Source organism: Vogesella sp. (genome assembly GCF_046297735.1).
Taxonomy (GTDB): Bacteria; Pseudomonadota; Gammaproteobacteria; order Burkholderiales; family Chromobacteriaceae; genus Vogesella; species Vogesella urethralis.
Genome location: NZ_JBKBHK010000001.1, coordinates 54294 through 110007, shown reverse-complemented (window position 1 = coordinate 110007; position 55714 = coordinate 54294). Strand labels below are relative to the sequence as shown.

Annotated in this window: 52 protein-coding genes (1 of these 52 running past the window's edge); 30 read left to right on the top strand and 22 right to left on the bottom strand. The window is 66.2% G+C overall.

Annotated features, from left to right (window positions below):
• Positions 1-1077, bottom strand: partial view of a zinc metallochaperone GTPase ZigA gene (gene zigA / locus ACK4FZ_RS00555; protein WP_409817818.1) — the 5' portion only. It extends 162 nt beyond the left edge of the window; only the first 1077 of its 1239 coding nucleotides appear in the window; the start codon lies at positions 1075-1077; its stop codon lies off the left edge, out of view.
• Positions 1078-1231: 154 nt separating this feature from the next.
• Here zigA and ACK4FZ_RS00550 point away from each other — a divergent pair, with 154 nt between their 5' ends.
• The 3 genes from ACK4FZ_RS00550 (at position 1232) to ACK4FZ_RS00540 (ending at position 5302) form a co-directional block, all read left to right on the top strand.
• A complete protein-coding gene (locus ACK4FZ_RS00550; protein ID WP_409817817.1) occupies positions 1232-2449 on the top strand; it encodes a DUF3419 family protein in 1218 nt (405 codons plus the stop codon).
• Positions 2446-3546: a GNAT family N-acetyltransferase gene (locus ACK4FZ_RS00545; protein ID WP_409817816.1), complete on the top strand. Its 1101-nt coding sequence runs from the start codon at positions 2446-2448 to the stop codon at positions 3544-3546. Before ACK4FZ_RS00550 ends, ACK4FZ_RS00545 begins: the two co-directional genes overlap by 4 nt.
• Before the next feature lie 172 nt (positions 3547-3718).
• Positions 3719-5302 (top strand): ABC transporter substrate-binding protein, encoded by a 1584-nt coding sequence (locus tag ACK4FZ_RS00540; RefSeq protein ID WP_409817815.1) that lies wholly within the window; start codon positions 3719-3721, stop codon positions 5300-5302.
• A gap of 9 nt (positions 5303-5311) precedes the next feature.
• On the opposite strand, the gene ACK4FZ_RS00535 is transcribed toward ACK4FZ_RS00540, so the two are convergent.
• The gene (locus ACK4FZ_RS00535) at positions 5312-5416 is read right to left on the bottom strand and encodes a hypothetical protein (RefSeq protein ID WP_409818166.1); all 105 of its coding nucleotides are present in this window, start codon (positions 5414-5416) and stop codon (positions 5312-5314) included.
• 508 nt (positions 5417-5924) lie between these two features.
• On the opposite strand from ACK4FZ_RS00535, the gene ACK4FZ_RS00530 reads away from it, so the two are divergent.
• From ACK4FZ_RS00530 to ACK4FZ_RS00520, 3 genes are all read left to right on the top strand, one after another.
• Positions 5925-7265 carry an aspartate aminotransferase family protein gene (locus ACK4FZ_RS00530; protein WP_409817814.1) on the top strand — a complete coding sequence of 447 codons (1341 nt, stop codon included), beginning with the start codon at positions 5925-5927 and terminating at the stop codon, positions 7263-7265.
• A 48-nt stretch (positions 7266-7313) separates the two neighbouring features.
• Entirely contained in the window at positions 7314-8807 is a 1494-nt protein-coding gene (locus ACK4FZ_RS00525) for a CoA-acylating methylmalonate-semialdehyde dehydrogenase (protein WP_409817813.1), read from the top strand.
• A 471-nt stretch (positions 8808-9278) separates the two neighbouring features.
• A complete protein-coding gene (locus ACK4FZ_RS00520; RefSeq protein WP_409817812.1) occupies positions 9279-9839 on the top strand; it encodes a hypothetical protein in 561 nt (186 codons plus the stop codon).
• Positions 9840-9962: 123 nt separating this feature from the next.
• On the opposite strand, the gene ACK4FZ_RS00515 is transcribed toward ACK4FZ_RS00520, so the two are convergent.
• Together ACK4FZ_RS00515 and ACK4FZ_RS00510 are read right to left on the bottom strand one after the other, a co-directional pair.
• Positions 9963-10838: a DMT family transporter gene (locus ACK4FZ_RS00515; protein ID WP_409817811.1), complete on the bottom strand. Its 876-nt coding sequence runs from the start codon at positions 10836-10838 to the stop codon at positions 9963-9965.
• A 260-nt stretch (positions 10839-11098) separates the two neighbouring features.
• The gene (locus ACK4FZ_RS00510; protein WP_409817810.1) at positions 11099-12916 is read right to left on the bottom strand and encodes a gamma-glutamyltransferase family protein; all 1818 of its coding nucleotides are present in this window, start codon (positions 12914-12916) and stop codon (positions 11099-11101) included.
• Between the two features lie 222 nt (positions 12917-13138).
• Between ACK4FZ_RS00510 and ACK4FZ_RS00505 the strand changes: the two genes are divergently transcribed.
• Positions 13139-13885 carry a pseudouridine synthase gene (locus tag ACK4FZ_RS00505; RefSeq protein WP_144371534.1) on the top strand — a complete coding sequence of 249 codons (747 nt, stop codon included), beginning with the start codon at positions 13139-13141 and terminating at the stop codon, positions 13883-13885.
• A gap of 80 nt (positions 13886-13965) precedes the next feature.
• On the opposite strand, the gene ACK4FZ_RS00500 is transcribed toward ACK4FZ_RS00505, so the two are convergent.
• From ACK4FZ_RS00500 to ACK4FZ_RS00470, 7 genes are all read right to left on the bottom strand, one after another.
• The gene (locus ACK4FZ_RS00500) at positions 13966-14730 is read right to left on the bottom strand and encodes a MipA/OmpV family protein (protein ID WP_409817809.1); all 765 of its coding nucleotides are present in this window, start codon (positions 14728-14730) and stop codon (positions 13966-13968) included.
• 187 nt (positions 14731-14917) lie between these two features.
• A complete protein-coding gene (locus ACK4FZ_RS00495) occupies positions 14918-15649 on the bottom strand; it encodes a LytR/AlgR family response regulator transcription factor (protein ID WP_409817808.1) in 732 nt (243 codons plus the stop codon).
• Complete coding sequence (locus ACK4FZ_RS00490; RefSeq protein ID WP_409817807.1) at positions 15646-16698, bottom strand: sensor histidine kinase; 1053 nt, start codon at positions 16696-16698, stop codon at positions 15646-15648. Before ACK4FZ_RS00490 ends, ACK4FZ_RS00495 begins: the two co-directional genes overlap by 4 nt.
• A gap of 9 nt (positions 16699-16707) precedes the next feature.
• Positions 16708-17901: a hypothetical protein gene (locus ACK4FZ_RS00485; RefSeq protein WP_409817806.1), complete on the bottom strand. Its 1194-nt coding sequence runs from the start codon at positions 17899-17901 to the stop codon at positions 16708-16710.
• Between the two features lie 3 nt (positions 17902-17904).
• Positions 17905-18666, bottom strand: coding sequence for an outer membrane lipoprotein-sorting protein (locus ACK4FZ_RS00480; protein ID WP_409817805.1), 762 nt, complete (start codon positions 18664-18666; stop codon positions 17905-17907).
• A complete protein-coding gene (locus tag ACK4FZ_RS00475) occupies positions 18659-20035 on the bottom strand; it encodes an ABC transporter permease (protein ID WP_409817804.1) in 1377 nt (458 codons plus the stop codon). Before ACK4FZ_RS00475 ends, ACK4FZ_RS00480 begins: the two co-directional genes overlap by 8 nt.
• Complete coding sequence (locus tag ACK4FZ_RS00470) at positions 20032-20727, bottom strand: ABC transporter ATP-binding protein (RefSeq protein WP_409817803.1); 696 nt, start codon at positions 20725-20727, stop codon at positions 20032-20034. The genes ACK4FZ_RS00475 and ACK4FZ_RS00470 overlap by 4 nt, the downstream gene beginning before the upstream one ends.
• A gap of 184 nt (positions 20728-20911) precedes the next feature.
• Here ACK4FZ_RS00470 and ACK4FZ_RS00465 point away from each other — a divergent pair, with 184 nt between their 5' ends.
• The gene (locus tag ACK4FZ_RS00465) at positions 20912-21400 is read left to right on the top strand and encodes a MarR family winged helix-turn-helix transcriptional regulator (RefSeq protein WP_409817802.1); all 489 of its coding nucleotides are present in this window, start codon (positions 20912-20914) and stop codon (positions 21398-21400) included.
• Positions 21401-21473: 73 nt separating this feature from the next.
• Positions 21474-22640, top strand: coding sequence for a cyanate transporter (locus ACK4FZ_RS00460; RefSeq protein WP_409817801.1), 1167 nt, complete (start codon positions 21474-21476; stop codon positions 22638-22640).
• 71 nt (positions 22641-22711) lie between these two features.
• Here the strand turns inward: ACK4FZ_RS00460 and ACK4FZ_RS00455 are convergent, their stop codons facing one another.
• Positions 22712-23608 (bottom strand): LysR family transcriptional regulator, encoded by an 897-nt coding sequence (locus ACK4FZ_RS00455; RefSeq protein ID WP_409817800.1) that lies wholly within the window; start codon positions 23606-23608, stop codon positions 22712-22714.
• A 94-nt stretch (positions 23609-23702) separates the two neighbouring features.
• Between ACK4FZ_RS00455 and ACK4FZ_RS00450 the strand changes: the two genes are divergently transcribed.
• From ACK4FZ_RS00450 to ACK4FZ_RS00435, 4 genes are read left to right on the top strand one after another with little or no spacing between them, the layout of a single operon-like run.
• Positions 23703-25148: an NADH-quinone oxidoreductase subunit L gene (locus ACK4FZ_RS00450; protein WP_409817799.1), complete on the top strand. Its 1446-nt coding sequence runs from the start codon at positions 23703-23705 to the stop codon at positions 25146-25148.
• Positions 25141-27525 (top strand): putative inorganic carbon transporter subunit DabA, encoded by a 2385-nt coding sequence (locus ACK4FZ_RS00445; protein WP_409817798.1) that lies wholly within the window; start codon positions 25141-25143, stop codon positions 27523-27525. Before ACK4FZ_RS00450 ends, ACK4FZ_RS00445 begins: the two co-directional genes overlap by 8 nt.
• On the top strand, positions 27518-28324 hold the full coding sequence (locus ACK4FZ_RS00440; RefSeq protein ID WP_409817797.1) for a DUF6671 family protein: 807 nt from the start codon (positions 27518-27520) through the stop codon (positions 28322-28324). The genes ACK4FZ_RS00445 and ACK4FZ_RS00440 overlap by 8 nt, the downstream gene beginning before the upstream one ends.
• A gap of 10 nt (positions 28325-28334) precedes the next feature.
• Positions 28335-29315 carry an L-threonylcarbamoyladenylate synthase gene (locus ACK4FZ_RS00435; RefSeq protein WP_409817796.1) on the top strand — a complete coding sequence of 327 codons (981 nt, stop codon included), beginning with the start codon at positions 28335-28337 and terminating at the stop codon, positions 29313-29315.
• Positions 29316-29427: 112 nt separating this feature from the next.
• On the opposite strand, the gene ACK4FZ_RS00430 is transcribed toward ACK4FZ_RS00435, so the two are convergent.
• The 5 genes from ACK4FZ_RS00430 to ACK4FZ_RS00410 all read right to left on the bottom strand — a co-directional run bounded on the left by ACK4FZ_RS00430 (position 29428) and on the right by ACK4FZ_RS00410 (position 32624).
• On the bottom strand, positions 29428-29886 hold the full coding sequence (locus ACK4FZ_RS00430) for a molybdenum cofactor biosynthesis protein MoaE (protein ID WP_409817795.1): 459 nt from the start codon (positions 29884-29886) through the stop codon (positions 29428-29430).
• A gap of 1 nt (position 29887) precedes the next feature.
• Positions 29888-30142 (bottom strand): MoaD/ThiS family protein, encoded by a 255-nt coding sequence (locus ACK4FZ_RS00425; protein WP_409817794.1) that lies wholly within the window; start codon positions 30140-30142, stop codon positions 29888-29890.
• Positions 30139-30654 (bottom strand): molybdopterin-guanine dinucleotide biosynthesis protein B, encoded by a 516-nt coding sequence (gene mobB, locus ACK4FZ_RS00420; RefSeq protein WP_409817793.1) that lies wholly within the window; start codon positions 30652-30654, stop codon positions 30139-30141. The genes ACK4FZ_RS00425 and mobB overlap by 4 nt, the downstream gene beginning before the upstream one ends.
• Before the next feature lie 129 nt (positions 30655-30783).
• Complete coding sequence (locus tag ACK4FZ_RS00415) at positions 30784-31407, bottom strand: helix-turn-helix transcriptional regulator (RefSeq protein ID WP_409817792.1); 624 nt, start codon at positions 31405-31407, stop codon at positions 30784-30786.
• Positions 31407-32624 (bottom strand): MFS transporter, encoded by a 1218-nt coding sequence (locus tag ACK4FZ_RS00410; RefSeq protein ID WP_409817791.1) that lies wholly within the window; start codon positions 32622-32624, stop codon positions 31407-31409. Before ACK4FZ_RS00410 ends, ACK4FZ_RS00415 begins: the two co-directional genes overlap by 1 nt.
• Positions 32625-32850: 226 nt before the next feature.
• On the opposite strand from ACK4FZ_RS00410, the gene ACK4FZ_RS00405 reads away from it, so the two are divergent.
• The 4 genes from ACK4FZ_RS00405 (at position 32851) to msrB (ending at position 36332) form a co-directional block, all read left to right on the top strand.
• Positions 32851-34215 carry a deoxyguanosinetriphosphate triphosphohydrolase gene (locus ACK4FZ_RS00405; RefSeq protein ID WP_409817790.1) on the top strand — a complete coding sequence of 455 codons (1365 nt, stop codon included), beginning with the start codon at positions 32851-32853 and terminating at the stop codon, positions 34213-34215.
• 115 nt (positions 34216-34330) lie between these two features.
• Positions 34331-35206: an AEC family transporter gene (locus tag ACK4FZ_RS00400; protein ID WP_409817789.1), complete on the top strand. Its 876-nt coding sequence runs from the start codon at positions 34331-34333 to the stop codon at positions 35204-35206.
• Positions 35207-35252: 46 nt separating this feature from the next.
• Positions 35253-35897, top strand: a complete 645-nt coding sequence (locus ACK4FZ_RS00395) for a histidine phosphatase family protein (protein ID WP_409817788.1) — start codon at positions 35253-35255, stop codon at positions 35895-35897.
• Between the two features lie 33 nt (positions 35898-35930).
• Complete coding sequence (gene msrB / locus ACK4FZ_RS00390; protein WP_409817787.1) at positions 35931-36332, top strand: peptide-methionine (R)-S-oxide reductase MsrB; 402 nt, start codon at positions 35931-35933, stop codon at positions 36330-36332.
• Positions 36333-36476: 144 nt separating this feature from the next.
• Here msrB and ACK4FZ_RS00385 read toward each other — a convergent pair whose 3' ends face one another.
• Positions 36477-36956 carry a MarR family winged helix-turn-helix transcriptional regulator gene (locus ACK4FZ_RS00385; protein ID WP_409817786.1) on the bottom strand — a complete coding sequence of 160 codons (480 nt, stop codon included), beginning with the start codon at positions 36954-36956 and terminating at the stop codon, positions 36477-36479.
• Between the two features lie 55 nt (positions 36957-37011).
• Between ACK4FZ_RS00385 and ACK4FZ_RS00380 the strand changes: the two genes are divergently transcribed.
• Positions 37012-38121, top strand: a complete 1110-nt coding sequence (locus tag ACK4FZ_RS00380) for a YbdK family carboxylate-amine ligase (RefSeq protein WP_409817785.1) — start codon at positions 37012-37014, stop codon at positions 38119-38121.
• 46 nt (positions 38122-38167) lie between these two features.
• Here ACK4FZ_RS00380 and tldD read toward each other — a convergent pair whose 3' ends face one another.
• The 3 genes from tldD to ACK4FZ_RS00365 are packed head-to-tail and all read right to left on the bottom strand — an operon-like array spanning position 38168 to position 44287.
• A complete protein-coding gene (tldD, locus tag ACK4FZ_RS00375; protein WP_409817784.1) occupies positions 38168-39604 on the bottom strand; it encodes a metalloprotease TldD in 1437 nt (478 codons plus the stop codon).
• An 11-nt stretch (positions 39605-39615) separates the two neighbouring features.
• The gene (locus tag ACK4FZ_RS00370; protein ID WP_409817783.1) at positions 39616-40425 is read right to left on the bottom strand and encodes a carbon-nitrogen hydrolase family protein; all 810 of its coding nucleotides are present in this window, start codon (positions 40423-40425) and stop codon (positions 39616-39618) included.
• 13 nt (positions 40426-40438) lie between these two features.
• Entirely contained in the window at positions 40439-44287 is a 3849-nt protein-coding gene (locus ACK4FZ_RS00365; protein WP_409817782.1) for a YhdP family protein, read from the bottom strand.
• A gap of 28 nt (positions 44288-44315) precedes the next feature.
• Between ACK4FZ_RS00365 and glnE the strand changes: the two genes are divergently transcribed.
• Genes glnE through ACK4FZ_RS00330 form a run of 7 tightly spaced genes read left to right on the top strand, consistent with a single transcriptional unit; the run spans position 44316 to position 51034 of the window.
• Positions 44316-47012 carry a bifunctional [glutamate--ammonia ligase]-adenylyl-L-tyrosine phosphorylase/[glutamate--ammonia-ligase] adenylyltransferase gene (gene glnE / locus ACK4FZ_RS00360; RefSeq protein ID WP_409817781.1) on the top strand — a complete coding sequence of 899 codons (2697 nt, stop codon included), beginning with the start codon at positions 44316-44318 and terminating at the stop codon, positions 47010-47012.
• 53 nt (positions 47013-47065) lie between these two features.
• Positions 47066-47989, top strand: coding sequence for a branched-chain amino acid transaminase (locus ACK4FZ_RS00355; protein WP_144371748.1), 924 nt, complete (start codon positions 47066-47068; stop codon positions 47987-47989).
• Between the two features lie 49 nt (positions 47990-48038).
• Entirely contained in the window at positions 48039-48245 is a 207-nt protein-coding gene (locus ACK4FZ_RS00350; RefSeq protein WP_144371747.1) for a zinc-finger domain-containing protein, read from the top strand.
• Between the two features lie 60 nt (positions 48246-48305).
• Complete coding sequence (gene waaF / locus ACK4FZ_RS00345) at positions 48306-49355, top strand: lipopolysaccharide heptosyltransferase II (RefSeq protein WP_144371746.1); 1050 nt, start codon at positions 48306-48308, stop codon at positions 49353-49355.
• A complete protein-coding gene (locus tag ACK4FZ_RS00340; RefSeq protein WP_409817780.1) occupies positions 49352-49945 on the top strand; it encodes a TetR/AcrR family transcriptional regulator in 594 nt (197 codons plus the stop codon). Before waaF ends, ACK4FZ_RS00340 begins: the two co-directional genes overlap by 4 nt.
• Before the next feature lie 53 nt (positions 49946-49998).
• Positions 49999-50460, top strand: a complete 462-nt coding sequence (locus ACK4FZ_RS00335; RefSeq protein WP_409817779.1) for a YbaN family protein — start codon at positions 49999-50001, stop codon at positions 50458-50460.
• Entirely contained in the window at positions 50441-51034 is a 594-nt protein-coding gene (locus ACK4FZ_RS00330) for a hypothetical protein (RefSeq protein WP_409817778.1), read from the top strand. Before ACK4FZ_RS00335 ends, ACK4FZ_RS00330 begins: the two co-directional genes overlap by 20 nt.
• Positions 51035-51132: 98 nt before the next feature.
• Here the strand turns inward: ACK4FZ_RS00330 and ACK4FZ_RS00325 are convergent, their stop codons facing one another.
• Positions 51133-51315 (bottom strand): YjfB family protein, encoded by a 183-nt coding sequence (locus tag ACK4FZ_RS00325; RefSeq protein WP_409817777.1) that lies wholly within the window; start codon positions 51313-51315, stop codon positions 51133-51135.
• A gap of 113 nt (positions 51316-51428) precedes the next feature.
• Here ACK4FZ_RS00325 and trxB point away from each other — a divergent pair, with 113 nt between their 5' ends.
• The 5 genes from trxB to ACK4FZ_RS00300 all read left to right on the top strand — a co-directional run bounded on the left by trxB (position 51429) and on the right by ACK4FZ_RS00300 (position 55709).
• Positions 51429-52382 carry a thioredoxin-disulfide reductase gene (gene trxB, locus ACK4FZ_RS00320; protein ID WP_144371741.1) on the top strand — a complete coding sequence of 318 codons (954 nt, stop codon included), beginning with the start codon at positions 51429-51431 and terminating at the stop codon, positions 52380-52382.
• A 73-nt stretch (positions 52383-52455) separates the two neighbouring features.
• A complete protein-coding gene (locus ACK4FZ_RS00315) occupies positions 52456-52998 on the top strand; it encodes a Smr/MutS family protein (protein ID WP_409817776.1) in 543 nt (180 codons plus the stop codon).
• A gap of 16 nt (positions 52999-53014) precedes the next feature.
• Entirely contained in the window at positions 53015-53458 is a 444-nt protein-coding gene (locus ACK4FZ_RS00310; protein ID WP_409817775.1) for a peroxiredoxin, read from the top strand.
• 50 nt (positions 53459-53508) lie between these two features.
• Positions 53509-54912, top strand: a complete 1404-nt coding sequence (locus tag ACK4FZ_RS00305; protein ID WP_409817774.1) for a PhoH family protein — start codon at positions 53509-53511, stop codon at positions 54910-54912.
• Positions 54909-55709 (top strand): alpha/beta hydrolase, encoded by an 801-nt coding sequence (locus ACK4FZ_RS00300; RefSeq protein WP_409817773.1) that lies wholly within the window; start codon positions 54909-54911, stop codon positions 55707-55709. Before ACK4FZ_RS00305 ends, ACK4FZ_RS00300 begins: the two co-directional genes overlap by 4 nt.
• The last annotated feature ends 5 nt before the right edge of the window (positions 55710-55714 follow it).

Below are 55714 nucleotides of genomic sequence, written 5' to 3'. Positions count from 1 at the left end.
GATCAGCACCAGCTCCTGCTGGCGGTCGCCCCACGGCTCGGCCCAGCGGCTGGCGATGATGGCGCGGCTTTCGTCGTCCTGCGGCCAGTCTTCGCGGTCTACCGCGTCCCACCACAAGCCGCCCAGGCCGTGACGCGACATGGCGCCGGCCTGCGACCAGCTGCCCACCAGCATCGGCCGCGTGGCCAGCCAGAAGTAACCCTTGGAGCGCACCACACCCGGCCAGCCCTGCTGCACCCACTGGTAAAAGCGCTGCGGGTGAAAGGGCTTGCGCGCGCGGTAGACAAAGCTGGTAATGCCGTACTCTTCGGTTTCCGGCACGTGTTCGCCGCGCAGTTCCTGCAGCCAGCCCGGCGCGTCGGCGGCGGCATCGAAATCGAACAGGCCGGTGTCCAGTACCGTGTGCAGCGGCACGCGGCCAAAGTGGCTTTTGACGATGCGCGCGCGCGGGTTGAGGGTAGCCAGGATGGCTTCCAGGCGCAGGATGTCGTCGGCCGACATCAGGTCGGTCTTGTTCAGCACAATCACGTCGCAGAACTCCACCTGCTCGATCAGCAGGTCCACCACCGTGCGCTCGTCTTCGTCGCCGGCCGCCTCGCCGCGCTGGTGCAGGAAGTCTTGCGAGCTGTAGTCGCGCAGGAAGTTGAAGCCGTCCACCACGGTCACCATGGTATCCAGCCGGGCGATATCGGACAGGCTGTGGCCGTCGTCGTCACGGAAGGTGAAGGTTTCCGCCACTGGCAACGGCTCGGCAATGCCGGTGGACTCGATCAGCAGGTAATCGAAACGGCCAGCGGCGGCCAGCTTGCGGATTTCCACCAGCAAATCCTCGCGCAGCGTGCAGCAGATACAGCCATTGCTCATTTCCACCAGCTTTTCTTCGGCGCGGCTCAGCGCCGCGCCCCCCTCGCGCACCAGCCGTACGTCGATGTTCACCTCGGACATGTCGTTGACGATCACTGCAACACGGCGGCCTTCGCGGTTGTTCAGGATGTGGTTCAGCAGCGTGGTCTTGCCGGCACCCAGAAAGCCGGACAACACGGTAACGGGCAGGCGAGGGTCTTGCTTGGCGGTCATGGCGAACTCCAGCGTTATAACGTAACAGTAAACATGTTATGTTGTAACACACGTGTCAAGCCCCCTGCGTCGTCATGGTTCAGCAACGGCAGTGTCATTAGCTTGCCATGCTACCGGCTCACTATTCGGTAAACCCCACTAACAGGAGGCGTCGATGAGCACCACTACCCTAGTAAAACAGGCGGTCAGCAACAGCACCACCACGGGTCTGAAAGCCATTGGCGACCGGTTGTTTACCCGCTGGTTCAGCCAGCTGGTCTACGCGCAGATCTGGGAAGACCCGGACGTGGACATCGCCGCACTGCAGCTGCAGCCGGGCAAGCGCGTGCTCACCATTGCTTCTGGCGGTTGCAACGCCCTGGCCTACCTCAGCTGCCAGCCGGCCGAAGTGCACGCCGTGGACCTGAACGACACCCACCTAGCCATGCTGGCACTGAAAAAAGCCGCCTTTGCCGAGCTACCGGACTACGCCACGCTGCTGGATTTTCTGGGCGACGCCAACCAGCGCCAGAACGCCCACCGCTACCGCCGCTATCTGGCCGCCGCGCTGCCGGTAAGCGCCCGCCAGTACTGGGAGCAACGCAACCTGTGGGGCACGCCGCGCTACGCGCTGTTTACCTGCCACGCCTACCGCCACGGCCTGCTGGGCCGCTTCATTGGTGTCAGCCATACGCTGGCGCGCCTGCTGGGCGGCAACCTGGCCCGCCTGGCCGAAGCCGGCACGCTGGACGAGCAAAAGCAACTGTTCGAGCGCCACTTGGCGCCGGTATTCCGCCACCCGCTGCTGCGCTTCCTGTGTCACCGCGAAAGCGTGCTGTACAGCATGGGTATCCCGCCGGCGCAGTTTGCCGCGCTGCGTCGCGACGCCGGTGGCAACCTGCCGGCGCTGTTCGAAGCGCGCATGCGCCGCCTGGCATGCGACTTCCCGCTGGACGAAAACCCCTACGCCCAGCAAGCCTTCGCCCGCCGTTACGACACCAGCAACCAGCGCGCACTGCCACGCTACCTGCAGCAAGCCCACTACACCGGCATCCGCCAGCAGTTGGCCGCACTACACCTGCATCACCAGTCGCTAACCGACTTCCTGGACGAGCGCGCACCGCAAAGCCTGGACGCCTACGCGCTGCTGGACGCGCAAGACTGGATGGACGACGCCCAGCTGAACGCGCTATGGCGCCACATTACCCGCACCGCCGCGCCAGGTGCGCGCGTGGTGTTCCGCACCGGCGGCAGCCGCTCGCCGCTGGAAGGCCGCCTGGCACCGCAACTGCTGGCCTGCTGGCACACCGACCCCGCCTACAACCGCCAGCTGCACCAGCGCGACCGCGCCGCCATCTACGGTGGCGTGCACGTGTACACCAAACGCACATGAGCCGCCTGGAAAACCCGCTGCAGCTGGATGGCCACGCCCAGTGGCTGGCGCAGGCGCGCCAGTTTGGCGGCCAGCACTGGGTGGCCAATGCGCCCTGCACTGTCTGCTGCAGCGACGCCGGCACCCCGGCCATTCCGGTTACCCGCCTGACCGCGCTGCGTCCGGAAGACAGCTACGTGGCCAGCCCGCGCGCTGCCTGGCTGCACTACCCGCGACAAGAGGCGGCACGTCGCAGCACCACCAGCCGCTGGCTGGCCAACGCTGCCGGCGGGCCGCTAGGCGGCCTGATCAGCGCGGCACGGCTGGACAGCGCCTGGCACGTCAATAACTGGCTGATTTCCACCAACCTGCACCCGCAGTGGTGCGAGAGTGAGCTGACACTGCTCACCGACACCCTGCTGGCACGCCAGCCAGACGCGCCGCTGCTGCTGCGCAATGTGTGCGAGGCCGTCAACCCCGGCCTGCCCGCGCTGCTGCAGGCGCAAGGCTGGCAGCTGCTGCCGGCGCGCCAGGTCTACCTGTGCCAGCCGGGCGACGCGGCGGTATGGCAGCTGCCCAATGTGCGGCAAGACCAGAAACTGCTGGATGGCAGCGGCCTGACCGTGCTGGGCCCGGCCCAGCTGCGCGAGGCCGACCTGCCTGCGCTGCAGCAATGCTACCGGCTGCTGTTCCTGGAAAAGCACTCGCCGCTGAACCCCGACTTCACGCTGGCGTTCTTACGCCTGTGTCTGCAACAGCGCTTCATCGACCTGTACGCGCTGACGCTGGACGGCCGCATCGTCGGTTGCCTGGGCCTGTACCAGCGCTACGGCTGGGCCAGCAGCCCGCTGCTGGGCTACGACACCCGGCTGCCGGCCAGCCTGGGCCTGTACCGCCAGCTGATGGCGCTGCAACTGCGCCTGGCCCGCGACGCCGGCCTGCAGCTGCATTACAGCAGCGGCGCCGGCGACTTCAAACGCCGCCGCGGCGGCCAAGCACAGCTGGAATACAGCGCCGTATTCGCCCACCACCTGCACGGCCGCCACCGGCTGGCGCTATCCACACTGGCCACCCTGCTGCACCGTGCTGCCACGCCACTGCTGCAACGCTACGGCTAGGCCCACCCTATAGCGGCAAGCACAGCGCGTCGCCCGCGCACCACAGCGACTATCGATATGGAAAATGCTTATCGCAAATAATGCTTGGCACGGCAGCGCATGCTGCCGGTATGCTGTGGCCCATCATTGCCCGGTGGGCACGCTGCCCCGCCGCTCATTACAAGGACTCGTCATGACCGCACGCCTTACCGCCCTCGCCACCCTGCTGGCCCTGTCGCTGCCGGCCCTCGCCAAACCGCTGACCGTCTGCACCGAAGCCAGCCCGGAGGGCTTCGACGTGGTGCGCTACAACTCGCTCACCACCACCAACGCCAGCGCCGACGTGCTGTTCAACCGCCTGGTGGACTACGACGCACGCCAGGGCAAGGTAGTCCCCAGCCTGGCCAGCGCCTGGAAAGTGGCGCCGGACGGCCTGTCGGTCACCTTCACGCTGCGTGACAAGGTCGCCTTCCACAAAACCGCCTGGTTCAGCCCCAGCCGCGCCCTCAACGCCGACGACGTGGTATTCAGCTTCCAGCGCATGATCGACCCCGCCCACCCGTGGCACAAAAGCGCCCCCAATGGCTACCCGCACGCCAAATCGTTCCAGCTGGACAAGCTGATCAAGGCGGTAGTGAAAGTGGATGCCCGCACCGTGCGCTTCGACCTCAACCAGCCCGACGCCACGCTGGTGCCGCTGCTGACCATGGGCTTTGCCAGCATCTACTCGGCCGAATACGCCGACCAGCTGGCCAAGGCCGGCAACTTCGAGCAGCTGAACGCGCAACCGGTGGGCACCGGCCCGTTCGTGTTCCAGAGCTCGGCCAAGGACAGCGCGGTGCGCTACGCGGCCAACCCGGCCTACTTTGGCGGCAAGCCGGCCGCCGAGCGCCTGATCTACGCCATCACCCCCGACAGCGCGGTACGCGCCCAGAAAGTGAAAGCCGGCGAATGCCAGATCGCGCTCAGCCCCAAACCGCAGGACATCAGCGATGCGGCCAGCGACGCCCGCATCAAGGTACTGACCGTGCCGATGTTCTCCACCGCTTTCATCGCGCTGAACAGCCAGCACAAGCCGTTTGACGACAAACGCGTGCGCCAGGCCGTCAACCTGGCCTTCGACAAGACCAACTACCTGAAAGTAGTGTTTGCCGGCAGCGCCACCGCCGCCGTCAACCCGTTCCCGCCGTCCACTTTTGGCTACAACAAAGCCATCAAGGACTACCCGCAAGACCTGGCCCGCGCCAAGAAACTGCTGGCGGACGCCGGCCTGCCCAACGGTTTTGACACCACTATCTGGATTCGCCCCACCGGCAGCACGCTGAACCCCAACCCGAAAGCCGGCGCCGAAGTACTGCAGGCCGACCTGGCCAAGATCGGCGTCAAGGCCGAGATCAAGGTCATCGAATGGGGCGAGCTGATCAAGCGCGCCAAGGCCGGCGAGCACGACGTGCTGTTCATGGGCTGGGCTGGTGACAACGGCGACGCCGACAACTTCCTCACCCCGCAATTCAGCTGCGCGGCGGTACAGAGTGGCACCAACTTCGCCCGCTTCTGCGACCCCACGCTGGACAAGCTGATTACCGAGGCCCGCCGCGACGCCAGCCCGAAACTGCGCGCGGCCAACTACGCCCGCGCCCAGCAGATCATCAAGGAGCAGGCACTGTGGGTGCCGCTGGCCCATCCCACCGCCGCCGCGCTCACCAGCGCCAACGTCAGCGGCTACAGCGTCAGCCCGTTCGGCCGCGTGGACTTTGGCAAAACCATCGTGAAATAAAAAGATTCTTCACGGATTACCGGGGAAAGCAGCTTGGCTCTTCAGGCTGCCGTCGGCCCGCGGCATGCAAGCGGCACGCACGTCGCTCATGCCGCGCTTGGCGCGGTGCTCCAGCTGCGCAATCTCGTACCACTGCCCGCTAAACGCTGCAGTTCAAAACCGCTTACCGGCTGGGTGCCGGGCGGGGGCTAGGTGCTGTAGGCGGTGAGCGACATGGCAAGGCAGGGGCTGAAGACAAGATGACAGGCTGGGAACAGCATGATGAAAGCTGCTGTTGGCAAGACATGGCAGCCGGCCCCAAGGTGACGGTTCCGGCGCTGTGCGGCATGGGGGCAAGGCCGGCAAAGCTCAATGACCACCAGGCTGACACAATCTGGCGACAAAACCGCACAGGGGTGTGCGCCATGTTTAAACCCTTGATGATATGAAGGAGAGTCAGCATGGTACTGGGTGCTGTCTGATCATTCATGGGTTCGGTAGGCGGGGGCCACAACGGGCGCGGCCAACCTTGCCCGACTTATACGTTAAAAAAACCAAACGTAAACGCAAAAGGGTTGTTATTTAATTAACGTAAATATTGGTGCATGCTGGTCTCATCCAACCGATGATGCCGGAGAAACCGATGACCACTTACGCCGTGCCCAGCCTCGACACCGAGCTGAAACTCGATAGCCAATGGATGCCGTTTTCGGCCAACCGTGCCTTCCAGCAAGACCCGCGCATCATCGTGGCGGCCGACGGCAACCACTTCATCGACGACAAGGGCCGCCGCATTTTCGACAGCCTGTCCGGCCTGTGGACCTGCGGTGCCGGCCATAACCGCAAGGAAATCCAGGAGGCGGTCGCCCGCCAGTTGGGCACGCTGGACTACGCCCCCGGCTTCCAGTACGGCCACCCGCTGGCGTTCAAGCTGGCCGAAAAAGTGGCCGACATCATGCCCGCCGGCATGGACCACGTGATGTTTACCGGCTCCGGCTCGGAGTGCGCCGACACCGCCGTCAAACTGGCCAAGGCCTACTGGCGCCTGAAGGGCCAGCCCACCAAAACCCGCATGATCGGCCGCGCCCGTGGCTACCACGGCGTCAACATCGGCGGCACTTCGCTGGGCGGCATCGGCGGTAACCGCAAACTGTACGGCCAGCTGATGGACGCCGACCACCTGCCGCACACGCTGCAGCCGGGCCTGGCCTTCACGAAAGGCATGGCGGAAACCGGCGGCGTGGAGCTGGCCAACGAACTGCTGAAGCTGATCGAACTGCACGACGCGTCCAATATCGCCGCCGTCATCGTGGAGCCGATGTCCGGCTCGGCCGGCGTCATCGTGCCGCCACAGGGCTACCTGCAGCGCCTGCGCGAAATCTGCACCCAGCACAACATCCTGCTGATCTTCGACGAAGTGATTACCGCCTTCGGCCGCATGGGCAAGTGGACCGGTTCCGAGTACTTCGGCGTGACCCCGGACATCATCAATACCGCCAAACAGATCACCAACGGTGCCATTCCGCTGGGCGCGGTGGTGGCGTCCAACGAGATCTACCAGACTTTCATGCAGCAACAGCTGCCGCTGCACGCCATCGAGTTCACCCATGGCTACACCTACTCCGGCCACCCGGTAGCCTGCGCCGCCGGCCTGGCCACGCTGGAGCTGCTGAAGAAAGACCAACTGATCGAACAGTCGGCCGCGCTGGCGCCGGTGTTCGAGGAAAAACTGCACGCACTGCGCGGCAGCAAGCACATCGTGGACATCCGCAACTGCGGGCTGGCCGGCGCGCTGCAACTGGCGCCGCGCGACGGCGACGCCGCCATCCGTCCGTACGAGGCCGGCATCAAGCTGTGGCAGGCCGGTTTCTACGTGCGCTTCGGTGGCGACACGCTGCAGTTCGGCCCCAGCTTTAATACCACGCCGGCGCAACTGGACACCCTGTTCAACGCCGTGGGCGACATCCTGAACCAGACTGCCTGAGCCCGGCAGCCACGCATACGACGCATCGACACGATTCAGAGGCAAGCAATGAATACCGTACCCCATCTCATCAACGGCGAACTCGTTACCCAATCCGGCCGCAACGCCCAGGTGTTCAACCCGTCCATCGGCGAAGCCGTGCGCCAGGTAGAGCTGGCCGACCAGGCCACCATCCAGCTGGCCATCGACAGCGCCAAGGCCGCGTTCCCGGCCTGGCGCAACACCCCGCCGGCCAAGCGGGCGCAGGTGATGTTCCGCTTCAAGCAGCTGCTGGAAGCCAACCGTGACCAGATCGCCGCCATGATCAGCGAAGAGCACGGCAAAACCATCGAAGACGCCATCGGCGAGCTGCAACGCGGCATCGAAAACGTCGAGTACGCCTGCGGCGTGCCCGAGCTGCTGAAGGGCGAGTACAACCGCAACGTCGGCCCCAATATCGACAGCTGGAGCGACTTCCAGCCGCTGGGCGTGGTGGCCGGCATCACCCCGTTCAACTTCCCGGCCATGGTGCCGCTGTGGATGTACCCGCTGGCCATTGCCTGCGGCAACTGCTTCATCTTGAAGCCGTCCGAGCGCGACCCGTCGTCCACGCTGTTCATTGCCCAGCTGCTGCAGGAAGCCGGCCTGCCCGCCGGCGTGCTGAACGTGGTGAACGGCGACAAGGCCGCCGTGGACGCGCTGATTGAAGCGCCGGAAGTGAAAGCCATCAGTTTTGTCGGCTCCACCCCGATTGCCGAGTACATCTACACCGAGGCCAACAAGCGCGGCAAACGCGTACAGGCACTGGGCGGGGCCAAGAACCACGCCGTGGTACTGCCGGACGCCGACCTCGACAACACCGTCAACGCACTGATGGGCGCCGCCTTCGGCTCCTGCGGCGAGCGCTGCATGGCCATCTCGGTGGTGGTGGCCGTGGGCGACCAGGTGGCCGACAAGCTGGTAGAAAAACTGGTACCGAAAATCCAGGCGCTGAAAGTGGGCGCCGGCACCAGCTGCGGCCTGGACATGGGCCCGCTGGTAACCGCCGCCGCCCGCGACCGCGTGAAAGGCTATATCGATAGCGGCGTGGCGCAAGGCGCCAAGCTGGTGGTGGATGGCCGCAGCCTGTCGGTAGCCGGCCACGAGCAAGGTTACTTTGTCGGCGGCACGCTGTTCGACCACGTCGGCACCGATATGGCGATCTACCAGGAAGAAATCTTCGGCCCGGTGCTGTGCATCGTGCGCGTCAACAGCCTGGAAGCCGCCATGCAGCTGATCAACGATCACGAATACGGCAACGGTACCTGCCTGTTTACCCGCGACGGCGAAGCCGCACGCCTGTTCTGCGACGAAATCGAAGTGGGCATGGTAGGCGTCAACGTGCCGCTGCCGGTACCGGTGGCCTACCACAGCTTTGGCGGCTGGAAGCGCTCGCTGTTTGGCGACCTGCACGCCTACGGCCCGGATGGCGTGCGCTTCTATACCAAGCGCAAAACCATCACCCAACGTTGGCCGCAACGCGCCAGCCACGAGGCGTCGCAGTTTGCCTTCCCCAGTTTGTAACACCCCCTGAGATAGTATGGCCCTGACGCCCTTTCCGGCGTTAAGGGCATCAGCGTGGCGCTGGAAGCCGGCAACGGTGGCGCCTCCCCTGAACGGAAGGTGGCGCATATCATCGGGGATCAGAACGGCGGTGTGGGTTAGCCGGTTTGGTCACACAAACAGCTTGCCTTGCACCGCCCTTCTCATATCTGACGTTTACCTCACGTTTTCACTATTGCGTGAATAACCAATAAACAGCAGCCTTCACTGCGTCTCAGCAACGGCCAAGCGTCAGCGCTTGGCCGCTTTCATTACCGGTTTCCCCAAGCATGCCTCAGTACGATTGCGCAACATTTGCTTTTAACTGTTGCAAGATTGTTAACGAAATTTATACCAAAAACCTATAGTGCTTGTACTGACCCATAACGGGTAGCAGCTTGCTCCCTCCAGAAGGCAATATGCACCAAGCCTCTGTATTGGCTGGAGAAAAGCATGCAGACCAAGACTCAACCCACCCCGGCTTTAGCCTTCAACAACACGGCAGCTTCGATGAAAGCCATGCCCATCAAGCTGCGCGTGCATCCGGTTTCGGGCATGGGCTGGCATGTACTGGCCTGTGCCTGCGCCATCGTCGGCGCGCTGGGATTTTACCTGGCCGGCCTGAGCCCGCTGTGGCTACAGCTGCCGGTACTGGCCATCAGCTTGCTCACGCTGTGGCAACTGCTCGCTAGCCCGCAACGCATCACGCTGCTGCCGCTCAGCCAGACTTTACTGCTACACCGCCACGGTGGCTTGCCCAGCAAGCGATACCACCTTGAGCAGCTTGCAGGCCTGGATACCCGCCTGGTGTACAGCGAGATCGCCGAGCCTTACATCGAACTACGCCTGCTACCAAAGCGTGGCCGACCCATCTTGCTGCACAGCAGCCCGGCCACGCTGCCGCACTACCTGCCCGACGGTACAGCCGAGATATCGCCGGCGCTACCAGCCTGGCGTCAGCTCAGACAGCACATCCTGGGCACCTTGCCTTTAAACAGCAGTGGCATCGATTGATGCGTACATACCGTTGCCGTGGGGCTGACCGGTCACCCGCCGCTTGGCATTCGCCCAAAAACATGCGGCCAACCTGTCACCTGGTTGGCCGCATGCTTATCACCCCAGTCCGCCTTGCCTCGCTCATCCTGCCGGCCGGCGCCGGCCAAACTGCCACTCGGTCAGCAACATCGCCAGCACAATCAGCAGCGCGCCGCACCAGTTGAACAGCGTCAACCTGTCCCCCGCCAGCAGATAACGGAATACGCCGCCAAATACCGGCTCCATCACGATGATCAGCGCAATCTTGTTAGGCGATGACAGCACCTGCGCCCGCGTCTGTACGAAAAACCCCAGCGCCGTACCCAGCAATGCAATCGGCAGCACGCTGTGCAGCAGCACGGGCATTTTGGGCCAAAGCAGCGAATGGTCTAGCGCAGCCTGGATGGCCGACAAGCCCGCTACCACCAGCAATTGCACCAGCGTGATGTTGAGCGTATCGGCCAGCTTGCTGGCACGCGACAGCACGATGACATGCACGGCAAAGCAGATGGCACACCCCAGCACCAGCGCATCGCCCAGCCGCAGCTGCATGTCAGATAGCGTGAGCATGGCCAGGCCAACGGCGGCCAGTAGCGCGCCGGCCAGCTGCTGCCGGCCAAGGGCAATACCCAGCCAGCGCCACGCCAGCAAGGGGGTGATGATGACAGCCAGCCCGGTAACGAAGCTGGCGTTAGACGCCGAGGTGTAACGCAAGCCCTTGGTTTGAAACAGGAACGCGGCAAACAGCGCCAACCCCGCCAGACCACCGCCCACCACATCGTGCCGCGACAGCGGTGTACGCCGCCACAGCCAGACAGGCAGCAGACACAAGGCAGCGATGGCAAAGCGCCAGGTATTGAATGCGGCATCGCTCAAGCTTTGCAGCGCAAAGTGGATGGCCGAAAACGACCAGCCCCAGAAAGCAGTAATGGCAACGAAAGCCCATTCCCACGCCACACGATGTCTACTGGTTGCCATATTGAGCGCCTCGTTGTCAGCTATCAGGATCACGCAGTGACAGACCGCTGCATGCCAGCCACCTTTTGCGTAGCGACCGGTTTAGCATTTTGGTGCTGGCAAGATGCCGACAACAAGGCTTCTATATGACAAATGCCATTAACGTAACCTGCAACCTGACAGGGTTTGCCAACCCGATAGCCGTAGTACACTGCCCACAAAACCAAACGGCCAAGCTGGGAACAGCTTGGCCGTTTGCGTTTTGGCACGCGGGCAAGCGCTTACTCGCCCATCACCACGCCTTCGCGGCGCGGGTCGGCGCCGCCGAAGAAGCCGTCAGCGGTACGGCCAATGGCCTGCAGACCGCTGGTCATCTCGGTTTCACGCACCTCGTGCTGGCGGGCTTTCAGCCAGTCCACGGTACTGGCCGGAAAGCGCTTTTCTTCCAGCATGGTGGGCGCGCCGGTGGCGCCGAAGTTGGGCAGGTTGATCGCCTGCTGCGCATTCATGCCCCAGTTGAGCATGCCGTACAGCGTCTTGGCGGTGTAGTGGATGATCAGCGCGCCGCCGGGGCTACCGCCGCTGATCAGCACCTGGCCGCTGGCCTTGTCGAACACCAGCGTCGGGCTCATCGAGCTGCGCGGGCGTTTGCCCGGCTCGACGCGGTTGGCGGTGGGCAGGCCACTGCTGTCGTTGGGGGCAAAGTTGAAGTCGGTCAGCTCGTTGTTGAGCAGGAAACCCCCCGTACCCTTGCCGCCGGGGTTCACCATCTGGCGCGCGCCAAACTGCGCTTCGATGGTGGTGGTCATGCTCAGCGCGTTGCCGTCGCGATCGATGATGCTGATGTGGCTGGTGCCGTACTCCGGCTGCGCCGCTGCCACGCCCAATGCGGTGCTCAGCACGCCGGGCTGGCCGGGTTGCGCGGTTTTCATGCTGTTGTCGCCAATCAGTTTGGCGCGGCTGGCCAGGTAAGCCGGGGCCAGCATGGTGTGCCAGCTGCCGCCAGGTGGCGCCACAAAATCGGGGTCGCCCACGTACTTGGCGCGGTCGGCAAAGGCTAGCCGCGAGGCCTCGGTGTACAGGTGCAGCCATTGTGGTGACGGCAACGGCTTGCCGTCCGCGCCCTGCGCCAGCGGCAAGCTGGCCGCCGGGGTGTTGGCCAGAATGCCCAGAATCTGCCCCACCGCGATCATGCCGCTACTGGGCGGCGGGAAGCCACACAGGCGGTAGTCGCGGCTGGCGGCGCGGTAGTCGCTGCACAGCGCGTCGCGCTTTTTGGGCTGGTAGGCCGCCAGGTCGGCCAGCGTCAGCTTGCCAGGGTTGGCCGCATGGCCCTGCACCTTGGCCACGATGGCTTGCGCAATACTGCCTTGCTGCAAGGCGCGGTTACCCTGGCGGGCAATGGCTTTCAGCACATCGGCGTAGGGCTGGTTTTTCAGGATGTGCCCTACAGGCCACGGCTGGCCGTCCGGCTGGTAAAAGTACGTGGCGGCGACCGGGTCCTGCTTCAGGAACGGGTCGGATTTCAACAGCGTGTACAGCCGCGGGCTGACGGCAAAGCCTTGCTCCGCCAGGCGGATGGCCGGCGCGAACAACTCGGCCCACGGCAGCTTGCCCTGCTCGCGGTGCGCCATTTCCAGCATCGCTACCGCACCGGGTACGCCCACCGAGCGGCCACCTACTACGGCGTCGTTGAACGCCATCGGTTTGCCGTCGGCGCCGATGAACAGTTTGTCGTCCACCGCCGCCGGCGCGGTTTCGCGGCCGTCGTAGGCACTGACTGCCTTGCCGTCAAAATACAGCAGGAAGGCACCGCCGCCGATGCCGCTGCTTTGCGGCTCTACCAGCCCCAGTACCATCTGCACCGCCACCGCGGCGTCGATGGCACTGCCGCCGGCGGCCAGCACCTGGCGGCCAGCGTCGGTCGCCAGCGGGTTGGCCGCAGCCACCGCGTACTGGCGCGTGGCCCAGCCGGTTTTTTCCTGGTAGCCGCTGGCGGCTTCCGGCTGCTGCGGCAGCGGGCTGTAGGTGAAGTGGCCAGGGGCGCTGGCGCAGGCGGCCAGCAGCAAGGACAGAGTGATGGTACGCAACGGTAGCATGGGTGATCCTCGTCGAGATGGCGCCACGGGGCGGCGGCGCCTGTTGTCATCGTGTTGTCATGCTAACCGCCAGCAAGCCGTGTGCCCAAGCCAGCGGCCAACATTTGCCACAGCCGCCCCGTAATGGGCGGCGCGCTGGCATTTTCTGGCGCCAAGGTGTGGCATCGCCAGCGCGACCATGCACTGTTACACTGCGCGCCTCCCCTTTTGCGGCCAACCTTCATGCTGACCATCCTGTACCGCGACGCGCACCTGATTGCCATCGACAAACCCAGCGGCCTGCTGGTGCACCGCAGCGAAATCGACCGCCGCGAGACGCGCTTTGCGGTACAGCTGCTGCGCGACCAGATCGGCCAGCAGGTGTTTCCGGTACACCGGCTGGACCGTGGCACCAGCGGCGTGCTGCTGTTTGCGCTGGATAGCGCCACCGCACGTCTGCTGAACGACGCCTTTGCCAGCCGCGCGCCGGCCAAGACCTACCTGGCGGTGGTGCGCGGCCACCCGGCCGACAGCGGCGACATCGACCACCCGATTACCCGCCAGCCGGACGAGCGCGAATACGTGCACGACAACGCCCAGCTCAACGCCCAGCCGGCATTCACCCGCTACCGCACGCTGGCGCGCTGCACGCTGCCGTTTGCCGTGGACCGCTACCCGCAAAGCCGCTACGCGCTGGTACAGCTGCAGCCGGAAACCGGCCGCCGCCACCAGCTGCGCCGCCACCTGAAGCACATTGCCCACCCCATCATCGGTGACGCCACCCACGGCAAAGGCGTGCACAACCGCTTCTTCCAGACCCAATACCAGGTTGGCCGCATGCTGCTACACGCCGCCGAACTGCAGATCACCCACCCGCACAGCGGCCAGCCGCTGACGCTGACCGCACCGCTCAGCGGCGACTTTGCCCGCCTGCTGGGCGAACTTGGCTGGGCCGGCGCGCTGCCGGCGCACTGGCTGGGCGAGGCCTGAGCGGCCGCTCTCGGCGCGCCGCCAGCACGTAAAAAGCCCCTGCCTGCGTGTGCAGACAGGGGCTTTGCGCTGCCGCCAGCTCAGAAGCGGTAGTGGATGCCCAGCGTACCCGTAACGGTGACGTTACGCTCAACCAACGGGCTACCGCTACGGGCGGTAGCGTCCCACTTCAGCGACGCCGGCAAGTGGCTGACCGACACGCGGGTCAGTACCGCCAGATGGCGGTTGAAGGCGTGGCGCCAGCTAGCGCCCAGCTGGTAGCGGGTGGCCGAGTCGGCCTTGTAGGCCGGCAAACCGCTGCGCGCAGCCTCGCTGGCGCTGACACCGGTGTAGTACTGCTGGTAGGCCTTGGGCAGATAGGTGGCTGCGGCCGACACCACGAAGGCGTCTTGCTGCGTGCTGAACGGCAGCACGTTCTCTACCGCCACGGTGGTCAGTGTAGCCTTATGACGGTTACCGGCTTCGTGCATGGCGTCCAGCGACAGCGTGGTGCGCGGGTCCAGCGCCCAGCTCAGCTCGCCGCCCACCAGCGCCCCTTGCTTGCGCTTGTCCAGCTGGCGCAGCGCGGCGATGTCGTTATCCTTGGGGTCGAACTCGTCAAATTCCCACTGCGCCTTGGCGGTGGCTGTCAGCTTGCTGCCCAGCGGCTGCTTCCAGCCCAGCTCCGGGCCCTGCACGTAAAACTGCTCGCCCTGGTAACCCAGCAACGGTATGGCCACAGCCCTGCTGTTCTCGCCGCGGTAAAGGGTGCTGCCGACCCCGGCGCCGATGCCGGCTTGCCAGTCACCCGCCTGTACCGCCATCGCGGCCAACATCAGGCCTACGCCTGCCATCCCCTGTTTCATGTGTGCTCCTTGCTCATCGATACGGTGTAAAACGATGTCGATCCTATAGAAATAGATTTACACCGCAAGCATTGTGCGACAAGTGACACCACGGCGCGACCAGCAGTTCCCAGCGTTCGCCACATGCAGCCGGCAAAAAACAGCACGGCAGGTTTCCCGTGCCGGGCTGTGGGGCAAGGCTGACAGGCTACATCTGGCGAAACTGCACCGCGTGGCTGCGCGATAAGGGCAGGCTGCGGCCGTCTTTCAGGATCACCTGCTGCCGGCCCAGCAGGTCGCGTTCGATGCGGCCAACCTGCGGCAGGCTGACGATGTAACTACGGTGAATCTGCGCAAAGCGCTGCGGGTCCAGTTGCGCCAGCAGCTCTTTCAGCGGCAGCCGGATCAGGTGGCGTTCGTGCGCGGTAACGATCTCGGTGTACTTGTCGCTGGCTTGAAAATACAGCACCTCGTCCACCGCAATCAGCCGCGTGGTGTCGCCCAGGCCGGCGTGCAGCCATTGCAGCCACGCGCGGGCGGGCGGCGCGGCCAACTGCGCCAGCACGGCGGCCAGATCGGGTGCCGGGCGGGTGTCACGCTGCAGCCGGCCGACGCACTGTGCCAGCCGCGCGTCGCTAACCGGTTTGAGCAGGTAGTCGACGGCACTGGCGTCAAACGCCGCCAGCGCGTACTCGTCGTAGGCGGTGACGAACACCACGCGGCTACGCGCTGCCGCCGCGGCCACCTGCAGGCCGGTCAGCCCCGGCATGCGGATATCCAGGAAGGCAATGTCGGGCTGCTCGCGTGCCAGCGCCGCTACCGCGTCGATACCGTTGTGTACCAAGGGCAGCACACTGCTGTCGGGCCACAGTGCCAGCAAGCGTTGCGCCAGGCTGGCGGCCTGCAGTGCTTCGTCGTCGGCGATCAGGATGCGGGTCATGCGTGGGGTTCCTTCAGCGGCAGGCTCAGCTCGGCCACCACGCCGTGCGGCTGCCGTGCATACAGTGACAAGGCGGCGCGCTCGCCGTACAGCGCGTGCAGGCGCTGGCGCACGTTGGCCAGCCCTACCCCGCTGCTGCCGTGGCCATCCGCCAGCCCCAGCCCGCTGTCGCTGACGCGCAGGCACAGGCGGCCGGGTTGTGCGATGGCTTCGATCAGCAGGCTACCGCCGGCCACCGCTGGCTCCAGCCCGTGCTGCAGCGCGTTTTCCACCAGCGGCTGCAACAGCAGCGGCGGCATCGGCAGCCCCAGCCAGCACTCGGCCACGTCGATGCGGTACTGCAAGCGTGCCTCGCCCATGCGCAGTTGTGCCAGCGCCAGCAACGGCATCACCAGCGCTAGCTCGTCGGCCAGCGTCACCTCGCGGCGGCGGGTGCGGCTAAGGCTGGCGCGCAGGTAGTCGTTAAGCAGGTCCAGCGCCTGCGTTGCCCGCGCCGGGTCGCTGCCGATCAGGCTGCGCAGCGTGGCCAGCGTGTTGAACAGGAAATGCGGCTCGATCTGCGCCTGCAGCAGCGCCAGCCGGGCGGCGGTTTCGGCCTGCTGCAGCTCGGCCTGGCGCCGGCCGGCGTCGGCCAGTAACGTCAGGTTGCGCTGGTGGTTGTAGCGGTAATAAAACAGGCTGGCCGCCGAGATGGTGACCAGCGCCATCATCGCGAACTTGCGCAGCTGCAGCGCCAGGTCGGCGCTACCGGCGATGCGCTCTGGCACCACGCCTGGCCACAGGCTGCTGGCCAGCGTAAAACCCAGCACCACCGCCAGCGGCATGCAGGCCAGCACGTGCCAGAACGCCACCCGCTCCACCTTCAGCGCGTAACACAGTAGCGAGGTGCTGCCCCACATCAGAAAACCGATGCAGTTGGACACCAGCAGGTTGAAGCCGAAATGCTCGCCTTCCGCCAGCAAGGTCACCAGCGTGGCGATGACGCCGTTGACCAGCAGCAGGAATGGCAGTTCGCGGCGCAAATCCACGCGCACATGGGGTCGGCTCATCACCCGGTCTCAATAGTAGAAGTTGCTGAAAAGCTGCCAGCGCAAGGCCTGGCTGCCGTAGTGGCTGCCCTGGCGGCCCAGGCCGCGCTCGGCGTTGACGCCTAGCGCCAGCCGGTCGCCCTGCCAGCGCAAGCCGGTGCTAAAAAACCGGCTGTCATCGACGCGATCATGCCGCAGCATGGCGGTGGCGACCAGCCCCGGGCGCAGAAAATCCTGCCACTCGGCGTGCAGGAACCACTGCTGCCGCGTGGGTGCCAGCGCCGCCTGCTGCGCTGCCTGGCGGTAACGGCCGTAGGCCTGCCCCTGCAACGCCGCCCAATCGGCCGCGGCCAGCGCCTGGCCGTTGTAGTGCCACTCGGCGTGCAGCGTCAGCCGCGTGGCGGCGGTGTAGCCCAGCCCCAGCACGCCCAGCGCCCGCCAGCGGCGCGCGCCGCCAGCGGCCAGATCGTGCCGCCGGCTGGCGCTGGCCTCGCCGTACACGGTGGTGGCGTCGCCCAGCAGCAGGCTGGCCGCCACGCCAGGCTGCAACGTTTCGCCGGCACCGCCGGCCAGCAGCCATTGCGTGCGCAGGCTGCCGCTGCCGGCCACGCTGGCTTGCAGCTGCCAGCGCTCGCGGCGGTTGCTGCTGCCCCAGTCCGGCGACCACGGTGCCGGGTTGGCCGCGCCGGCCAGCGCCGGCGCCAGCAACACGCCAACACTGCCACCGTCGTACAGCTGCTGGGCGCGCAGCATCACCACCCCCAGCCGGTTGTCGCGGGCGCTGGCCGGGTCGGTGCTGACGGCGGCACGCAGGCCGCTGTCGCGCCACACGTCCAGCGGGTTGAAGCCCAGCGCCACGCCGCCACGCGGGTTGATGCGGCCCACATCCAGCGCCTGCGCGGGCGACGGCTGCCAGCTGAGGTAGGCCTCCTGCAGCGAGTTCACCTGCGCCGGCCCGCCGGCCTGCGGCCGGAAGTCCAGCCGGTCGGCCAGCACTGCGCGCCAGCCGGGCTGCAGCACGCTGTCCAGCCGCACGCTGGCAAAGCCCTGCCACTGGCTGCCCTGCCAGCGCGACAGCTGCAACTGGCCGTGCAGCGGGCTATCGCTTTGCGGCTGGCTGACGGCGGCATCGGCCAGCGTCAGCGCGTCCAGTTCGGCGCTGGCATCGGCCAGCACCGGTAGCGGCATGGCGGCCAACAGCAGGCAAAGGGGCAAGCGCGGCATGGTCTACTCCGCCCGGAAGCGCGGCAGGTAGTCGCGCTGCAGCCAGGTTTCCGGGGTGTCGCGTGCCACCAGGTTGCCGATGCGCATCACGGTAATCCAGGCTGGGTCGAGACCGTCGATGATCACCGTCTCCGACGGCCGCTGCACGCCCAGTTGCAGCTGGTAGCGGCGGTAAAAGGCGGTTTTCAGCAGACGGCCACTGTCGCTGTAAAACTGGCCCTTAATCGGCCGGCTGTTGGCCGCGTCCACCCACAGCGTGATGCGCGGGTAGGTCACGTCGTCGTGGCTAGCCTGCAGCGCCAGCCGGTAGCTGGCACGGGTCTGGCGCTCGCCGTCCTGGATAGCCTCTTCGCCGTCCAGCCGGGCGCGGTAGTCGCGCGCCAAGTTGACCGTCATCACGTCGCCATTGGCAGCCTGGCCCAGCAGGCGCTGCTGCGGCGAGATGCGCACACTGGCCTTGCTGGCCGGGTCGTAGAACCACAGCTCGTTGCCGTTTTTCAGCATCAGCTTGCCGGCGTCGCGCAACGGCGCCAGAAAGCGGATCAGGTTGCGGTACTGGCCGCTGTCGCTGGCCGGGCGGGCATAGATCTGCAGCTGGGTCTGGCCTTGCTCGCGGCCGTTGCGGTACTCGATCAGCGTGTTGTCCAGCGAAAACGACTGTCCGGGGTTGCGGATGGCGTCGCTGGCGGCCAGCAGTTGCTGCGCGTCCGGCGCGGCCTGGGCAAGCCCGGCGGCCAACAACAGGGTAAACAGGAGGTTACGCATGACGCAGGGCCTCCACGATATCCAGACGGGCGGCGCGGCGGGCCGGCCACCAAGCCGACAGCACTGACAACACGATCAGGCCGACGGCAGTAGCCAGCAGCATGCCGTACTCGCCAGCCACGCGTACCAGCAGCGGGATGCGCTCGCTATTGCCCGGCGGCAGCCAGGTGAGGCCGCTGTGGTTGATCAGCCAGGCCAGACCCAGCGCCAGCAGGCTGCCCAGCAGCGCGCCGCTCACCCCCAGCAACAAGCCTTCGCTGACAAACAGGCGGCGGATACCGGCCTGACGCAGGCCCAGCGCGCGCAGGGTGCCGATTTCCACCGTGCGCTCCACCACCGCCATGCTCATGGTGTTGCCCACGGTAAACAGCACGATGGCGCCGATCAGCACCGCCACAAAACCGAGGATGGCGGCAAACATGCCGGTAATCTGGCCGTACTGCGGGTTGAGGGTGGCAAAGTCCTGCACCACCAGCGGCTGGCTACCGCCTTGCAGCAGCTGTGCCAGGCGGGCCCGCGCCGCCGGCATGTCGCTGCTGTGGCGCAGCTGCAGCACGATGGCGCTGACCTGCGGCGCGCCCTGGCCGTACACCAGTTGCTGCGCCTGCGTCAGGTGCAGCTGCACGCTGATGTCGTCCAGCGCCTTCACGCCCTGCTGCTCGGCTTTCACCACCTGCAGGCTGGCCACATTGGGCGCGCCACTGGCACGCGCTGCCAGCAGCTCGATCTGCACGCGGCCAACGTTGGCCGCCGGCGCGGCAACCGGCAAGGCCGCCAGGTCGGCCGGCATGGCCTTGCCCTGTTGCTGCTCCGGCAGCGGCTGCGGGCAGTCCTGCACCTGCAAGGGGCCGCACAGCTGCAGCACGCGTGCCACGCCGGTGCCCACCACTGCGGCGTTGGGTGCGGTGCCGGTCAGCGCCACGCTGCGTTGCGGCAGGCCCACCATGTGGTAGTCGTTCCACTGTTTCAGCCGGTTTTGCCCGGCCACGTCCACGCCTCGGCCGTACACGGTGCGCGACACGCCGGCGGCAAAGTTGCCGGCAATGCCGCCCAGGTCCAGCACCGGGGTCACCACTTGCAGCAACGGCGCCAGTTGCGGGTCGGCCTGCAGGGTGTGCATCAGCTGCATGTAGTCACGAATGCCGTAGGCAGCCGGGTTGCCACTGCCAAACAGGAAGTAGTCGCGATGCTGGATCTGCAAATGCCCGCTAGCGCGGACGAAGTCGGTTTCCAGGCCCAGGCGGATGTTGCGGTCGTAGCCGCCAAAGATGAGCACCGCCACCACGCCGACGATCATTGCCAGCAAGGTGGTGAGCGTGCGGCGGCGGTTGCGCACCAGGTTGCGCGCGGCCAACTGTAGCGTGTTCATGCGGCCTCCTTCACGGCGGCGGGCGCCTGTAGCTGGCCGTCGCGCAGCAGCACGGCGTGGTCGGCGGCGGCCAGCAGCTGCGCGTCGTGCGACGAGAACACAAAGCAGGTCTGGTACTGGCGCTGCATGTCACGCATCAGCGCGATGATGGCGGCGCCGGTGTGGCTGTCCAGGTTTGCCGTGGGCTCGTCGGCCAGCACCAGTGCCGGGCGCAAGGCCAGCGCGCGGGCAATGGCCACCCGCTGGCGCTGGCCGCCGGACAGCTGGCCCGGCAGGTTGTCCGCACGGTCGGCCAGGCCTACCGCGTCCAGCAGCTCGGCGGCACGGCGGCGGCGCTCGCTGGCGGCCACGCCGGCCAGCAGCAGCGGGTATTCCACGTTTTCGCGCGCGGTCAGCACCGGCAGCAGGTTGAAGTGCTGGAACACGAAGCCGATGTGGCGGGCGCGAAAATCGCTGAGGCGGTTGTCGTCCAGCGTATCCAGGCGCTGGCCGGCTACAACGACATGGCCGCTGTCGGGGCGGTCCAGCCCGCCCAACAGATTGAGCAAGGTGGACTTGCCGCTGCCCGACGGGCCGCTGAGGACGGTAAAGGCGTTGGCTGCAATACGCAGGCTGACGCCGCGCAGCGCGGGAACCTCCACGCTACCCAGCCGGTAATGGCGGCTGAGGTCGACAACTTCGATGGCTGACATGATGCGCTCCGGTGACAGGAATGCTGCCAGCGTAGCCCTTTGCCCGGCCAGCGGTAGCCGCCTGCGACGAACGGTTGCCGCGCCGGATGAACGGGGCCGGCCGGCGACGAACGGCAGCATGGCGCGACGAAAAATAGCTTCCCCGGAAGTGACTTCTGCGGAAGTTTTGCCTACACTACGCGCCATGGACCAGATCGACCGCATCATTGCCGAATGGCAACTGACCCAACCCTCGCTCGACACCACCCCGTTGGCGGTGCTGGGGCGCATTGCGCGCCTGATGGGCTATTTCGAGCAGGTACGCGACAGCGTGCTGGCGCAACACCAGCTGAAATACGGCGAATTTGACGTACTGGTGACGCTGCGCCGCCAGGGCACGCCGTACACGCTGAGCCCCACCCAGCTGTCGCAATCGCTGCTGCTGACCAGCGGCGGCATCAGCAAGCGCATCGACAAGCTGGAAAACGCCGGCCTGGTGGAGCGCCTGCCGGACGACGCCGACCGCCGCGGGGTGATGATCCGCCTGTCGCCGGCGGGCCTCGCCAAGGTAGACGCCGCGCTGACCCCGCATACCGACGCCCAGCTCGACCTGCTGGCGCACCTGCCCGCCGACGAACGGCAAGCGCTGGCCGCCCTGCTGCAACGCTGGCTGACCGCGCTGGAAAACCGCTAACCCGCTTTTGCTTGATACATACCGTCAGGCTGCGCGCGGCCTGACGGCGCGTGCTGCCGATGGAGGAACACCCATGCCATCCCAGACACGCCTGCTTACCCTGCTCATCCTGCTATGCGGGTTGAACCTGCGCCCCATCCTGGCCGCCACCGGCCCGCTACTGGAGCCGCTGCGCGCGGCCACCGGCCTCAGCTTTGGCGGCGCCGCCCTGCTCACCACCCTGCCCGTGGCCATGATCGGCCTGTGCGCCTTTGCCCTGCCGCTGTTCCGCCGCTGGCTGGGCAGCAAGGGCGGCATTCTCAGCGGCGTGCTGCTGATTGGCGCCGCCTGCCTGCTGCGCCTGCTGCCGGACACCACCAGCCTGATGCTGTCGGCCGCACTGGCCGGCCTGGGCATTGCCATCGTGCAGGCGCTGGTGCCGGCGCTGATCAAGCAGCACGGCGGCCGCCATGTGTCGCTGATGATGGGCCTGTACGTTACCTCCATCATGGGCGGCGCCACGCTGGCCGCTGCCAGCACACCCTGGCTGGGCAGCGCGCTGGGCTGGAGCCAGGCGATGGCGCTGTGGGCGCTGCCGGCGGTGCTGACCGCGCTGCTGTGGCAATGGCGCGCGCCGGCCGACTGCCAGCAGCACGCTGCCGTGCCCAGCCATATCGGCCGCCTGTTCGGCCGCCGCCGCGCTTGGTCGCTGGCACTGTACTTCGGCATCGGCACCGGTGTGTACGTGTGCACGCTGGCGTGGCTGGCACCGTTCTTTGTGTTCCTCGGCTACAGCAGCCAACAAGCCGGCCTGATGCTGAGCTACATGACCGCTTTCGAGGTCGCCACCGGCCTGCTGCTGCCGTTGCTGGCCGCCCGCCACAGCGACGCCCGCCCGTGGCTGCTGGCGACCCTTGCGGCCAACCTGCTGGGTTTGGCCGGCCTGGCCTGGCTGCCGGGCCAGCACAGCCTGCTGTTTGTGGCGCTGCTGGGCGCCGGCATTGGCGGCCTGTTCCCGCTGACCATGATCCTTACCCTGCAGCACGCCGACGACCCGCACACCGCCGGCGACCTCACCGCCTTCGTGCAGGGCGTGGGCTACCTGCTGGCGGCGGTGGCGCCGTTTGCCGCCGGCTGGCTGCGCGACCTCACCGCCAGCTACGCGCTGTCGTGGCAGATGCTGGCTGGCACCGTGCTGCTGCTGTTACTGATGACGCTCAGCTACCACCCGGCGCGGCTGCGCAGCGCGCTGCTGGGCTAGTACCGAGCCCACGTTACAAGGCCCCGGCCCGCATACTGCGGGCCGGGGCCTTGTGGCTTGTACAGGCTGCCTCAGCCCTGCCCTGCTGCGGCAAAGCGGTCGAACAGCGCCTGCAGCCGCCGCGTCTCGAAGCGCTTGCGCACGGTAATGGCGTAGAAGGTTTCCTCCACCCCCGGCACCGCGGCGTACAGCTGCAGCACGCCGCGGTCCAGCTCGTCTTTCACCACGATGGCCGGCAGCACCGCCAGCGAGCCGGAATCGCGCGCCAGCAGCCGTAGCATGGCCATGTCGTCCACCTCGGCGTGGATGCGCGGCTGGATGCCCAGCTGCTCGCACATCAGGTCGAATCGCACGCGGATCTCGCTCTTGGCGCTGGGCACGATCAGCGGCTGCTGCGACAGCGTGACCGCCAGGTCCGGCGCCGTGTCGCCGTCGCGCGGCGGCCCCACCAGAAACACCGCCTGCCGGTCCAGCGTGCGGCAACGCCACGGGTGCTTGTCGTCGGCAATCACCGGGCGGTTGCTCAACACCACGTCCAGCTCGTAGCTGCCCAGCCGCGCCAGCAGGCTGTCCAGGTCGCCGGCTTCCAGCACCAGCTTTACCTCGCGGCTGGCCAGCACCGGCTGCAGGAAGTTTTCCAGGAAGTTGCGCGACAGCGTGGACACGCTGCCGATGCGCAGCGTGCTGCCGCGCCAGCCGTCGCCGTCGTGGGTGGCGGCCAGCAGCTCGTTGCCCAGCGAAAAGATGGCCTCGGCGTAGCGCATCACCTTCACGCCCATGTCGGTCAGCAGCAGCTTGCGCCCCTCGCGCAGAAACAGCGGCGTGCCCAGCTGCGTTTCCAGCTGGCGGATCTGCGACGACAGCGCCGACTGCGAGATATGCAGGCGCTCGGCGGCGCGCGTCAGGTGGCCTTCGCTGGCCACCGACCAGAAGTAGTACAGGTGATGAAAGTTGAGTCGATTTATCATTCTATTTAACCGAACAATTACAGCGTTTTAATGTATTTTACCGAACGCTTTTTTGCGTGCACAGTGCCGGCTATCGATTTTCGGGATGTTTTCCATGTCTGCACTGCTTGTTTCACATCATCTGCTGGCCGTGCTGTGGCTGCTGCCGGCGCTGCTGCCGCTGGCCGACGCCCGGCGCTGGCAGCTGGCCACCGCCTGCGGCTGGGCCGGCAGCGCGCTGGCGCTGGGCCTGCTGCTGTACGGCGATAGCGTGGCCGCGCCGCTGTTCCAGCTGCTGATCCAGCTGCTGGCCTGGGTGGTGCTGCGCTTTGCCCGCCGTTACCTGCAGGGCGAGCCCGGCCAGATGCGCTTTCTGCGCGCCGCAGGCTGGCTGCTGGCCGGTGCCACGCTGGTGGTGGCCAGCCACGACTGGCTGACACTGCTGGCCGGCTGGGCCATCACCAGCCGCGCGCTGCACACGCTGCTTACCTACTACCCCGATAGGCCGCAGGCGCTGCTGGCGGCGCGGCGCGAGGCGCTGGCCAGCCGGCTGGCAGAAGGCACGCTGCTGCTGGCGGCGCTGCTGATGGTGGCCAGCACCGGTTCGCTGCTGCTGGCCGACGCCGGCACCACGCTACACGGTGCGGCCAACCTGGTGCGCGGTGTTGCAGCCTTGCTGGTGGTGCTGGGCGTGGTGATCAAGACCGCACTGCTGCCGTTCCACGGCTGGCTGACGCAGGTGATGGAGGCGCCAACGCCGGTGTCGGCCTTCCTGCACGCCGGCGTGGTGAACCTGTCCGGCGTGGTGCTGATCAAGCTGGCCGGGCTGTGGCAAGCGGTGCCGGCGGCAGCCATGCTGCTGACGGTCTGGGGTGCGCTCACCGCCGCGCTGGCCAGCTGGGTGATGCTGACGCGCATCAGCATCAAGCTGCGGCTGGCGTGGTCCACCTGCGCGCAGATGGGCTTCATGGTGCTGGAGTGCGGCCTGGGCCTGTACTCGCTGGCGCTGCTGCACCTGGCCGCGCACTCGGTCTACAAGGCGCACGCCTTTCTGAGCTCCGGTAACCAGGTGCGGCACAGCATCCAGCACCCGGCCATGGCAGAGCCGCGCGCACCGTGGTGCCACCTGCTGCAAGGCGCCGCCGGCGTGGCCGCGCTGCTGGCCAGCATTGCGCTGTGGCACACGCTGGCGGACGAGGTACCGGCGCCGCCGCTGCTGCTGACCGCCATCATCGGTCTGGGGCTAGCGCCGCTGTTTGGCAGCCTGGCCGGCGCCGCCGCCGCCCTGCTGCTGTGTCAGCTCTACCTGCTGCTGCACACGGTGTTTGCCGGCCTGCAAGGCGACGCCGCGCACGCCTTCGTGTGGCTGCAATGGCTGCTGGCCACCGCGTTTGCCGCGCTGTACCTGCTGCAAGGCTGGCTGCAATGGCAACCGCACCACCCGCTGTCGCGCCGTCTGTACGCGCTGGCCTTCGGCGGTTTGTATCTTGATGAATGGTGGACGCGCCGTAGCCAGGCGCTGGCCCGCCGCCTTACCCCCGCAGGAGCACGCCATGACTGACCGCTTCCCGCCAGGCCACGCCACGCTGGCGCAGGCCGACGCCCTCCACGACGCGCTGGGCCGCATCGCCCCGGCCTGGCCGCTGGACAGCCAGCTGGCCAGCTCGCCGTACTGGGGGCTACAGCAGCGTTCCTTTGCCGACGCTGCCGGCCTGCTACAGCAGTTGGCCGCCAGCCCGCTGCACATGCCGCTGGCGCATTACCGCAGCCAGCTGCAACAGGGCGAGCTCACGCTGGCCCACCTGCAAGCCGCACTGCACGACTACGGCGTCGCCACCAGCGCCAGCGCGTGGCTGGCCAGCCAGCACGATGCGCCTGCCGCTGCCCCGCTGCCCCTGCAAAGTGCGCTGCGCGGCGACGGCGCCGGCCACCACGGCCTGCAGGACTGGCGCAGCGTCATCGTGCAACAGGTAAGCCAGTTTTGCGCTGCCTGGTTCGACCGCCACCAGGCCGAATGGCAGCCGGACCGCCAGCGCTGCCTGTACCAGGCCTGGCGCGACGACATGGCGCTGCAGCCGGTGCCCACGCCGGATAACGCCCTGGCCACCCGCATCCGCCGCGATATCGGCGCGCTGCCGGCCGACGCCGACAGCATGGTGGCGCTGGCGCTGGCACAGCTGCAACCGGGCAGCACCTGGCTGGCCGACTGGCTGCACGCGCTGCTGCTGCGCAACGGCGGCTGGGCCGCGTGGTGCCGCTACCTGGGTTGGCAACAGCAACTGCAAGGTGGCGACGAGCGCAGCCTGCACGGGCTGCTGGCCATCCAGCTGGCGTGGGAATGCCTGCTGGACGACGGCCAGCGCCACACCGGCACCGTATGGCAGCGCTGGCAGCAACAGTGGGACAGCGCCTTTGCCGCGCCGGCCACGCTGCCGGCCGGGCTGATCTGGCAACGCGCTGCCGAGCACGCTACCCATCGCCCGCTGCTGCAACAGTTGGCCGCCGCCAGCCGCCAGCCGGCCACCGCGCCGGCGGCCAAGCCCGGCCGCGTGCACGCCGTGTTCTGTATCGACGTGCGTTCCGAGGCCATGCGCCGTGCGCTGGAACAACAGCTGCCCGGCTGCAGCAGCAGCGGTTTTGCCGGCTTCTTCGGCCTGCCGCTGGCCATCCACGGTGGCGATGCTGCCGGTCAGGCACGCCTGCCCGGCCTGCTGGCGCCGCAATGGGACGCCACCTTGCCAGCCGCGCCGGCACGGCTGGACAGCTGGCAGCATTTCGAACGCGCGCCACTGTCGTCGTTCACGCTGGTGGAAAGCACCGGCCTGGCCAAGCTGGGCAAGCTGCTGCGCAAGAGTTGGCCGCGCCGCGCCGCCGCCCGGCTGAGCCAGCTGGACCCGTGGCTGGCGCGCGACGCCGACGCCGCCCGCCTGGCCGCCACGCCCGACCTTGACACCGTCTGCCAGCAACTGTTGCGCCTGCTGCCGGCGATGGGGCTGGGCGAGCCGCTGCCCGACACCGTGCTGCTGGTGGGCCACGCCAGCCACAGCAGCAACAACCCGCACGCATCCAGCCTGCAATGCGGTGCCTGCGGCGGCCACGGTGGCCACCTGCACGTGCTGCTGCTGGCCGGCTGGCTGAACCGTGACGACATCCGCCAGCAGTTGGCCGCACATGGCTACGCCATCCCGCCGCTGACGGTGTTCCTGCCGGCGCTGCACCTGACGCACAGCGACGAGCTGCAGCTGCTGCCGCTGGCCGACCCGGCGCCGCTGCTGGCAGAACGCGCCAGCGCGCTGGCCCCGCTGCTGGCCGCCGCCGGCAGCAGCGCCCGCCGCGAACGCGCCCGCCAGCAAGGCGAAGCCATACCCGCGCACGACCCGCTGCCGGCACTGCGCGAGCGCGGCCACCACTGGGCCGAAACGCGGCCGGAATGGGGGCTGGCCAACAACGCCTTCTTCATCGCCGCGCCACGCGCGCTTACCCGGCAGCTAGAGCTGGGCGGCCGCGCCTTCCTGCAGGAATACCACTGGCAGCAAGACCCCGACGGCGACACGCTGGCCGGCATCCTGGCCGGGCCGCTGGTGGTGGCGCACTGGATCAACATGCAGTACTTCGCCGCGGTGGCCGATCCGGTGCGCTTCGGCAGCGGCAACAAGGTGCTGCATAACGTGGTGGGCGGCCGCATCGGCGTGTTCGAGGGCAATAGCGGCGATCTGCGTATCGGCCTGTCGCAGCAATCGGTACACGACGGCACCCGCTGGCGGCACCAGGCGCTGCGATTGGCGGCCTGCATTGCCGCGCCGGCCGGGCATATCGATGGCGTGCTGGCGCGGCAGCCGCAGCTGGCCCGCCTGGTGGCCGGCGGCTGGTTGCACCTGTACGCCGTGCACGACGGCCAGCTACAGCGCAAGCACGGCGACGGGTGGCAACATGAGTGAACGCGCCACCCTGCTCACCCGCCACGGTAAGGCCGCCGTCATCGCCCCGCCGCTGGCGGCCATCGGCTGGCAGGTAACGGAGTACGACGGTTTCGATACCGACAGCCTGGGCACCTTCAGCCGCGACATCCCGCGCCACGGCAGCCAGCGCGACGCCGCGCTGTACAAGGCGCAGCTGGCCTGCCAGCTGGGCGGCAGCCACTACGGCCTGGGCAGCGAAGGCAGCGCCAGCGCCGACCCGTGGCTGGGCAGCCTGCCGTGGGGGCGCGAGCTGATCGTGTGCTGGAACGCCGAACGCGGCTACGCCATCGAAGCCTGGGCCGACGGACCGGCGCCGTGGTACCGGCGCTGGACGCTGGCCGACGCCGCCGCGCTGGCACCCGCCCTGCAGCAGGCCGGCCACCCCGCTACCGGCGTGATGCTGCAACTGCCGGGTGACGCCGGCTGGCTGAAAGACGCCGACGCCGCCACGCTGCAGCAGGCGCTGGACGCGGCCAACCTTGCCAGCCCGGCGCTGCTGGAAACCGACCTGCGCGCGCACCGCAACCCGGGCCGCATGGCGCTGATCGGCCGCTGCGCCGAGGCACTGGCCAGCCGCCTGGCCAGCCACTGCCCGCAATGCCACGCCCCCGGCTGGCACGCCGCTCGCCCGCTAGCGGGTGCCGCGTGCGCCGACTGCGGCGCGCCAACAACCCAGCCACGCGCCTGGCAGTGGGCCTGCCCCTGCTGCGGCCATCACCATGAACAACCCTGCACCGAGCCGGCGTCGCCGGCACAGTGCGATTTATGCAACCCTTGAGTAGCAAACCATGCAATACCTGACCGATTCTGCCGCCGACCTCGACACCGCCGCCCAGCTGCTGGCTGCCGGCTTGCAGGTGGCCATCCCCACCGAAACCGTGTACGGCCTGGCCGCCGTGGCCGACCAGCCCGACGCCGTACGCGGCATTTTCAGCGCCAAGGGCCGCCCGGCCGACCATCCGCTGATCGTGCACTTGCCGCAGCTGGACCACCTGACCCGCTGGGCGAGCGACATTCCGCCGCTGGCGTACACGCTGGCCGAACGCTTCTGGCCCGGCCCGCTGACGCTGGTGCTGAAGGCCGCACCGGGCGTATCGCCGCTGGTGAACGGCGGCCAAAGCACGGTGGCCGTGCGCTGGTCGTCGCACCCTGCGCTGCAGGGCATCCTGAGCCGGTTAGGCCGCGCCATCGTGGCGCCGTCGGCCAACCCGTTCGGCCAGATCAGCCCCACCTGCGCCGCGCACGTGCAGCAGCACATGCAGGGCCGCATCGCCGCCGTGGTAGACGGCGGGCCGTGCACGCTGGGTATTGAATCCACCATTCTCGACCTGTCCGGCGCGCAGCCCACCATCCTGCGCCCCGGCAGCATCAGCGCCGAGCAGCTGGCGCCGCTGCTACAGGTCGCCCGCCGCCCGGCGCCGAACGCGCCGCGTGTGCCCGGCGCCCTGGCCTCGCACTACGCACCGCGCACGCCGTGCTTTAGCGTTAGCGCCAGCGCGCTGGCAGGGTTGGCCGCAGCGCTGCCGCAGAGCGCCGTCATCCATCACGGCGCGCCGCTGACCAGCGCCGGCTGGCAACGCTGCCTGCCGGCCGATGCCGACGGCTACGCCAGCCAGCTGTACGACGCGCTGCACGAGGCCGACCGCAGCGGCTGCGCCCGCATTCTGGTGCTGCAGCCGCCGGCAGACAGCGCCTGGGACGCGGTGCGCGACCGCCTGCAACGCGCCAGCCAGCCGTGGGCAGACCGAGAGGATCAAGCGCAGGCCTGAGTACGGCACAGCGGGGTTGGCCGCCAGCGCTAACGCGCCGGGTGCCACGGGATGATCAAAGATGTGACAAGGGCCTGCCAGCACACCGGCAGTGTGGCGCCCAAGCCGTGGTTCAGGCCCAGCGCGCGGCGGCGTCGCCGTCGCTGGCCTTGGCGTCCACCCAGCGCTGGCTGCCGTCGGCAAAGTGTTCGCGCTTCCAGAACGGCGCTTCGGTTTTCAGGTAGTCCATCAGGAAGGCCGCGCCAGCGAACGCCGCCGCGCGGTGGCCGGACGCCACCAGTACCAGCACGATACCCTCGCCCGGCGCCAGGCTGCCCACGCGGTGAATGACCCGTACCGCCGTCAGCGGCCAACGTGCGGCGGCGTCCTCGGCGATGCGACGGATTTCGGCTTCGGTCACGCCCGGGTAGTGCTCCAGGAACAGCGCCGTCAGCGGGATGGCGGCGTCGTGGCCGCGCACCATGCCCTGGAACGTCACCAGCGCGCCGGCGTCGCCGGCTTGCGCACGCAACGCCGCTTCTTCGGCGCCCAGGTCAAACGGCGCGGTCTGGATGGTGATGTCGCAATGCATGTCAGCCCCCCGTTACCGGCGGCAGAATGCCGACTTCCGCCCCGACCGGGATGTCGGCGTCGCCGCGCACGATCTGCTGGTTGACCACCACACGGAACACCTGGCCCTCGGCCAGCGCGCCGGCCCACGCCTCGCCACGGTCGCGCAGTTGCGCCAGCAGCTGGCTGGTGCTGCCGCCAGCCCAGTCCAGGGTTTCGTCGGCGTGGCCGACGGCGTCTTTCAGACGGCCAAAGTACAGGATGCGGATGCTGCTCATGCTTGTTGCTCCCGCCAGCGCAGCACAAAGGCGGCGATGGCATCGATATCGTTGAGGTCGAGTTGCGGCACCGCCAGCGCCGGCAGGGCGACGTCGCTGGCGACTGCCAGAATGTCGGGATCGTCCGGCTGCAGCAAGGCCTTGCCCAGCGCCGGGCGGTGCACTTCCAGCTTGGGCACGGCTAAGCACTTCTGCCCTTCCAGGATCACCAGGTCTGCCGGCTGCAAGCGCGCCAGCTGGGCGGCGAGGTCCAGCGGCGCGGCCAGGTCTTCGTAGACCGCCACACCGCGATCGCCCAGCAGCATTACCTGCGCGGCACCGGCAGCGCGGTGGCGGTAGCTATCCTTGCCCGGAGTATCGAAATCGACAGCGTGGTGGCTGTGCTTCACCACCGACACGCGCAAGCCGGCTGCGGCCAACTTGGGCAGCAGCTGCTCCAGCAACGTGGTCTTGCCACTGCCGGACCAGCCCACCACGCCCAGAACCGGGCTGTGCACAGGGGAATGAGACATACTGGGTAGCTGCAAGATTAAAACACCAAGATAACAGTCTGACCGTAGCCGGGTAAGCCCCGGCAGCCACTTGCTGATGAGGCTAGCAACCGGCACTGCCAGCAAGCTGACAAGCGGGCGCCTACCGTGTCAATCGGCGGCTAAGGGGGTGATGCGGTAAACGCAGCGCTGGCCACCCTGTAGCAAGTGCGCTTCGCGGCGGACTTCGGCCAGCGGCAACAAGGCAGCAAACTGCTGCAGCTCCGAACGGCAGAAGCCCTGGCAGGCACGCGCCGCGGCACAGATCGGGCAGTGGTTTTCTATCAGCAGCCAACTATCGCCGTCCTGGGTCAGCTCGGCCATATAGCCCTCGTCACTGCGCATTTGCGCCAGACGCTGTAGCCGCGCCGGCAGGTTGGCCGCAGCGGCCATGCCGGCGCGGTACACCGCCATGGCCTGTTGTTCGCGGGCGGTAATCAAGGCCTCCACCGCCGCTTCGCCCGCCGTTTCCCGCAACAAGACCAGCAACTGGGCGGTCAACTCGCCATGCCGGTCCGGAAAGCGGGCGTGCCCGGCGTCGGTCAGCTGCCAGTAACGCGCCGGGCGCCCCTTGCCCGCCGGCCTGTCTTCACTACACACCAGGCCACGCTGCTGCAACGCCTCCAAATGTTTGCGCGCGCCCATACTGGTAAGCTGCAGCAACTCGGCCAGCGTTTGTGCGGTCTGCTCGCCGCGGGTTTTCAGCAGGTACAGTACCTTATCGACACCAGCCATCACGCCTCCCTCCCGCTACGCAACAAACGATTGAGCATGATCACCGCCAGCAGGCACATGCAGCCACCCAGCGCGATGGTAAGACGAGTGTCCAGCAAGGTCAGCAGGCTGCCCAGAATGGCAATCGTCACATTGCTGATACAGAAAATGGTACTCAGCAAACCCATCACGCTGCCCTGCCCGTACGCCGCAAAGCGCTCGGCACACCAGCTCGGCAACACCGCGTTGTAGATAGCCAGCGGCAAACCCAGCACGATCATCAACCACAAGCCGGCTGCCGGCGGTAACGCCGCAAACAGCAGCAAACCCAAACCTAGCATTACCGCCTGCTGTCGCGCGCGCCGCAGCGGGTCGGCCCCCATGCCCAGCTTGCCCACCAGCGTGCTGCTCAGCGTCATCACCAGGCACAAGCCGGCGGTGACCCAGGCAATGCCGGTACTGTCCAGCCGCGCAAACTCCACCAGCCACAGCGGGTAAAACTCGTAAAAAGCGTTGACACCCAGCGCGAACACCAGCTGCATCCAGAACAGCGCCGCCAGCGTGTGATCCTGCCGCAGCAGGCGGAAAGCATGCTGCTCGCGCACGGTGGCCAGTACCGATTTGCCGGCGAGGCCGGTGATGGCACCGGTTTCCGGCAACACCCACAGCAGGATGGCCAGACAAGGCAGTAGCGTCAGCGCGCCGATCATGAACGGCACCGGCTCGCCCAGCGGCAAGGTAAAGCCGCCTATCATCGGCCCCACCAGCCAGCCCATGTACAGCACCGCGTTCAGGATGGCAAAGCTGCGCGCGCGATCAAGCTGCGGGTGCAGGTCGGCCACGATGGCCCGCGCCACCGCTACATTGCCCTCGGTCACCCCGGTCAGGAAACGGGCAAAGGCAAACAGCCAGTACCAGCGCATATGCAAGGCCCACGCAGTCAGCAGATAGCCCAGCAAGGTCAGCGTCAGCGTAGCCAGCAGCACGCGGCGGCGACCCAGGCGATCGGACAGCGCGCCGATGAAGCTGCTGCCCAGCAAAATGCCCAGCGGGTTGGCCGCCAGCGCAATGCCCAGCAACAGTTTGGGCGGCAAGCCAGCGAAGTGGTTGAAACCATCGGCTGGCGCATCCACGAAGATGGGCGCCAGAATGGGGTAAGGCATAGCCACGCCGGCCGTGCTCATCAAGGCCACCAGGCAAATAGCCAACAGGATCAGTTTGGGGTGTGCAGCAGTCATCGGCGGCTTTCGCCGGCACAGGCCGGCTATATCGATAAATACAGGCTACGCTTGTTTGGCTAATTAAGTAAACAATTTTATTTATTTAATACCACTTCACCGCATACAAGCACCGGCCTGCCTTACGCGCAAGGCCGCAGCGCCAGCAATGCAGCCTACGGCCAACCTTACAGCCCGGGCCGCGATTCTGGCATCATGCCGTCACCCCCTCTTGCAAGGCATGATCATGAGCACCGACCGCATGCACTGGCCGCAACTGCTGTCCACCCGCCGTTTCAAGGTGGCCGGCGACGATATCCGCGAAACGCGCACCCCTGCCACGCTGGAAGGCGCAGCCGGCTTGCGCAGCGATTTCCACATCGACCACGACCGCGTGGTGTTTTCCAGCGCCTTCCGCCGTCTGGGGCGCAAGACCCAGGTTCACCCGCTGGCGCCGAACGACCACACCCACAACCGGCTCACCCACAGCGTGGAAGTGGCCAGCGTTGGCCGCAGCCTGGGCAACCGTGTAGGCGCGATGATGCAGGCGCAGGGCCTGCTGCCGGACGGCTATACGCCGTTCGATATCGGCGGTGCGGTGCAAGTGGCCTGCCTGGCACACGATATCGGCAACCCGCCGTTCGGCCACACCGGCGAGGACGCGCTGCGCGAGTGGTTCCGAGACCCGCGCCACGCGGCGCTGCTGGCTGGTTTGAGCGACGCCGAACGGCATGACATCCAGACCTATGAAGGCAACGCCCACGGCCTGCGCATGGTCGCCAGCCTGGAGATGTACCAGGGCGAAGGCGGCATGCGGCTAACCAGCGCCGCCCTCGGCGCGCTGATCAAGTACCCGTGGACATCAGACGCCCCGCGCGCGCAGGCACGTGGCAAATTCAACATCTACCGCACCGAGCTGCCCTATTTTGAACGCGTCGCCGCCGAGCTGGGCCTGCTGCGCAAGGGCGAACGCGAATGGTGCCGCCACCCGCTGTCCTACCTGATGGAAGCAGCCGACGACATCTGCTACGCCATCCTCGACCTGGAGGACGCGGTCGAAATCGGCATTCTGGACGTACGCGAGTTCGAAATGCTGTTCAGCCACTTCGGCGAAACCGAACGCGTCTGGCAAACCCAGGACATCAGCCAGAAATGCGCCATGCTGCGCGGGATAGCGGTTGGCCGCTGCGTGGCCGAGGTGGCCGAGAAATTCATGCTGCACCAGGACACGCTGCTGGCCGGCACCTTCCCGGGCAAAGACCTGATCGACGTCTGCGCGCCGGACATCAAACAAACCCTGCAGGACGCCAAGGCGCTGGCCAGCCAGAAGGTGTACCGCCACCGCACCAAGCTGGTAACCGAGCTGGCATCCTACCCTTGCATCGCCACCGTACTCGACGTGCTGGTGCCGGCCGTGCATGCCCGCATCAGCGGCGGCGAGGCCGCGCTCAGCCCGCGCCAGGCACTAGCATTAGGGCTGCTACCGCGCCCGCTGCACGATGACCAGACCCTGTACCAAGCCTATATGGGCGTGCTGGATTACATCGGTGCAATGACCGACAACTACGCGGCCAACCTGGCACGCGAGATTTCCGGCGTCGGCATCTTGTGAACCCGTACTGGCGAACAGCCTGTTCGCCAGCCCATCGCCAGACCAAGGGTAAACCCTCGCCCGCCTCGTTACGGTCTGGCAGCACAATGCCCATTCCTCTTTCCGGCCCGCCATCATGATCGAACGCATCCTCACCATCATCCTGCCGGTTCTGCTGATCGTACTGGCCGGCTGGCTGTACGCTCGCCACGCCAAGCCCGACATGCGGGCAGCCAACAAGCTGAACATGGACGTCTGCGTACCGCTGCTGGTATTCACCGCCCTGTCGGCGCGCGACTTCCAGCTGCTGGCGCAATGGAAGCTGCTACCCGCCGCCGCGCTGGTGGTGGCCGTCTCCGGTCTACTGGCCTGGCCGCTGTGCCGGCTGGCCGGTGTCAGCCCGCGCACGCTGCTGCCGCCGGTGATGTTCAACAACTGCGGCAATATGGGGCTGCCGCTGGCGCTGCTGGCCTTTGGCCGCGATGGTTTCAACGCCTTCGTGGTGCTGTTCGTCATCTCCAACCTGCTGCACTTCACCCTGGGCGCCTTCATCTTCAGCCGGCACACCAGCTGGCGCGGGCTGGCGCGCAACCCCATCGTCATCGCCACCGCGCTGGGCTTGCTGTTTGGCGTGGCCGGCTGGCACCTGCCGGACTGGCTGATGCTGGGGGCCAAGATGCTGGGCGACATGACCATTCCGCTGATGCTGTTTGCCCTGGGCGTACGCATGCTGGACGTCAGCTTGGCCGGCTGGCGCATCGGCGTACTGGGGGCGGTGCTATGCCCGCTAACCGGCCTGGCCGGCGCGCTGCTGGTATCGCCACTGCTGCAGCTGGACAGCCAGCAACACGCATTGCTGGTGCTGTTTGGCGTGCTGCCGCCGGCGGTGCTGAACTTCCTGATGGCCGAGCTGTACCGGCAAGAGCCGGAACGCATGGCGTCCATCGTGCTGATCGGCAACCTCGCCAGCCTGCTGTTCGTGCCGCTGGGCCTGGCAGTCGCGCTGGCCTGAGACTGTCGGGTAAACTGGCTTAACCACTGCTAGCGAGACCGTACCCATGCCCCACCTTGCCACCCGCTTCTGCCTGGTTCGCCACGGCGAAACCGACTGGAACGCCGAACGCCGGCTGCAAGGCCAACTCGACATTCCGCTGAATGCGCAAGGCCAGCGCCAGGCGCGCCAGCTGGCCGACGCCGTTGCCGCCGCCGGCCACCGCTTTGACGCGCTGTACAGCAGCCCGCTGCGCCGCGCTTTCGATACCGCCGTACCGCTGGCCCACGCCGTCGGCCTGCCGCTGGCCACCGACGCCGCGCTGATGGAACGCCACTTCGGCGCCATGCAGGGGGCACGGCTGGACGAGGCTGCGCGCACGCACCCGGCCGCCTGGGCAGCCTATAGCGAACGCAGCCTGCAGCACGACCTGTACGGCGGCGAGAGCATCCAGGCTTTTGCCGACCGCATCCACGGCGCGGTACGGCAACTGGCCAACACGCACCGCGGCCAACGGGTATTGCTGGTGGCACACGGCGGGGTACTGGACATGATCTACCGCCTGGCCAGCGGCCAACCACTGCAAGGGCAACGCATGATCGTGGTACCCAACGCCTCGCTGAACTGGTTAAGTTTTGATGGCGAACGCTGGCAGGTGGATTTGTGGGCCGACACCCGCCACTTGGGCGAAACCGCCCTGGATGAAATCTGATACGGCCAGGGTTGGCCGCAAGGAGTACACCGCATGACAGACAAGATCCTGAAAACCCCGCAACAATGGCGCGCCCAGCTGACGCCGGAACAGTACTACGTGACCCGCGAAGCCGGCACCGAGCGGCCATTTACCGGCGAGCACTACTTCCACGACCGCCACGGCCGCTACCACTGCATCTGCTGCGACAGCCTGCTGTTCGAATCGGCCACCAAATTCGACGCCGGCTGCGGCTGGCCCAGCTTCTGGCAGGAAGCCGTCGCCGGCAGCATCCTGCGCATCCGCGACACCAGCCACGGCATGATCCGCACCGAAGTACGCTGCGCCCGCTGCGACGCCCACCTGGGCCACGTGTTCGACGACGGCCCGCCGCCTACCGGCGAGCGCTACTGCATCAACTCGGTTGCCATGCGCTTCGAGGATGACCCGGCCTGAGCGCAGGCCGTACCCATGATCAACCTGCCGTACAGGCAGTCGCGCAGCAAAAAACCCCCTCGTCACCATGGCAAGGGGGTTTTGTTTTTCGTGCCGGGTTCGCGCGGGCTGCGTCAACCGTCGTGGCCCTGACGCGGCCAGGGCTTATTCGGTAAACGGTAGCGGTTTGTCGCCGCCTTCGGCCGGCACGCCCATGACGGCCAGCATGGCTTCCAGCCCGCCCGCCAGCGATACCAACTGCTCCGGAGGCAGCTTGCCCAGCGCTTCCGGCAGCCAGCCGCGCGGGGTACAGCCTTTGGCAGCCATCAGTTGCTGGCCCTGTTCGGTCAGCGATACCTCCACCACGCGCTGGTCACGCTCGCTGCGCTGACGCGTGATGTAACCCATCTCCCCCATGCGGATCAGCATATTGCTGAGCGTAGCCGGCTTGATCGCCATACGGGCGGCCAACTCGCCAGCTTTTTGCGGCCCGTGCTCGTACAGCTCGGCCATCAACCAGGCCTGGGCACCGGAAATGCCCAGTGCTTTTTCGGTATCGGCCGAATACTGCTGGGCCGCCCGGAAAACTACTCGAAACAGTTGCAACACCGCCAGCGGCGAAGCCGGAACTTTCTCTTGCGTCATACGCTCTTTCGTGAGAAATAGTTTTGTACAAAAAATATTATTCAGGAGACGCATCGTGCTAGTACCCGCTTTTACCCCGTCACACCCCGGTACCGTCGGCATAGAGCTGGAAATCCAGCTTTTATGCCAGCAATCACTGGACCTGATGCCGTGCGCCCCAGACCTGCTTGCCAACCTGCACCGCGACGGCCATCAGCAGTTCAAGCAGGAAGTCACATGCGCCATGCTAGAAATTAACAGCAAGGTACATCACAACAGTCAATCGTTATGTAACGACATACAAGCATCCGGCAGTTTGCTTCAACAATACAGCGACAAACTAGGCGCCCTGCCCTGCGGGGGCGGGACCCACCCGTTTCAGGACTGGCGCCAGCGCAGGATCAGCGACAACCCGCGTTATCATGCCTTCGCTAGCCAGTATGGTTACCTAGCGAGGCAATTTACCGTATTCGGCCAACATGTACACATTGGCTGCCCTGATGGCGACAGCGCCATCTGGCTATGCCATGCGCTGGCGTTTCACATTCCTGCATTACTCGCATTGTCTGCGTCTTCACCCTACGTCCAGGGAGAAATCAGCGGGTTTGCCTCTGCACGCAGCAATGCCGTCTATGCGTTCCCCAACAGCGGTCACTTGCCCGCCCAGATTCGACACTGGGAAGACTTTTGCGGCCATGCCAGCATGCTGGCGAGTCACGGCATTATCAGTAGCCTGAAAGACCTGTACTGGGACATTCGTCCGAAGCCGGAGTACGGCACGGTAGAAGTCCGTATCTTCGACACACCCCATACACTCAGCCATGCTGTCATGCTGGCCACTTACACCCAGGCACTGGCAGGCTACTACCTCGCCAAACGCCCTACCTTGCCTGGTCGAGAAGCACTGTACAGCGTTTACGACTACAACCGCTTCCAGGCAGCGCGCCACGGCCTGCTGGCTGAGTTTATCGATGTACAGCGCAGCATGCGACGACCACTGTTGCAGCAGGTACTCGACACACTACAGCAGATCCTGCCCTACGCGTCCGATCAATACGGAGAACAGACACTCTTGCAACTGCAACACCAATTGATGCAGGGTAATTTGCCTGACACTCCCCAAATCGACGAAGGCAGCAGCCTGCATGACATGCTGCGCTACCAAGCGAAGCACTGGCTGGACTGAATAAAACCCCGGCGGCGTGCCCGCATCTGGCACGCCGGTTCGTTTCTCAGGCCGTACCACCTACCGTCAGGCCGCCGTCGATGCGCAGCGTGGGCTGGCCGACGCCCACCGGCACGCTCTGGCCTTCCTTGCCGCACACGCCCACGCCTTCGTCCAGCGCCATGTCGTTGCCGATCATCGACACGTAGTTCAGCACGTCCGGGCCGTTGCCGATCAAGGTGGCGCCCTTCACCGGGTAGGCCAGCTTGCCGTTTTCGATCTTCCACGCTTCCGACGCCGAAAACACGAACTTGCCGCTGGTGATGTCCACCTGGCCACCGCCGAAGTTGGCCGCATAAATGCCGTCCGGTACCGAGGCGATGATCTCTTCCGGCGTCTTGTCGCCGCCCAGCATGTAGGTGTTGGTCATGCGCGGCATCGGGATGTGGGCGTAGGACTCGCGACGGCCGTTGCCGGTAGGGGCCACGCCCATCAGGCGGGCGTTCATCGCGTCCTGCATATAGCCTTTGAGGATGCCGTCCTCGATCAGCACGGTACGCTGCGTGGCGTTGCCTTCGTCGTCGATGGACAGCGAGCCGCGACGGTCTTGCAGCGTGCCGTCATCCACCACGGTCACGCCCGCTGCGGCGACACGCTGGCCGATCATGCCGCTGAAGGCCGAGGTGCCCTTGCGGTTGAAGTCGCCTTCCAGGCCGTGGCCGATGGCTTCGTGCAGCAGCACGCCGGGCCAGCCGGCGCCCAGCACCACCGTCATCTGGCCGGCCGGTGCCGGGCGGGCTTCCAGGTTCACCAGTGCCTGACGTACCGCCTTCTGTACGTGGTGCTCGATCTGCGCGTCGCCAAAGCGGCTCAGATCATAACGACCGCCACCACCGCTGCTGCCCATTTCGCGGCGGCCATCCTGTTCGGCAATCACCGTCACCGATAGCCGCACCAGCGGACGGACGTCGGCGCTGCGCACGCCATCGTGGCGGGCGATGTAAACCACGTCGTATTCGGCGGCCAGGCCGGCCATCACCTGGATGATGCGCGGGTCGGCGGCGCGGGCCAGTTTTTCCACTTTCTGCAGGATGGCCACTTTGGCCTCGGCCGGCAGGCTGTCCAGCGGGTTGGCCGCCGCGTACAGGCTGCTGCCATGGCGGGTGGCTACCGCGCCGGCGTTGCCGTGGCCGCCTGCGGCACCGATGGCGCGCACCGCGTCGGCCGCCTTGCCCAACGCAAAGGCGCTGATATCGTCGGAATAGGCAAAAGCGGTCTTGTCGCCGGCGACGGCGCGCACGCCGACGCCCTGGTCAATGCTGAAACTGCCGGCCTTGACGATGCCCTCTTCCAGGCTCCAGCCTTCGCTGCGCGTGCTCTGGAAGTACAGGTCGGCGTAATCGATCTGGTGGCCCAGCATGCGCCCCAGCGTGGACTCGATCACGCTTTCGGTCACGCCGTACGGGGCCAGCAACAGTTGTTCGGCAATGGCTAATTGGCTCATGTCTTGTTCTTTCAAGAAAACACCCGATGCGCCAGCGCCGGCAGGCGGCTACGCACCGATTGAAGAAGAGTGGGGTCGATGTCGGCCACCACCACGCCCTCGCCCTTGTCCAGCTGGGCCACGATCTTGCCCCAGGGGTCGATCAGCAGGCTCTGACCGTGGGTATGGCGGCCGTTTTCATGGCTGCCGCCTTGCGCCGACGCCAGCACGTAGCACTGGTTTTCGATGGCACGGGCGCGCAGCAGCACTTCCCAGTGCGCCTCGCCGGTGGTGGCGGTAAACGCCGCCGGCAGGATCAGCAGGTCGAACGGCGCCATGCGGCGGAATAACTCGGGGAAACGCAGGTCGTAGCAAATGCCGAACGCCAGCTCGGCCAGCGGCGTGCTGACGCGCAGCGGCTCGCTGCCCGGCACGATGCTGTCCGACTCGCAATAACGCTCGCCCTGGCCGGTAAAACCGAACAGGTGAATCTTGTCGTAACGGCCGTGTACGCTGCCGTCCGGCGCGTACAGCAGCAGGGTATTGAACACGCGGTCCGGGTCCGGGCAGGCCAGCGGGATGGTACCGGCTACCAGCCAGACGCCGTGCTGGCGGGCCATGGCGGCCAGGCCGCGCTGCAGCGGGCCGTCGCCGAAGGCTTCGCGGATGGCGACCTTGTCGCCGTCGGCACGCCCCATCAGGCAAAAGTATTCCGGCAATACCACCAGCCGGGCGCCAGCGGCGGCGGCTTCGGCCACCAGCTCGGCTGCACGCGCCAGGTTGCGTTGCGAATCGGTGGTGGACACCATCTGTACGGCAGCCACCTTGAAAGCGTGTTCCATATGTTCTCCAGCCTCAACGGGCAACGGGTGCCGCCGGGACGTTTTCCACCTGCTGGCCCACCTTGCGCACTTGCGGTTCGGTCAGGCTGCCGGTGACTTCGTAATCGAATGACAATATCTGGCTTACCGGGTCCTTCAGCAGCTTTTGTGCCGCAAAGGTGATGGCGCCGGCAATCGGGTTCAGCAAGGAGGCGCCGGTAATCACCGCCACCCCTTCCGACAGCGTCGGCGTGATGTGCACGCGCAGCTGCTGGCTGTTATTGGCCAGGTCGGCCTCGCCTTGCAAGTTAACCTTGGCGGCCGGGCCCTGCAACAGCACATTGCGCGAGCGGAACACGCCGGCGTCGATATCGGCACTACCGGTCAGGGTATCGAAAGCAAAGCCGCTACTGAACACATCGGTAAAATCCAGCCGGATGCGCCGCGACAACGACTGCAGGCTGAGCACGCCAAGCAAGCGCGCCGCGCCCGGGTCCACCTGGGCGAAGCGCCCTTTGCGCAGGTCCAGCTTCACGCTGCCGGCCAGCCGCGCCAGGTCGAACGCGGTGACATGGCCCAGCCACGACACGCGCCCGGCCAGCTCACCCTCGCCGCCGATCAGCGCGTCGGGCACACCCAGCCTGGCCAGCAGCTTGCCGGCGTCCTGGCTCTTGGCGCTGAACACGATCTCGGTACGGCGTGCGCTGCTGCTCTTGCCTTCCGGCGCCGCACCGCTAATGGCCAGGTTGCCGTCCGGCGTTTGCAGCAGCACTTCGTCCAGCAGCCACAATTGCGGCTGGTGCTGCGCCTTCAGGATCAGGTCGCCCAGTACGCGGTCTTTCCAGCTGAGCGCCGCCACGTGGATGTCCAGCCCGGGCACGCTGATCTCCTGCCCGCTGTCGCCGGCGGCGTCTCCCCCTTCCGCCAGCGGCAGCGACAGGTGCTGCAGCCGGGCCTCCAGCTTGCCGTGCCCGTGCGGCATGTAGCGGATGTCGCCGGACACCTCGCGCGACTTCAGCTGCAGTTGCAGCGGTGATTCGCCGCCCTGCCAGTTCATCACCGCGTCCAGCTGGTTCAGTTGCTTGCCTTGGGCGCTAAAGCGCGGCGTGCTCAGCGCCAGCTTCAGTGGCAACGCCCATTCACCGGCGGCATCCTCGCCTGCGGGCAAAGCGGCCAGCCACGGCTCCAGCTGTACCGCCGGGGCGGCAGCCCGGATCGCAATGCGGCCGGTGGGGTCTGGCGTGTCGGCACCCACGCCCACGCCGGCACCCAGCAACTCGCCATTGGCGCCCAGCGCCACCAGGCCCTGGGCGTGGCCGGACACTTGCCAGTCCACTTGCCAGCCCTTCTGCGTGGCGTACACCCCTAGTTGCAGCGGCCAACTGTCCTGCGCCGGTTTGGCCAGTGGCGCCGGCACCGCGGTGGCCACCCCTTGCAGCGACGACTGCACGGTCAAGGCGTCCAGCGTGCGGCCAACGGTAAAATCGGCGCGGTAATCGGTACTGCCGCTGGCATAACGCGCCAGGAAGGGCACGTATTGCTGCAATACGGGGCTGATGTCTACCTGCCCCTGGCTGACAAACTGCATGCGCTGCTGCTTGTCCAGCGTGGCCTGCAGGCGGCTGTGCCCGCCAAAGGCCTGATAGTCGATACCGGGCGTTGACACACCGTGTTCGTTGAAGTGCAACACCCCGTGGATGTCGGTAAGCAGGGGCAAGGGCAAATCCCGTAGCTGCAGCGTATTGCCCGCCAGCGTGACGTCGCCGTCAACACGCGCAGCTTCCATATCGTCCAGCGGCAGCGTCAGGCCCAGTTTCAGTTGCGCCTGGCCACTGCTGTCCAGCGTGGACAGAAACCCGTCCAGCCAGCCATCCACCGGGCTGGCACGGGTGTAGGCCAGCATCTGCGGCAACTCGCCCTGAGCCAGACCCTCGACGTACAACTTGGCGTGCTCGCGCATCAGGTCTGGCAGCCGCACTGTTACCTGCTGCAAGGCGACACCAGCAGTGCGCGCACGCGCTGCCTGTACCTCGATGCCATCGTTCAGCATGCGAAAGCGCCCCTGTATGCCGTCCAGCACCGGCCAGGCCGGGTCAAACAGGAACTTGCCGTCGTCCACGTCGGCTTCCACCAGGAAGCGCCCGCCCTGGCCGCCGGCAAACGGGAAGCGGGTGATATCGCCCTGCAGGCTGGCGCGCACCTCGCGGGCGGTGCCGGCTTGCAAGGCGGCGTGCAGCCAGGTGACGGTGTCGGTGCCGATCAGTTCCGGCAGGTAGGCAGCAATGCGTTTTACCGGCACCTGCGCCATGCTCAAGCCAAGGCGGCTATCGCTGGGGCCGCTATCCGGCAGGCTGACTTCACCCTGCAAGCGGGCCGAAAAATCGGGTGTGGCCACATCCACGCCGGCGACCCGCAGCTGCCAGCCCTGCGCCTGGCGCTGCCAGCGCAGTTCGCCCTGGGCACCGGTCAAGCGCAGGGGCTGGCGCAGCTCGGCCGGCACCGCAACGCTCATCGGCGCCGCGCTGAAGCGCAGGCTGCCGTCGTGCTGGCTGGCGGTGAGCTCGCCGTCCAGGCCGCCGTCGATACGGACACTGTCTGCGGCCAACCTGGGCGCCAGCCCGGCAAAACGGGTTTTGAACAGGTATTGTTGCGGCTGGTCGATCCGGCCTTGCCATTGCCAGCGCAGGCCTTTCAGCTCGCCATCGAGCTGTCGCAGCGCGCTGTCTGCCAGTGCCGGCACATGCGGCTGCAGCAGCGGCAATACCGGCGCCAGCTGCAGGCCGCTGGCTTCGACAAAACCGCCACGGCTGTCGTGCCAGCTGGCGGTGACCGCGGCGTCCTGCAGCAGGCTGCCAAAACGGGTTTGCAGAAACAGATGGCTGGCCTGCAGCCGGTGTTCGCCGGCCGCCGGGCTGTGGTAATCCACCTCGCCGGCCAGACGCGGCAGACGGGTGGTCTCTCCGCCGCGCAGCGACAGCGCCGCGTTATCCACCTGCCACTTGCCTTGCAGGCGGGTGACGCGGCCAGCGTCGAACGCCAGCTGCACCCTCGACGACGCCGAGCCGCCTACCGCCAGCGGCGAACGCGGCAGATAGCGCTGGAACCAGCCCAGCTGCGGCGTATCCGCCTGCAGCGTGGCGCTGCCTTGCCACTGCCGCCAGTCGGCTACCGCCCCACCCTGCCACTCGGCTTCGAAATCCACATGCGACAGCTGGCTGCCCGCCGGCAACGCCACCGCCTTCAACTGGTGGCCGAACAGGCCGCTGCCAAGCGTCAGCGACAGCTTGCGCGCTTCCAGCGGCGGCAAGGCCAGCAGGTGGTCTTGCCAGACAAAGCGCTGCACCTCAACGCTGATCTCGTGCTGGCGCAGCAGCCAGTCCAGCGCGCGGCCGTCGCCTTTGCCCGCAGACAGGTCGATGCCGTTCAGGTACAGGTGCCCGTTGGTGCGGCGCTCCAGGTTCAGGCTCAGGCCATCGAGCCGCAGCAGGTTCAGCCGCGGCTCCAGAAACAGCAGGCTTTGCCACGACGGCTGCACTTGTACTTCGCGCACGGTCAGCGGGGCGATGGCGGCATCAGGCTGGATCTGCAGGCGGTCCACGGTAAAGCGCGGTGCCAGCACGCGCCACTCGCCGCGGATATGCCCCAGCGTCACCGGCATGCCCACCGCCTGGCTGATCTGGCGCGCCAGTGCCGGCCGCCAGTCGTTCAGATTGGGCAAGATGTAAAATCGGAACACCCCGAAGGCACAGGCGAGCGTCAGCGTCACGACCAGCAACAGCCAGAACGTGATGCCGAGGATGCGACGCAGCCAGAAAATTACCCGCAGGCTGCGGTCTGCAGCGGCTGCCGCCGGGTCGGGAGTGGGGGTAGAATGGTCAGTCACGATTTTGTCATTGCGTGGAAAGCGCATTATGCCAGCAAATACCGCCGCTATCGCCTGTGCCCGTACATTCAGTTACTACCTTGACCGCCAGCTTGCCGCCCGCCCCGAAGAGGCCGAGCGCTTGGCCGCCAGGCTGGACCACCCGTTCGACGCCGCCGAGATGGCCGCCTTTGCCGACTGGCAGGGCTTTGACAGCATCGACACGCTAAGCCCTGCCCTGCGCAAGCTGCGCATTGCCGTGATGGCGCGGCTGATTACCCGCGACCACGCCGGCCTGGCCGACCTGCACGAAGTGGTGACCACCATCAGCCTGCTGGCCGACTTTGCGGTGCAGACCACGCTGCCGGTGGCGCGCCGCGCGCTGGCCAACCTGGGCGACCCCATCGGCGAAGACAGCGGCGAAGTGCAGCAGCTGATCGTGATCGGCATGGGCAAGCTGGGCGGTTACGAGCTGAACGTCTCCAGCGACATCGACCTGATCTTCGTTTACCCGGAAGACGGCGACACCAGCGGCCCGCGCCGGCTGTCCAACCACGAATACTTCACCCGGCTGGGCAAACTGCTGATCAGCGCCATCAATGACGTCACCTACGACGGCCAGGTGTTCCGCGTCGACATGCGGCTGCGCCCCTACGGCGACAGCGGGCCACTGGTGATGAGCCTGGCCGCGCTGGAAAACTACCTGCTGACCCAGGGACGCGAATGGGAACGCTACGCCTGGATCAAGGCGCGCGTAATGAGCGGCGACGCCAGCCAGCTGGCGCAACTGGTGCGCCCGTTCGTCTACCGCAAATACCTCGACTACGGCGCCTACGGTGCCATGCGCGAGCTGCACGCACAGATCCGCCGCGAAGTGGCGCGCCGCGACATGGCCGACAACATCAAGCTGGGGCCGGGCGGCATTCGCGAAGTGGAGTTCATCGCCCAGGTATTCCAGCTGATCCGCGGTGGTCGCGAGCGCCGCCTGCAGCTGAAAAGCACGCGTGACACCTACGCCGTCCTGGCCGAGCTGCGCCTGCTGGAGCCGGACACCGTGGCCGAGCTGCTGGGCGCCTACACCTTCCTGCGCAACCTCGAACACCGCCTGCAGTACCTGGACGACCAGCAGACGCAAAGCCTGCCCGCCAGCGACGACAACCAGCAGCGCATCGCCAGCAGCATGGGCTTTGCCGACTGGCACGCCTTCCTGAACGAGCTGAACCGCCATCGCCGCCGCGTGACGCGGCACTTCGAGCAAGTGTTCTTCCTGCCCACCGAAGGCGCCGCCGCCCACCCGCTGGAAAACGACTGGCGCGACATCGCCAACGTCGACATCGCGCCCCGCCTGGCCAGCCTGGGCTACCACGACCCGGACGACCTGCAACGCCAGCTGCGCAACCTGGCCTGCGGCCAACGTTACCTGCAGTTGCCGGACGCCAGCCGCAAGAAGCTGGACGCGCTGATGGGCCCGCTGATGGAAGTGGCCGCCAGCTTCGACAACGCCGACACCACGCTGCAGCGCATCCTGCAGCTGATCGACGCCATCAGCCGGCGCGCGTCTTACCTGTCGCTGCTGCTGGAATACCCGCAAACGCTGCAGCGGCTGGCCTCGCTGTACTCGTCCAGCGCCTGGGTGTCGGACTACCTGTCGCGCCACCCCATTCTGCTGGACGAACTGCTCGACGCCCGCGTGCTGTACGCCACCCCGGACTGGCCGCAGCTGGCCGCACAACTGGAACAGCAGCTGCAGGAGTGCCACGGCGACGTGGAAGCACAGATGGACGCGCTGCGCCATTTCCAGCACGCGCAAACCTTCCGCCTGGTAGCCCAAGACCTGGCCGGCATGTGGACGCTGGAAGCGCTGAGCGACGAGCTGTCGCGCCTGGCTGACCTGGTGCTGGACGTCACCGTGCGCCACGCCTGGCTAGACATCCCCAAACGCCACCGCGAGGTGCCGCTGTTCAGCGTGGTGGGTTACGGCAAGCTGGGCGGCAAGGAGCTGGGCTACGCCTCGGACCTGGACGTGATCTTCCTGTACGACGACGACCACCCGGACGCGCCGGACCTGTACTCGCGCCTGGCGCGCAAGATCATTACCTGGCTCACCAGCACCACCTCGGCCGGCGTGCTGTACGACGTGGATATCCGCCTGCGCCCGGACGGCGCCAGCGGCCTGCTGGTGAGTACCACCGACGCCTTCGCGCATTACCAGCACCATAAAGCCTGGCTGTGGGAACACCAGGCGCTGACCCGCGCCCGCTTTGTGTGCGGCGATGCCGACATTGGCGCCCGCTTCGAGGCCATCCGCCAGCAGGTGCTGGCACTGCCGCGCGACACCGCAGCCCTGGGCGGCGAAGTGGTGGCCATGCGCAACAAGATGCTGGAAAGCCATGCGGCCAACCCGGAGGACGTCAAACACGCCCGCGGCGGCATCATCGACGTGGAATTCATCGTGCAGTTCCTGATTCTGGCCCACGCCGGCCAGCACCCGGCCCTGCTGGCCAACAGCGGCAACATCGCGCTGCTGGCCGCCGCTGCCGACGCCGGCCTGATCGACGCCACGCTGGCCGAAGCCGCCCGCCAGGCGTACCGCCACTACCGCCGCCTGCAACACGCCAGCCGGCTGGACGGCAGCAGCCGCATTGCACACCCGCCACTGGACGACTACGCCCAGGTGCAGGCCTTGTGGCAAGCGGTACTGGGCCCTTACGCGGCGTTACCGGAAAAGCCGGTTCACTTTCAGTAAGGCAACTGTATAATCGCAGCACACCAAAAACAGGACTATTCGGAGAATTCACCATGTCGATGGCAGACCGCGACGGCTTCATCTGGTACAACGGCGAACTGGTAGACTGGCGCAACGCCACCACCCACGTGCTGACCCACACCCTGCACTACGGCATGGGCGTGTTCGAAGGCGTCCGCGCCTACGAAACCCCGCGCGGCCCGGCCATTTTCCGCCTGCAGGACCATACCGACCGCCTGTTCCGCTCTGCCAAGATCCTGGGCATGGACCTGCCGTTCAGCAAAGAACAGGTCAACCAGGCCCATCTCGACGTGGTGAAAGCCAACCAGCTGAAGTCGTGCTACTTCCGCCCGATGGCCTTTTACGGCTCCGGCAAGCTGGGTGTGGCACCGAAGAAAGACGACGTGCAGCTGATCGTGGCCGCCTGGCCGTGGGGCGCTTACCTGGGCGAAGACGGCCTGGAAAACGGCATCCGCGTGAAGACCAGCTCGTTTACCCGCCATCACGTGAACATCACCATGTGCAAGGCCAAGGCCAACGGCAACTACATGAACTCCATCCTGGCCAACAACGAAGCTACCGCCGACGGCTATGACGAAGCACTACTGCTGGACGTAGACGGCTTTGTGGCCGAGGGCTCGGGCGAGAACATCTTCATCGTGCGCAAAGGCAAGCTGTACACGCCGGACCTCACCAGCGCACTGGAAGGCATCACCCGTGATACCGTGGTACAGCTGGCCGACGAAATGGGCCTGGAGCTGATCGAAAAACGCATCACCCGCGACGAAGTCTACAGCGCCGACGAAGCCTTCTTCACCGGCACCGCCGCCGAAGTCACCCCGATCCGCGAGCTGGACCGTCGCGCCATCGGCAGCGGCAAACGCGGCCCGATTACCGCCGAAATCCAGAAACGCTACTTCGACTGCGTGAAGGGTCTGGATGAAAGCAAGCAACATTGGCTGACCTACGTCGCCTGATTACACAAGACGGCCCGCCGCGCGCGGGCCCCAACCGGAAGCACACAGCATGGCCGAACTGAAAGAAAACACTGCCCGCACCATCGAAGTTACCGCCAAGGACCTGCCGCTGCACTGTCCGACGCCGGACATGGTGAAGTGGAACTCGCACCCGCGCGTGTTCCTGCCCGTCGCCAAGAATGGCGGTGAAGCCCTGTGCCCGTACTGCGGCACCCGCTACAAGCTGGTGGGCCCGCTGCCGCACGGCCACCACTAAGCCTTTTCTGACCGCCTGAATCAAAGGTGTGGCCTGGCTACACCTTTTTTGCTTGTTTACATGATCAAAAAAATACTGGTAATCGGCCCGTCCTGGGTAGGCGACAGCGTGATGGCGCAGCCCCTGTACCGCCGCCTGCACGAACGCCACCCTGGCCTGGAGCTGCATGTCTTTGCCCCGGCGTGGACGCTGCCGCTGTTGTCGCGCATGCCCGAAGTGGCCAAGTCGCACCTGAACCCTTTCGGCCACGGCCAGCTGCGGCTGGGCGAGCGCTGGAAAGTGGCGCGTGCGCTGCGCCGCGAAAACTTCGACCAGGTGGTGGTGCTGCCCAATTCGCTGAAAGCGGCACTGATACCGTTTCTGGCCGGCATTCCGCTGCGCACCGGCTTTACCGGCGAGCTGCGCTACGGCCTGCTGAACGATACCCGCGAACTGGACGAGCACGAACTGCCCACCATGGTGGAGCGCTTCTGTGCGCTGGGCGAACCGCCGCGCCAGGCGCTGCATCGCCCGATTGCCCACCCGCAATTGCGCTCCACCCCTGCCGAGCAGCAGCGCACGGCCCAGCGCCTGGGCCTGTCGCTGGCACAGCCAGTGGTGGCCATGTGCCCCGGTGCCGAATACGGCCCGGCCAAGCGCTGGCCGGCACGCCACTTTGCCGAGCTGGCCCGCCAGTATCACGCCGACGGTTACCAGGTATGGCTGTTCGGCTCCGGCAAGGATAAAGACATCGGCGACGAGATCGCCCGCCTGGCCGACGGCTGCGCGCTGAACCTGTGCGGCAAGACCGGCCTGGAAGAAGCCATCGACCTGATGGGCCTGGCCAGCCTGGCCATCTGCAACGACTCCGGCCTGATGCACGTAGCAGCGGCGCTGGGCATCCCACTGGTGGGCGTATATGGCTCGTCCAGCCCGGATTTCACGCCGCCGCTCAGCCACCGCGCCAGCATCGTGTCGCTGAACATGGACTGCAGCCCCTGCTTCGAACGCACCTGCCCGTACAAACACACCCACTGCCTGGAAAACCTGCTACCCGCCCAGGTACGCAGTGCGGCCGACGCCTTGCTGCGCCAGCCGGCCCAGGAACCCACCCAGACGAGCCAAGCATGAGCCGCAACGACCTGAACAACCACCAGGAAGCCAACAGTCGCCGCATGGAGCTGATCCGCGCCGCGGCCAAGCTGTTTCGCGACCAAGGCTACGAACGCACCACCGTGCGCGACCTGGGCAATGCCGTCGGGCTGCAATCGGGCAGCCTGTTCTATCACTTCCGCACCAAGGAAGAGATCCTGGTCGCCGTGATGGCACTGGGCATCACCGCCACCACCGAGCAGCTGGCGCTAGCACTGGCTACCGCCCCCGATACGCGCAGCAAGTTGGCCGCACTGTTTCACGTGCACCTGCACTCGCTGCTGGGCGACAACCAGGCCGCGCTGGAAGTCATGCTGTACGAATGGCGCAGCGTATCCGACAGCGCCAAACCGGGCCTGATCGTGCTGCGTGATCGCTACGAATCACTATGGCAAGGCGTGCTGGACGAAGCCGCCGCCCAAGGGCTTATCAAGCAGGACACCCATCTGCTGCGTCGCACGCTGCTGGGCAGCCTGCACTGGACCGTGCAGTGGTACCGCAACGACGGCGAGCTCAGCGTGGCGCAACTGGCCGACCGCATGCTGGCGTTGACCCTGCAGCAGGGCTAGGCGAGCACGCCGCCAGCGTCTAAGCTGACAATGGCACCTGGAGGGAGACAGCCATGAATAAACACCGGCTTGGCAAAAGCGCCTGGGCAGCACTGGGTTACCTTAACCTGGCACTGGGCCTGATCGGCGCCGTTACCCCGCTGTTGCCGACCACGGTGTTCATCCTGATGGCGGCTGCCTGCTTCGCCCGTAGCCATCCGCAACTGGAACAGCGGCTGCTGGACCATCCGCGCTTCGGGCCAGCCATCCGCGACTGGCGAACTTATCGCGGCATGCGCAGACAAACCAAGCGTGTCGCCCTGCTGGCCATGGCGTTATCGTTCAGCATCAGCTTGGCCCTGCTTGGGCAGCTGCCCCTGCTGCAGGCCATGTTGGCCGCACTGTGGCTGGGCTTGTCGGCCTGGATCTGGCACCTGCCTACCATTACCGCCAGCAGCGCAACGCAGCAACTACCGCAATGTGCACTGCGGCAAGGTGTGCACCAGGAGGAGTCTCATGGACATCAGCAGCACTAACCCGCTCAGCCCCAGCCCGCTGTACCGTGACGGTGTAGCAGCCCGTCAGCGTGAATTGCCACAGACCGCCAGCCTGGAAAGCGCCGGCCAGCAAGCGCTGGAAGCCAGCACTGTGCGTGAAGCACAGCTACAAGCAGCGACCCAGCAGGTAGCCAACAAACCAGAGAGCGCAGCGGCCCAGCTGAACAACCGCGCCACCGACCTGCAGTTCAGCCTGCAAGCACAACTGCTCAGCACGCAAGCCATACGCGTGCAGCAGGCGCAACAGCGTGAAGATAGTGTTACGCCCCAGGTCGGCGAACAGGCCAACAGCAGCCAGCCTGCGGCCAACCCTGTCGGCAATAGCACCAGCACCGCGCTTACCAACCCACCACCCGACAGCACCGAAGCCCCGCCACTGGAAGTTGCTGCACAGCAAACCGCGGCCCCGCGCAGCACGCCACAACCGGCAAGCCGCGCCGAAGACAGCAGCCGGGCGGAACTGAATGCCAGCGCCCAGCAACAGGCGGTGGCGCAATATCAGGCCTCGCAATCGCTGTTACAAAGTGGCAGTGGCCTCAAGGTAGATGCCTGAACGCTGCCTGCTGTCAGCGCATGCGCCCCTTTAGCAGTGAAGCAATGCAAAAACCCGCCTCAAGAGGCGGGTTTGTTTTGCCGGGTGTTAGGGTCAGATCAGGCCTTGACGTCGATAGTCTGCCCCAAATGGGGCGGATTATTCGTCTTGGGCGCGTTCTGCTCTACCGACGACATCAGCGTGGACATCATGTCGCTGGATGCCTCCATCGCTTTCTTCAGCACGAAGGTCTCGGCAGCCTGTTTTACGCTGCTGGTACTGCTGGCGCCTACTTCCATCATTTACTCCTTTCGGTAGCCAGAAACTATTTGGCAGGTAGAAACACTTTATCGGCCTGCTTCCGGAATACTGTTAAAATATACACAATCTGTCCGTACTACACAGGAAAAACCCCATGAGCCAAACCCGTCATAGCCCCCTGCTGATTCTCGGTTCCGGCCCGGCTGGCTACACCGCCGCGGTATACGCTGCACGCGCCAACCTCAACCCCGTTCTGATTACCGGCATGGCGCAAGGCGGCCAGCTGATGACCACCACCGATGTGGACAACTGGCCTGCCGACGTAGCCGGCGTACAGGGTCCGGAGCTGATGCAGCGCTTCCAGCAGCACGCCGAGCGCTTTGGCACCGAAATGATCTTCGACCACATCCACACCGCCAAGCTGGATGAGAAACCGATCCGCCTGGTGGGCGACAGCGGCGAATACACCTGCGATGCCCTGATCATCGCTACCGGCGCGTCGGCCAAATACCTGGGCCTGCCGTCCGAGCAAGCCTTTGCCGGCAAGGGTGTATCGGCCTGCGCCACCTGCGACGGTTTCTTCTACCGCAACCAAGACGTTGCCGTGGTAGGCGGCGGCGACACTGCGGTGGAAGAGGCGCTGTACCTGGCCAACATCACCAAGCACGTTACCCTGATCCACCGTCGCGACACCTTCCGCGCCGAAAAGATCATGGTCGACAAACTGATGGCCCGCGTCGCCGAAGGCAAGATCACCCTGAAGCTGAACGCCAATCTGGACGAAATCCTGGGCGACGACAGCGGCGTGACCGGCGCCCGCCTGAAGTTCAACGACGGCAGCACCGAAGAGATTAACGTGATGGGCGTGTTCATCGCCATCGGCCACAAGCCGAACACCGACATCTTCAAGGGTCAGCTGGAGCTGGATGAAACCGGCTACATCGTTACCCGCGCCGGCCGCGACGGCAACGCCACCGCCACCAGCGCACCGGGCGTGTTTGCCGCCGGCGACGTACAGGACCACAACTACCGCCAGGCCATCACCAGCGCCGCATCCGGCTGCCAGGCTGCCCTGGACGCCGAGCGTTACCTGGACCATCTGGGCTAATACGGCGTTGAAGTCGCTCAAGGAGCAACTGAAGCCGATCAAACCACAGGCAAGGCCCGCAAGGGTCTTGCCTGTGGCTATTGTGGCTGCGCCGGAGCCGGAGCCGGACTTCCCTGCCCTGATGCGCGACGTGCGGCCGCTTAAGCCGGACGGCCGCGTGCAGGCGCCGCTACCGCGCCCGCGCCCGCGGCCGCTGCACCACGCCGGCCACCGCCTGCACAGCGACAACCCGGACCACAGCCTGTTTGCCCAGATGCTGGGCTGGTTCGAACCCGCCCATATCGACATCGAACACCGCAGCCCCGGCATGCCGGCACATACGCTGAAAAAGCTGAAGGCCGGCCACTGGCCGGTGTGTGCCGAGCTGGATCTGCACGGCCTGGACCGCTTCGAAGCGCACGAGCAGCTGGCGCTGTTCCTGCACCGCGCCCGCCACCAGGGCCAGTGCGTGCGCATCATCCACGGCAAGGGCCTGAGCTCGCGCGGCGAGCCGGTACTGCCCAAAATGGTACGCAGCTGGCTTACCCACCATCCAGACGTACTGGCATTTTGCGAAACCCGCCTGCAGCACGGCGGCAGCGGCGCCGTGCTGGCGCTGCTGCGCCGTCCGGGCTGACACCATGGAGAAAGCAATGGAACAGATCACCCCCTTCAGCGCCCCGGCCACCAGCGGCCAGACTATCAGCCTGCCCGCCGCCGGCCTGACCGTGCTGTACTTCTACCCTAAGGACAACACCCCCGGCTGCACCACCCAGGCTATCGGTTTTCGTGACCACCACGCCGCGTTTGTGGCGGCCAACGCCACCATCGTCGGCGTGTCGCGCGACAGCCTGAAATCGCACGAAAACTTCAAGGCCAAGTACGAATTGCCATTTGAATTGATCAGCGATCCGGAGGAAACTGTATGTAACCTGTTCGCTGTCATGAAGCTGAAAAATATGTACGGCAAACAGGTAAGAGGGATCGAACGCAGCACCTTCGTCATCGACAGCGCGGGCAAGATCCTCAAAGCCTGGCGCGGCCTGAAGGTCCCTGGCCACGTCGAAGAAGTGCTGGCATTCGTGAATTCGCTATAAGCGCAGGGCCTGGCATACCGCGAGGCCCCGCTCATCAAGGGGCCTCTATCATGGCAAGCCGCAAAAAGACCAAAACCGTCAAGCTGTTTGTTCTCGATACCAATGTGCTGTTGCACGACCCTACCTGCCTGTTCCGCTTCGAGGAACACGACGTCTTCATCCCCATCATCACGCTGGAAGAGCTGGACACCCACAAGAAGGGCATGACCGAAGTGGCGCGCAATGCCCGCCAGGCCAGCCGCTTCCTGGACGAGATCGTGCGCGCCGGCGCCGGCAGCATCGACACCGGCATCCCGCTGCAAAGCGCCAGCCGTGACGCCGCCAGCGGCAAGCTGCGGCTGCAGACCCAGGCCATCCACGCCGTGCTGCCCGCCTCCATGCCGGTAGGCAAGGCCGACAACCAGATCCTGGGCATCGTGATGGCGCTGAAAGAGCGCGAGCCCGGCCGCAACGTGATCCTGGTGTCCAAAGACATCAATATGCGCATCAAGGCCAGCGCACTGGGGCTAGAGGCCGAAGACTATTTCAACGACAAGGTGCTGGAAGACACCGACCTGCTGTACACCGGCACCCGCGAAATCGACCCCGGCTTCTGGGACCGCAATGGCAAAGACCTCAAATCGTGGCAGGAACACGGCCGCACCTACTACCAGATCAAGGGTAGCGACGTTGCCAGCCTGCACCTGAACCAGCTGCTGTGGCAGCAAGGCGACCAGCCCTTGCAATGTCGCGTCACCCAGATCGACGGCAAGGGCGCGGTACTGGAAACGCTGAAGGACTACAGCCACCAGAAGAACAACGTGTGGGGCATTACCGCGCGCAACCGCGAACAGAACTTTGCGCTGAACCTGCTGATGAACCCGGAAATCGACTTCGTCACCCTGCTGGGCCAGGCCGGCACCGGCAAGACGCTGCTGACCTTGGCCGCAGGCTTGGCGATGACGTTGGAGCAAAAGCTGTACAGCGAAATCATCATGACCCGCGTTACCGTGCCGGTGGGCGAGGACATCGGCTTCCTGCCCGGCACCGAAGAAGAGAAAATGCTGCCGTGGATGGGCGCGCTGGAAGACAACCTGGACGTGCTCAACCGCAACGAGGACGATGGCGGCGAGTGGGGCCGTGCCGCCACCCGCGACCTGATCCGCAGCCGCATCAAGGTAAAATCACTGAACTTCATGCGCGGTCGCACCTTCCTCAACAAATACCTGATCATCGACGAAGCGCAGAACCTGACGCCCAAGCAGATGAAAACCCTGATCACCCGCGCCGGCCCCGGCACCAAGGTGGTCTGCCTGGGCAACATCAGCCAGATCGACACCCCCTACCTTACCGAGGGCAGCTCCGGCCTGACTTACGTCGTTGACCGCTTCAAAGGCTGGGATCATTCCGGCCACATCACCCTGCAGCGCGGCGAACGCTCGCGTCTGGCAGACCACGCCGCCGAGGTACTGTGAGTTCGCTACAACTTGAGTTGATCCACCAAGCACCGGCAGGGGCCGCACTGGACGTGCCGCCCCTGCTGTTTGTCCACGGCGCTTACAGCAGCGCCCGCTGCTGGCAGCAACACTTCCTGCCCTGGTTCGCCGCGCAAGGCTACGACTGCTGGGCGCTGAGCCTGGAAGGCCACGGCCACAGCGAAGGCCAGGCCTGGCTGGCCGCCACCAGCATTGACGACTACGCGGCCAACGTGGCGCAGGCAGTACGGCAGATCGGCCGCGCGCCGGTGTTGCTGGGCCATTCGATGGGCGGTTTCGTGTGCCAGCAATACCTGCAGCGCCACCAGGCGGCTGCGCTGGTGCTGCTGGCGTCGGTCCCGCACACCGGGCTTGCCGCCTCCACCTGGCGGCTGTTCAACCAGTCACCCGGCATGCTGCTGGGGCTCAACCTGTTTCAGCAAGGCAACTACCAGCCACACACCAGCGAACTGCAAGGCATGCTGTTCTCTGCCGACGCCCCGCTAGCGGACGTAGCCTGGATGGCGGCCAACAGCCAGGTGGAAAGCGTGCGCGCCATCATGGACATGTCGATGGTGTCGCCGCTGGCAAGGCCGCGGCTGAACTTGCCGGTACTGATACTGGGCGGCGAGCACGACCAGCTGATCAGCGCCGCCGAAGTGCGGCAGATGGCGCAAGCGCTGGGCCTGCCGTGCGAGATCCTGCCCGGCACCGCCCACATGCTGATGCTGGACACGCGCTGGCAGCATGCTGCCCAGCGTATCCATCACTGGTTGCAGCAACACTTGATGACATAGTCACG

What these genes read in the sequence shown, in the direction of transcription:
- ACK4FZ_RS00550 (WP_409817817.1), top strand. Translation starts at nt 1,232, where the DNA reads ATGAGCACCACTACCCTAGTAAAACAGGCGGTCAGCAACAGCACCACC.
- ACK4FZ_RS00545 (WP_409817816.1), top strand. Translation starts at nt 2,446, where the DNA reads ATGAGCCGCCTGGAAAACCCGCTGCAGCTGGATGGCCACGCCCAGTGG.
- ACK4FZ_RS00540 (WP_409817815.1), top strand. Translation starts at nt 3,719, where the DNA reads ATGACCGCACGCCTTACCGCCCTCGCCACCCTGCTGGCCCTGTCGCTG.
- ACK4FZ_RS00530 (WP_409817814.1), top strand. Translation starts at nt 5,925, where the DNA reads ATGACCACTTACGCCGTGCCCAGCCTCGACACCGAGCTGAAACTCGAT.
- ACK4FZ_RS00525 (WP_409817813.1), top strand. Translation starts at nt 7,314, where the DNA reads ATGAATACCGTACCCCATCTCATCAACGGCGAACTCGTTACCCAATCC.
- ACK4FZ_RS00520 (WP_409817812.1), top strand. Translation starts at nt 9,279, where the DNA reads ATGCAGACCAAGACTCAACCCACCCCGGCTTTAGCCTTCAACAACACG.
- ACK4FZ_RS00515 (WP_409817811.1), bottom strand. Translation starts at nt 10,838, where the DNA reads ATGGCAACCAGTAGACATCGTGTGGCGTGGGAATGGGCTTTCGTTGCC.
- ACK4FZ_RS00510 (WP_409817810.1), bottom strand. Translation starts at nt 12,916, where the DNA reads ATGCTACCGTTGCGTACCATCACTCTGTCCTTGCTGCTGGCCGCCTGC.
- ACK4FZ_RS00505 (WP_144371534.1), top strand. Translation starts at nt 13,139, where the DNA reads ATGCTGACCATCCTGTACCGCGACGCGCACCTGATTGCCATCGACAAA.
- ACK4FZ_RS00500 (WP_409817809.1), bottom strand. Translation starts at nt 14,730, where the DNA reads ATGAAACAGGGGATGGCAGGCGTAGGCCTGATGTTGGCCGCGATGGCG.
- ACK4FZ_RS00495 (WP_409817808.1), bottom strand. Translation starts at nt 15,649, where the DNA reads ATGACCCGCATCCTGATCGCCGACGACGAAGCACTGCAGGCCGCCAGC.
- ACK4FZ_RS00490 (WP_409817807.1), bottom strand. Translation starts at nt 16,698, where the DNA reads ATGAGCCGACCCCATGTGCGCGTGGATTTGCGCCGCGAACTGCCATTC.
- ACK4FZ_RS00485 (WP_409817806.1), bottom strand. Translation starts at nt 17,901, where the DNA reads ATGCCGCGCTTGCCCCTTTGCCTGCTGTTGGCCGCCATGCCGCTACCG.
- ACK4FZ_RS00480 (WP_409817805.1), bottom strand. Translation starts at nt 18,666, where the DNA reads ATGCGTAACCTCCTGTTTACCCTGTTGTTGGCCGCCGGGCTTGCCCAG.
- ACK4FZ_RS00475 (WP_409817804.1), bottom strand. Translation starts at nt 20,035, where the DNA reads ATGAACACGCTACAGTTGGCCGCGCGCAACCTGGTGCGCAACCGCCGC.
- ACK4FZ_RS00470 (WP_409817803.1), bottom strand. Translation starts at nt 20,727, where the DNA reads ATGTCAGCCATCGAAGTTGTCGACCTCAGCCGCCATTACCGGCTGGGT.
- ACK4FZ_RS00465 (WP_409817802.1), top strand. Translation starts at nt 20,912, where the DNA reads ATGGACCAGATCGACCGCATCATTGCCGAATGGCAACTGACCCAACCC.
- ACK4FZ_RS00460 (WP_409817801.1), top strand. Translation starts at nt 21,474, where the DNA reads ATGCCATCCCAGACACGCCTGCTTACCCTGCTCATCCTGCTATGCGGG.
- ACK4FZ_RS00455 (WP_409817800.1), bottom strand. Translation starts at nt 23,608, where the DNA reads ATGATAAATCGACTCAACTTTCATCACCTGTACTACTTCTGGTCGGTG.
- ACK4FZ_RS00450 (WP_409817799.1), top strand. Translation starts at nt 23,703, where the DNA reads ATGTCTGCACTGCTTGTTTCACATCATCTGCTGGCCGTGCTGTGGCTG.
- ACK4FZ_RS00445 (WP_409817798.1), top strand. Translation starts at nt 25,141, where the DNA reads ATGACTGACCGCTTCCCGCCAGGCCACGCCACGCTGGCGCAGGCCGAC.
- ACK4FZ_RS00440 (WP_409817797.1), top strand. Translation starts at nt 27,518, where the DNA reads ATGAGTGAACGCGCCACCCTGCTCACCCGCCACGGTAAGGCCGCCGTC.
- ACK4FZ_RS00435 (WP_409817796.1), top strand. Translation starts at nt 28,335, where the DNA reads ATGCAATACCTGACCGATTCTGCCGCCGACCTCGACACCGCCGCCCAG.
- ACK4FZ_RS00430 (WP_409817795.1), bottom strand. Translation starts at nt 29,886, where the DNA reads ATGCATTGCGACATCACCATCCAGACCGCGCCGTTTGACCTGGGCGCC.
- ACK4FZ_RS00425 (WP_409817794.1), bottom strand. Translation starts at nt 30,142, where the DNA reads ATGAGCAGCATCCGCATCCTGTACTTTGGCCGTCTGAAAGACGCCGTC.
- mobB (WP_409817793.1), bottom strand. Translation starts at nt 30,654, where the DNA reads ATGTCTCATTCCCCTGTGCACAGCCCGGTTCTGGGCGTGGTGGGCTGG.
- ACK4FZ_RS00415 (WP_409817792.1), bottom strand. Translation starts at nt 31,407, where the DNA reads ATGGCTGGTGTCGATAAGGTACTGTACCTGCTGAAAACCCGCGGCGAG.
- ACK4FZ_RS00410 (WP_409817791.1), bottom strand. Translation starts at nt 32,624, where the DNA reads ATGACTGCTGCACACCCCAAACTGATCCTGTTGGCTATTTGCCTGGTG.
- ACK4FZ_RS00405 (WP_409817790.1), top strand. Translation starts at nt 32,851, where the DNA reads ATGAGCACCGACCGCATGCACTGGCCGCAACTGCTGTCCACCCGCCGT.
- ACK4FZ_RS00400 (WP_409817789.1), top strand. Translation starts at nt 34,331, where the DNA reads ATGATCGAACGCATCCTCACCATCATCCTGCCGGTTCTGCTGATCGTA.
- ACK4FZ_RS00395 (WP_409817788.1), top strand. Translation starts at nt 35,253, where the DNA reads ATGCCCCACCTTGCCACCCGCTTCTGCCTGGTTCGCCACGGCGAAACC.
- msrB (WP_409817787.1), top strand. Translation starts at nt 35,931, where the DNA reads ATGACAGACAAGATCCTGAAAACCCCGCAACAATGGCGCGCCCAGCTG.
- ACK4FZ_RS00385 (WP_409817786.1), bottom strand. Translation starts at nt 36,956, where the DNA reads ATGACGCAAGAGAAAGTTCCGGCTTCGCCGCTGGCGGTGTTGCAACTG.
- tldD (WP_409817784.1), bottom strand. Translation starts at nt 39,604, where the DNA reads ATGAGCCAATTAGCCATTGCCGAACAACTGTTGCTGGCCCCGTACGGC.
- ACK4FZ_RS00370 (WP_409817783.1), bottom strand. Translation starts at nt 40,425, where the DNA reads ATGGAACACGCTTTCAAGGTGGCTGCCGTACAGATGGTGTCCACCACC.
- glnE (WP_409817781.1), top strand. Translation starts at nt 44,316, where the DNA reads ATGCCAGCAAATACCGCCGCTATCGCCTGTGCCCGTACATTCAGTTAC.
- ACK4FZ_RS00355 (WP_144371748.1), top strand. Translation starts at nt 47,066, where the DNA reads ATGTCGATGGCAGACCGCGACGGCTTCATCTGGTACAACGGCGAACTG.
- ACK4FZ_RS00350 (WP_144371747.1), top strand. Translation starts at nt 48,039, where the DNA reads ATGGCCGAACTGAAAGAAAACACTGCCCGCACCATCGAAGTTACCGCC.
- waaF (WP_144371746.1), top strand. Translation starts at nt 48,306, where the DNA reads ATGATCAAAAAAATACTGGTAATCGGCCCGTCCTGGGTAGGCGACAGC.
- ACK4FZ_RS00340 (WP_409817780.1), top strand. Translation starts at nt 49,352, where the DNA reads ATGAGCCGCAACGACCTGAACAACCACCAGGAAGCCAACAGTCGCCGC.
- ACK4FZ_RS00335 (WP_409817779.1), top strand. Translation starts at nt 49,999, where the DNA reads ATGAATAAACACCGGCTTGGCAAAAGCGCCTGGGCAGCACTGGGTTAC.
- ACK4FZ_RS00330 (WP_409817778.1), top strand. Translation starts at nt 50,441, where the DNA reads ATGGACATCAGCAGCACTAACCCGCTCAGCCCCAGCCCGCTGTACCGT.
- ACK4FZ_RS00325 (WP_409817777.1), bottom strand. Translation starts at nt 51,315, where the DNA reads ATGATGGAAGTAGGCGCCAGCAGTACCAGCAGCGTAAAACAGGCTGCC.
- trxB (WP_144371741.1), top strand. Translation starts at nt 51,429, where the DNA reads ATGAGCCAAACCCGTCATAGCCCCCTGCTGATTCTCGGTTCCGGCCCG.
- ACK4FZ_RS00310 (WP_409817775.1), top strand. Translation starts at nt 53,015, where the DNA reads ATGGAACAGATCACCCCCTTCAGCGCCCCGGCCACCAGCGGCCAGACT.
- ACK4FZ_RS00305 (WP_409817774.1), top strand. Translation starts at nt 53,509, where the DNA reads ATGGCAAGCCGCAAAAAGACCAAAACCGTCAAGCTGTTTGTTCTCGAT.